Origin of the sequence: Bifidobacterium favimelis (genome assembly GCF_037963085.1) — a bacterium.
Lineage (GTDB): Bacteria > Actinomycetota > Actinomycetes > Actinomycetales > Bifidobacteriaceae > Bombiscardovia > Bombiscardovia favimelis.
The window spans coordinates 232,868-282,912 of the sequence record NZ_JBANDZ010000001.1; the positions used below are offsets into that span (position 1 = coordinate 232,868).

Annotated in this window: 35 protein-coding genes, 1 tRNA gene, 1 other RNA gene and 1 pseudogene (1 of these 38 cut by a window edge); 34 read left to right on the top strand and 4 right to left on the bottom strand. The window is 63.7% G+C overall.

Annotation, left to right across the window (positions count from 1 at the left end; translation table 11 throughout):
* On the top strand, window positions 1–1,040 hold the 3' portion of the coding sequence (locus V6584_RS00855) for a S8 family serine peptidase (RefSeq protein WP_340468567.1). The gene continues 2,980 nt to the left of window position 1, outside the view; only the last 1,040 of its 4,020 coding nucleotides appear in the window; the start codon falls outside the window, past its left edge; its stop codon occupies window positions 1,038–1,040.
* Between the two features lie 180 nt (window positions 1,041–1,220).
* Here V6584_RS00855 and glf read toward each other — a convergent pair whose 3' ends face one another.
* Window positions 1,221–2,378: a UDP-galactopyranose mutase gene (gene glf / locus V6584_RS00860; RefSeq protein ID WP_340468568.1), complete on the bottom strand. Its 1,158-nt coding sequence runs from the start codon at window positions 2,376–2,378 to the stop codon at window positions 1,221–1,223.
* Between the two features lie 184 nt (window positions 2,379–2,562).
* On the opposite strand from glf, the gene V6584_RS00865 reads away from it, so the two are divergent.
* From V6584_RS00865 to V6584_RS00950, 18 genes and pseudogenes are all read left to right on the top strand, one after another.
* Window positions 2,563–3,549: a GMP reductase gene (locus V6584_RS00865; RefSeq protein WP_340468569.1), complete on the top strand. Its 987-nt coding sequence runs from the start codon at window positions 2,563–2,565 to the stop codon at window positions 3,547–3,549.
* Between the two features lie 54 nt (window positions 3,550–3,603).
* An RNA gene (ffs, locus tag V6584_RS00870) (signal recognition particle sRNA small type) lies at window positions 3,604–3,690 on the top strand.
* 123 nt (window positions 3,691–3,813) lie between these two features.
* Window positions 3,814–4,863 (top strand): phosphatase PAP2 family protein, encoded by a 1,050-nt coding sequence (locus V6584_RS00875; RefSeq protein WP_340486109.1) that lies wholly within the window; start codon window positions 3,814–3,816, stop codon window positions 4,861–4,863.
* 134 nt (window positions 4,864–4,997) lie between these two features.
* Complete coding sequence (topA, locus tag V6584_RS00880; RefSeq protein WP_340468571.1) at window positions 4,998–8,012, top strand: type I DNA topoisomerase; 3,015 nt, start codon at window positions 4,998–5,000, stop codon at window positions 8,010–8,012.
* A pseudogene (tmk, locus tag V6584_RS00885) lies at window positions 8,009–8,671 on the top strand (dTMP kinase); the annotation flags it as partial. The gene topA and the pseudogene tmk, both read left to right, overlap by 4 nt.
* A 785-nt stretch (window positions 8,672–9,456) precedes the next feature.
* Window positions 9,457–10,626, top strand: coding sequence for a DNA polymerase III subunit delta' (locus V6584_RS00890; RefSeq protein ID WP_340468572.1), 1,170 nt, complete (start codon window positions 9,457–9,459; stop codon window positions 10,624–10,626).
* A 62-nt stretch (window positions 10,627–10,688) separates the two neighbouring features.
* Window positions 10,689–11,300, top strand: coding sequence for a YbhB/YbcL family Raf kinase inhibitor-like protein (locus tag V6584_RS00895; protein ID WP_340468573.1), 612 nt, complete (start codon window positions 10,689–10,691; stop codon window positions 11,298–11,300).
* Window positions 11,301–11,455: 155 nt separating this feature from the next.
* A complete protein-coding gene (locus V6584_RS00900) occupies window positions 11,456–12,982 on the top strand; it encodes a C69 family dipeptidase (protein ID WP_340468574.1) in 1,527 nt (508 codons plus the stop codon).
* A gap of 153 nt (window positions 12,983–13,135) precedes the next feature.
* The gene (locus tag V6584_RS00905; protein WP_340468575.1) at window positions 13,136–14,689 is read left to right on the top strand and encodes a formate--tetrahydrofolate ligase; all 1,554 of its coding nucleotides are present in this window, start codon (window positions 13,136–13,138) and stop codon (window positions 14,687–14,689) included.
* A gap of 255 nt (window positions 14,690–14,944) precedes the next feature.
* Window positions 14,945–15,018, top strand: a tRNA-Lys gene (locus V6584_RS00910).
* Between the two features lie 241 nt (window positions 15,019–15,259).
* A complete protein-coding gene (locus V6584_RS00915) occupies window positions 15,260–15,451 on the top strand; it encodes a hypothetical protein (protein WP_340468576.1) in 192 nt (63 codons plus the stop codon).
* A gap of 520 nt (window positions 15,452–15,971) precedes the next feature.
* Window positions 15,972–16,955: an ABC transporter permease gene (locus tag V6584_RS00920; protein ID WP_340468577.1), complete on the top strand. Its 984-nt coding sequence runs from the start codon at window positions 15,972–15,974 to the stop codon at window positions 16,953–16,955.
* A gap of 34 nt (window positions 16,956–16,989) precedes the next feature.
* Window positions 16,990–17,925: an ABC transporter permease gene (locus V6584_RS00925; protein ID WP_340468578.1), complete on the top strand. Its 936-nt coding sequence runs from the start codon at window positions 16,990–16,992 to the stop codon at window positions 17,923–17,925.
* Window positions 17,926–17,990: 65 nt separating this feature from the next.
* Window positions 17,991–20,123: a dipeptide ABC transporter ATP-binding protein gene (locus V6584_RS00930; RefSeq protein WP_340468579.1), complete on the top strand. Its 2,133-nt coding sequence runs from the start codon at window positions 17,991–17,993 to the stop codon at window positions 20,121–20,123.
* Window positions 20,124–20,351: 228 nt separating this feature from the next.
* Window positions 20,352–22,106 carry an ABC transporter family substrate-binding protein gene (locus V6584_RS00935; protein ID WP_340468580.1) on the top strand — a complete coding sequence of 585 codons (1,755 nt, stop codon included), beginning with the start codon at window positions 20,352–20,354 and terminating at the stop codon, window positions 22,104–22,106.
* 337 nt (window positions 22,107–22,443) lie between these two features.
* Window positions 22,444–23,787, top strand: a complete 1,344-nt coding sequence (locus V6584_RS00940) for an amidohydrolase family protein (protein WP_340468581.1) — start codon at window positions 22,444–22,446, stop codon at window positions 23,785–23,787.
* 52 nt (window positions 23,788–23,839) lie between these two features.
* Complete coding sequence (locus V6584_RS00945; protein ID WP_340468582.1) at window positions 23,840–24,850, top strand: glutamate--tRNA ligase family protein; 1,011 nt, start codon at window positions 23,840–23,842, stop codon at window positions 24,848–24,850.
* Window positions 24,851–24,977: 127 nt separating this feature from the next.
* The gene (locus V6584_RS00950) at window positions 24,978–25,754 is read left to right on the top strand and encodes a YggS family pyridoxal phosphate-dependent enzyme (RefSeq protein WP_340468583.1); all 777 of its coding nucleotides are present in this window, start codon (window positions 24,978–24,980) and stop codon (window positions 25,752–25,754) included.
* Window positions 25,755–25,798: 44 nt separating this feature from the next.
* Here the strand turns inward: V6584_RS00950 and V6584_RS00955 are convergent, their stop codons facing one another.
* On the bottom strand, window positions 25,799–27,136 hold the full coding sequence (locus tag V6584_RS00955) for a Fic family protein (RefSeq protein ID WP_340468584.1): 1,338 nt from the start codon (window positions 27,134–27,136) through the stop codon (window positions 25,799–25,801).
* A gap of 227 nt (window positions 27,137–27,363) precedes the next feature.
* On the opposite strand from V6584_RS00955, the gene V6584_RS00960 reads away from it, so the two are divergent.
* On the top strand, window positions 27,364–28,179 hold the full coding sequence (locus V6584_RS00960) for a fumarylacetoacetate hydrolase family protein (RefSeq protein WP_340468585.1): 816 nt from the start codon (window positions 27,364–27,366) through the stop codon (window positions 28,177–28,179).
* 176 nt (window positions 28,180–28,355) lie between these two features.
* Complete coding sequence (clpB, locus tag V6584_RS00965; protein WP_340468586.1) at window positions 28,356–31,154, top strand: ATP-dependent chaperone ClpB; 2,799 nt, start codon at window positions 28,356–28,358, stop codon at window positions 31,152–31,154.
* 121 nt (window positions 31,155–31,275) lie between these two features.
* Here the strand turns inward: clpB and V6584_RS00970 are convergent, their stop codons facing one another.
* Window positions 31,276–33,753, bottom strand: coding sequence for a P-type ATPase actuator domain-containing protein (locus V6584_RS00970; protein ID WP_340468587.1), 2,478 nt, complete (start codon window positions 33,751–33,753; stop codon window positions 31,276–31,278).
* 170 nt (window positions 33,754–33,923) lie between these two features.
* Here V6584_RS00970 and V6584_RS00975 point away from each other — a divergent pair, with 170 nt between their 5' ends.
* The 13 genes from V6584_RS00975 (at window position 33,924) to V6584_RS01035 (ending at window position 48,847) form a co-directional block, all read left to right on the top strand.
* Window positions 33,924–35,291, top strand: coding sequence for a DNA recombination protein RmuC (locus V6584_RS00975; RefSeq protein WP_340468588.1), 1,368 nt, complete (start codon window positions 33,924–33,926; stop codon window positions 35,289–35,291).
* Window positions 35,292–35,347: 56 nt separating this feature from the next.
* Window positions 35,348–36,094: a type I phosphoribosyltransferase gene (locus V6584_RS00980; RefSeq protein WP_340468589.1), complete on the top strand. Its 747-nt coding sequence runs from the start codon at window positions 35,348–35,350 to the stop codon at window positions 36,092–36,094.
* On the top strand, window positions 36,091–36,807 hold the full coding sequence (locus tag V6584_RS00985) for a TrmH family RNA methyltransferase (protein ID WP_340468590.1): 717 nt from the start codon (window positions 36,091–36,093) through the stop codon (window positions 36,805–36,807). The genes V6584_RS00980 and V6584_RS00985 overlap by 4 nt, the downstream gene beginning before the upstream one ends.
* Window positions 36,808–37,018: 211 nt before the next feature.
* Window positions 37,019–38,056, top strand: coding sequence for an ATP-binding cassette domain-containing protein (locus V6584_RS00990; RefSeq protein ID WP_340468591.1), 1,038 nt, complete (start codon window positions 37,019–37,021; stop codon window positions 38,054–38,056).
* Entirely contained in the window at window positions 38,053–38,985 is a 933-nt protein-coding gene (locus tag V6584_RS00995; RefSeq protein ID WP_340468592.1) for a hypothetical protein, read from the top strand. Before V6584_RS00990 ends, V6584_RS00995 begins: the two co-directional genes overlap by 4 nt.
* A 210-nt stretch (window positions 38,986–39,195) precedes the next feature.
* Window positions 39,196–39,492, top strand: coding sequence for an Asp-tRNA(Asn)/Glu-tRNA(Gln) amidotransferase subunit GatC (gene gatC / locus V6584_RS01000; RefSeq protein ID WP_340468593.1), 297 nt, complete (start codon window positions 39,196–39,198; stop codon window positions 39,490–39,492).
* A gap of 7 nt (window positions 39,493–39,499) precedes the next feature.
* Window positions 39,500–41,053, top strand: a complete 1,554-nt coding sequence (gene gatA, locus V6584_RS01005) for an Asp-tRNA(Asn)/Glu-tRNA(Gln) amidotransferase subunit GatA (RefSeq protein WP_340468594.1) — start codon at window positions 39,500–39,502, stop codon at window positions 41,051–41,053.
* 24 nt (window positions 41,054–41,077) lie between these two features.
* Window positions 41,078–42,580 (top strand): Asp-tRNA(Asn)/Glu-tRNA(Gln) amidotransferase subunit GatB, encoded by a 1,503-nt coding sequence (gene gatB, locus V6584_RS01010; protein ID WP_340468595.1) that lies wholly within the window; start codon window positions 41,078–41,080, stop codon window positions 42,578–42,580.
* A gap of 90 nt (window positions 42,581–42,670) precedes the next feature.
* Window positions 42,671–43,954, top strand: coding sequence for a GNAT family N-acetyltransferase (locus V6584_RS01015; RefSeq protein ID WP_404802579.1), 1,284 nt, complete (start codon window positions 42,671–42,673; stop codon window positions 43,952–43,954).
* The gene (locus V6584_RS01020; protein WP_340468596.1) at window positions 43,951–44,265 is read left to right on the top strand and encodes a DUF2469 domain-containing protein; all 315 of its coding nucleotides are present in this window, start codon (window positions 43,951–43,953) and stop codon (window positions 44,263–44,265) included. Before V6584_RS01015 ends, V6584_RS01020 begins: the two co-directional genes overlap by 4 nt.
* Window positions 44,266–44,417: 152 nt before the next feature.
* Window positions 44,418–46,007: an NAD(P)/FAD-dependent oxidoreductase gene (locus tag V6584_RS01025; protein WP_340468597.1), complete on the top strand. Its 1,590-nt coding sequence runs from the start codon at window positions 44,418–44,420 to the stop codon at window positions 46,005–46,007.
* A 478-nt stretch (window positions 46,008–46,485) separates the two neighbouring features.
* Complete coding sequence (gene rho, locus V6584_RS01030; protein ID WP_340468598.1) at window positions 46,486–48,351, top strand: transcription termination factor Rho; 1,866 nt, start codon at window positions 46,486–46,488, stop codon at window positions 48,349–48,351.
* A 112-nt stretch (window positions 48,352–48,463) separates the two neighbouring features.
* Window positions 48,464–48,847 (top strand): chorismate mutase, encoded by a 384-nt coding sequence (locus V6584_RS01035; protein WP_340468599.1) that lies wholly within the window; start codon window positions 48,464–48,466, stop codon window positions 48,845–48,847.
* Window positions 48,848–49,036: 189 nt separating this feature from the next.
* Here V6584_RS01035 and V6584_RS01040 read toward each other — a convergent pair.
* Window positions 49,037–50,045: RCC1 domain-containing protein (locus V6584_RS01040; protein WP_340486113.1), on the bottom strand; the 1,009-nt coding region annotated here is incomplete at its 5' end.

Consider the following 50,045-nt stretch of genomic DNA (forward strand, 5'->3'; position numbering starts at 1 on the left):
CCTATAAAATCGACGGTAATGTGTGGTCCATAGCCGATTTGGAACCGATAGACGATGCTTTCATCTCTGATTCGAACCAGGTGATTCTGTCGGCTTCCCTTTCAGCCATGGGTTACAAGAAGGGCAGCACAAATACCAGAATTACCTATCAGGTGGAAACCATGTCGTCGAATGCGGCCGGCGCGGCTGAACAGTATGTGGCTGATAGTGCTGGCGACATAAGGCAGGACGGCTTCGATGCCTACAACCCGCCCGTCTGGTTCGGCGAGAAGAAAGATGGCAAGCCGGCCGGTGCCTACTTCGATGACAGGGAAGGGTCGGTCATCCCGGTGAACCAGGCCGTCACCAGGTCATCCGGCGCGGACAAGATCATCACCTTGCACACTCGGGGGCAGGTTCCCGAGCAGGCCTCAGACCAGTTGAAGACGGATGTGAGCACTCTGGTGGCCATCGACAAGGCCCGCCTGCAGGCCGCAGTCGACCAGTACTCCAAGCTGAATGCGAAGAGCTACACGAAGGCCTCCTGGGATGCCCTCCAATCCGCCCTGACGGCGGCCAGGGCCGTGCTGAGCAACCCGGATGCGGTTCAGAGGGACATCGACATGGCCTATCAGAACCTTCAGACGGCCTATCAGGGATTGGTGCCGGCCTCGGCCAAGGTGTCAAAGGACAAGCTGAAGGCTGCGGTCGATGTGGCCAAGAGCCTGAAGCAGAGCGACTACACCAAGGCCAGCTGGGATCCCTTCGCTGCGGCGCTGAGCAAGGCGGAGCAGGTCCTTGCAAATCCCAACGCCACCCAGGAAGAGGTCAACAAGGCCGAGCAGGCGCTCCAGACCGCCCGGGCTGGTCTGGTCCGTGTGACCACCGCTTCCACCTCCAAGCCGAAGAAGGGCAAGAAGGGGAAGAAGAAGGCGGCCGCCGACCCAGGAGATAAGTTGAGCAGGACCGGTGCCGATGTGGGTGTCTCCCTCATGGCGGCACTCGCTCTGGCACTGGCAGGCGGCATCCTGGTCGTGCGCAGGCGCGAGAGGTCTGAGTGAGTCCTGACCCGCTTCGGCCGGTGGACGGGTGATGACCCCGTCAGCCGGCCGGAGCCCCTCCTCTGAAAGGTGGGTGGCCAAGGGGCCGGCCTAAGACGAAAACCGGGGCCCGGCACCGATAGGTGCCGGGCCCCGGTTCGTTTTGGGGCCGCCTTGCGCCATCCGCAGGCGGATCGACCCTCACCTGATCAGAGGTGCCACCTTCTTGTCCCAGGCATCCAGGGCCGAGTTGATGACCTGATGCATGTCGTAGTAGGCATAGGTCCCCAAGCGGCCGCCGAAGACCACCTGAGGCTCCTGGGAAGCCAGGTCCTTGTACCGGGTGTACAGGGAGCGGTCGCCGGCCGTGTTGATCGGGTAATAAGGTTCGTCGCCCTTGCCGGCGAATCGGCTGTACTCCTCCCAGACCACGGTCCTCTGGTGGTTCTGCCGGTCGTAGCGTTCGGGATTGAAGTTCTTGAATTCAATGGCCCTGGTGTAGGGGACATCCGGGTCGGAGAAGTTCATGACCGGGCAGCCGAAGTGGTCGTCCTCGTCGTAGCGACGCTCCTTGAAGTCCACGGTGCGCCATTGGAGCTCCCCCAGACGGTAATCGAAGTAGCGGTCCACCGGCCCCGTGTAGACGACCGGGACGGAACCGACCAGGGCATCACGGTTCCAAGGTTGCGAATCATCGAAGAAGTCGGTGTCAAGGCTCACTTCGATTCTGGGGTCATCGATCATCCGCTCGAACCAGGCCGTGTACCCCTCCTTGGGCAGGCCCTCCCAGGTGTCTTTGAAGTAGTGGTTGTCATAGTTGAAACGAACGGGCAGCCTCTTGATGATGGAGGCCGGCAGCTGGGAGGGGTCGGTCTGCCACTGCTTGGCCGTGTAGTTCTTGATGAAGGCCTCGTACAGGGGACGGCCGATCAGGCTGATGCCCTGGTCGTTCAGGTTGCCCGGATCGGTTCCGGCCAGTTCGCCCGCCTGTTGACGGATCAGGTCCCTGGCCTCCTGGGGGGTGTAGTGGGCATGGAAGAACTGGTTGATGGTGCCCAGGTTGATGGGGAGGGGGTAGACCTCCCCATTGTGGGTGGTGTAGACCCGGTGGGTGTAATCGGTGAACCCGGTGAAGCGGTTGACGTACTCCCAGACCCTCCGGTTTGATGTATGGAAGAGGTGGGCGCCGTACTTGTGGATTTCGGCTCCGGTCTCTTCGTCCATGTAGGAGTACGCATTGCCACCGATGTGGTCACGTATGTCGATGATCCGCACGCGCGCACCCGTGTGCTCGACCGCCTGCTGGGCGATTGTCAGGCCGAAGAGGCCGGCGCCTACGATTACCAGATCTGCGTCCATTGTTCACAACCTCGCTTACCGGGAATGTTGCAGGCGGGCGGTGTCGCGCGATTCTTCCGCCGGGCCTTGAGCATGATGCGCTCGGCCTGCCGGAAGCGAGCGGCCGCCCGCCGCCTTCTGTGGACCCATGTTCTCACCGGCACTTGATAAACTGTCATGCTGGCCCGAGAGGAGGAGACCAAGAATGATTCCTTCAACTGTTTTCGACTATGAGGATGTGCAGCTCATCCCCAACAAGTGCATATTGGAGAGCCGGTCCGAGGCCGACACCTCGGTTTCCTTCGGTCCCCGCACTTTCAAGATCCCCGTCGTCCCCGCCAACATGGAGACCGTGATCAACGAGCAGCTGGCAGTCTGGCTGGCGCGGAACGGATACTTCTACATAATGCACCGCTTCCATCCCGAGCGCCGGCATGATTTCGTAAGGTCCATGCACGGACAGGGCCTGTACGCATCCATAAGCGTGGGCGTCAAGCAGGGTGAGCACGACCTGGTCGACGAACTGGCCCAGGCCGGTGATGTGCCGGAATACGTGACCATCGATATCGCCCACGGGCATGCGGACTCAGTCATCAGGATGATCGCCCACCTGAAGGAGGCCCTGCCCGGCTCCTTCGTGATCGCCGGCAACGTGGGCACGCCCGAGGCCGTCAGGGAGTTGGAGAACGCCGGGGCGGACGCCACGAAGGTGGGCATCGGGCCCGGGAAGGCCTGCATCACCAAGCTCAAGACCGGCTTCGGCACCGGCGGCTGGCAGCTGGCCGCCGTCCGACTCTGTGCCAAGGCGGCCCGCAAGCCCATCATCGCCGACGGAGGCATCCGCCACAACGGCGACATCGCCAAGTCCATCCGTTTCGGAGCCTCGATGGTCATGGTAGGGTCCATCCTGGCCGGGCATGAAGAGTCCCCGGGCGACAAGATCGTCATCGACGGCAAGGTCTACAAGCAGTACTGGGGTTCGGCCTCGGAGAAGCAGAAGGGGGCCAATCAGAACGTGGAGGGCAAGCAGATGCTGGTGCCCTACCGTGGTTCCATAGCCGACACCCTGCAGGAGATGGGACAGGACCTTCAATCCTCCATCTCGTATGCCGGTGGGCGCAGGCTCATGGATATACGCCACGTGGACTATGTGATCGTCAAGAACTCTGTCCTCAACGGGGACCGGTACTGAGGGCAGTCCGGGCCGCCTCCGGGGGAGGGCGGCCCCCGTGCTATAGTGGTACCTGCTCTCACGTGGCGTCATGTCACCCAATCCCCCCAGGGCAGGAATGCAGCAAGGGTAAGTGGCCTCTGGCGGGTGCGTGGGAGTTTTCCTTATCCCCGTATAGGCGGGCCGGGTCTCCCACCTGCGGCTTTTGCCGGGAGGCGGTCTGCGGAGGGTGTCCGCATATGGCGATGTGTGCTTTGGTAGCCGGCCCTCTCTAAAGTCATGGGTATGACCGATTCGTTTGACCAGCAGATGCCGGGGTCGGCAGTCTCCGGACCAGCCATGCCCGACGGCCCTTCACCCTCGGTTCGGGTCCCTGCCCTGCCGACCGGTCCTTCCATGAAGGACCTCGACCCGCTCACGGTCAGGCCACGCACTTCCAGCAGGGTGCTCTGCCTGGTTTCGGGCCTGGCCCTCCTGGCACTGTCGGCCCTGGTCTGGTGGCTGGCAGTCTTCACCATCCGGGGGCAGGAATATGACGACGAGGTCTGGAACAACTTCAAGGGCTTCACCATCAATGTCCCTTGGATCCACGCCTTCCTGGGCTTCTTCACCAGCCATGTGAACACCACCGTCATCTGCGTCCTCATCGCACTGGTGGCCCTGGTCGTGGTCCTCCTGCGCAGGCGGTGGTGGCTGCTGGGCCAGATGGTGGTTTATGCGGCCATGAGCTATGCGGCGGGAAGGGCCCTCAAAATCCTTCTCCCCCGGCCCTTCCTCGTCAATGTCATGTCCTCCGGGAAAAATTCGGCCCCCTCGGGTCACACCATCATGGCGGTCACCGTTTTCCTGGTCCTCCTATGCGTGGTCCCGCGTGTCTGGCGGGGCCTGACGGCCCTCCTGGGTGTCCCCTTCACCCTGGCCGTTGGATGTTCGGTCATCCAAGGCAAGTGGCACAGGCCTTCGGATGTGGTCATGGGCATTCTGATTGCGGGGGGGCTCGCGCTGATCACCTTGGCCTTCACCAGGGGGTCGGGCATGGATGCAACCGGAACGCGCATGTCTTCGGCCAGCGTGCAGATTGTTTCGACCGTCCTGTTGACAGCGGGCCTCCTGGGGGTGGTTTATGGGGCCTTCGTCATCTGGCAGATGGATTCCGGCCTGCAGATGGGGGCACGGTGGACCTTCTACGGGGCCCACTGCTCGGCCGTCATCCTGATAGCCTCCACGGCCGGTCTGGTGGCGGGCTTGGTCCTGGCGCTCCGCCAGGTGACCGCCTCTCCGCTTACCCGTCTGGGACTTGTCGGTGAGCCCCCGGCCCCTCCGCGGGCGGGTTGAGCCGGCCGGCCGGGACCGACCCGCAGGCAGGGTGCGGCCCGGTGACGTTGACGCACACGAACACGCTTACGGCTCATGACTGAGCCCCGTGAGTAAGATGGCGTGCGAAGAACCTATATATAAGGAGAAGGCCAATGGCATCCGGCAATAAGCTCGTCATTGTTGAGTCGCCGACCAAGGCAAAGAAGATTGGCGGCTACTTGGGCGACGGCTATACCGTCAAGGCCTCGGTGGGTCACATCCGCGACCTGGCCCAACCCTCGCAGGTCCCGGCCTCCCGCAAAAGGGAATACGGCAGGTTCGGCGTCGATGTGAACGACGGTTTCAAGCCCTACTACATAGTCGATGGAGACAAGAAGAAGACCGTGGCCGAGCTGAAGAAGGCCCTGAAAGACGCGGATGAACTCTACCTGGCCACTGATGAGGATCGTGAGGGGGAGGCCATTGCCTGGCACCTGGTCCAGACCCTCAAGCCCAAGGTCCCCGTCAAGAGAATGGTCTTTCACGAAATCACCCCCGAGGCCATCAAGGAGTCCCTCAACCACACCAGGGACGTGGATGCCGACATGGTCGACGCCCAGGAGACCAGGAGGGTGCTCGACCGTCTCTACGGCTATGAGCTCTCCCCCGTCCTGTGGAGGAAGGTCGGCCCCAAGCTGAGTGCCGGTCGCGTCCAGTCCGTTGCAACCCGGCTGATTGTGGAGCGGGAACGCGAGCGGATGGCCTTCGTCCGGGCCTCCTACTGGGATGTCGTCGCCTCCCTGGCCGCCGGCCCGACCGGCGTGGAAGGTGACGGAGGCGGTTTCAAGGCCAGGATGGTCCAGCTGGCGGGTCGCCGCCTGGCGGTTTCAAAAGACTTCGGCAATGACGGCAGGCTGACGGATACAGCCTCCAAGGAGGATGCCCTCCAGCTGGATGAGGAGGGGGCCGGCCGTCTGGCCAAGGCCCTGGGGGATGCGGACTTCACCGTCGTTGGTCTTGAGACCAAGCCCTACCGTCGTCGGCCCCAGCCCCCCTTCACCACCTCCACCATGCAACAGGCGGCGGGCAACAGGCTGGGCATGAGCTCCAGGGCGGCCATGAGGGCCGCCCAGGGGCTCTATGAAAACGGATATATCACTTACATGCGAACCGATTCCGTCACCCTTTCCCAGGAGGCCATCGCCGCCGCCCGTGAAAGCGTGACCGCCGAATATGGCAGGGAGTACCTCTCGGAGAAATCCAAACAGTACGTGACCAAGACGGCCGGGGCCCAGGAGGCCCACGAGTGCATCAGGCCGGCAGGTTCGCACTTCCGCAGGCCCGACCAGTTGGCGCAGACCCTTCCACCCGACCAGCTCAGACTGTACACGCTCATATGGCGCCGGACACTGGCCTCCCAGATGGCCGATGCCACCGGCTCCACCGCTACGGTCAGGCTCTCCGCCCAGGCGGGTGAGGAGGGGGAGGCCATCTTCCAGGCTTCCGGCACGGTGATCGAGTTCCCCGGTTTCATGAAGGCCTTGGGATACGGCGAGAAGGATCGTCCCAGGTCCTCATCCTCCAGGGAGGAGAGGGGGGATGCCTCTGAGGACAACGGGTCCCTCCCTCCTCTGGGCAAGGGCGACGTGCTGCGTGCCGACGGGGTGGCCCCTGAGGGCCATGAGACCCAGCCTCCCGCCCGATACACGGAGGCCTCCCTGGTCAAGACCCTGGAGGCAAAGGAGATCGGCAGGCCCTCGACCTATGCCAGCATCATCTCGACCATCATCGACCGGGGTTATGTCTACGAGCGCGGCCGGGCCCTGATTCCCTCCTGGCTGGCCTTCTCCGTGGTCAAGCTTCTGGAAACCAACTTCCCCCGGTACGTGGACTACCAGTTCACGGCTCAGATGGAAAACGGCCTGGACATGATCGCCCACGGCAAGGAGAAGGGGAGGGACTGGCTGACCCGGTTCTACTTCGGTTCAGGCGAGGGGGCCGCCAAGAATGCGGACGAGGCCCATGAGGGGCTCCAGCAGCAGGTGGCCCAGTTGGGCGACATCGACGCCAAGGAGATCAACACCATCCGGATCGGTGACGGGCTCCAGGTCCGAGTGGGCCGCTATGGCCCCTATCTGGAGGACACCCGGAACCTGGACGAGGAAGGCAACCCCAAGCGGGCCTCCCTGCCTTCCACCATGGCCCCGGATGAGCTGACCCCGGCCGTCGGTCATGAGCTGATCGAGGCCAACGCAGGTGGCCCCAGAGAACTCGGCGTGGACCCGGTCACCGGTGGCCGGGTGGAGGTGCGCAAGGGGAGATTCGGCCCCTACGTCGCCCTGGTCAGGCCCGAGGACGCTCAGACGGATAAAGACAAGGACAAGGACAAGGAAGGCCGGGCCTCCGATACGGACAAGGGCGGCCAGACCGGGGCCCGGACCGGGAACCGTCCCGGCCGTTCCGCGAAGTCCGATGCGGCCAAGCCTAAGATGGCCTCCCTCTTCAAGGGGATGGACCCCGACACCATCGGCCTGGATGATGCCCTCAGACTGCTCAGCCTTCCGCGCACGGTGGGCGTGATCGAGCAGACCGACCCCAAGACGGGCGTGGCCAGCCAGGCGACGGTCACGGCCAGCAACGGCCGGTACGGTCCCTACCTGACCAAGACCTCGGCCGATGGGAGCACGGAGACCAGGTCCCTGGGCAGCGAGGATGAGATCTTCACCGTGGACCAGGCCTCAGCCAAGGCCCTTTTCGACCAGCCCAAGTACGGCAGAAGGACCAGGGGGTCGGCGAAACCCCCACTCAGGGAGCTGGGGGCGGACCCCGATACGGGAAGGCCTGTCACCATCAAGGACGGGTTCTACGGTACCTACATCACCGACGGGGAGACCAACCGTACCCTGCCCAAGCAGTACACGCCGGAATCCATACGGCCCGAGGAGGCCTTCAGGCTCCTGGCCGAAAAGAGGGCGGCCGGCCCCTCCACCCGGGGGCGGAAGGGAGCCAGGTCCAAGGCGGCCGGCCGGGCGGGCGGTGCCGCAAAGACAGGCGGTGCCAAGGCGTCAGGCCGTAAGTCGGCCGCCGGCAGGACGGCGGCCGGGAAGGCGTCACCCAGGAGGACCACAGCCAGGAAGACGACGACCAGGAGGGCCGCCGCCGGGAAGACTACGGAGAAAAAGGCATGACCGAGGGGTTGTTCATATCGTTCGAAGGTGTCGACGGGGCCGGGAAGTCCACCCAGGTCCAGCGGGCCCATGACTACCTGCAGGTGAAGGGGCTGCGCTCGCTGGTGACCAGGGAGCCGGGCGGGACCCCTGCCGGACTGGCCATACGGGAACTGGTCCTGCACGGCATGGCCTCCTTCCCCTCCCTGGCGGTGACGGGGGCTACCGACGTGGTCGATGCCACGGATGATCTTGCACCGCGCACTGAGGCCCTTCTCTATGCGGCCGACCGTGCCGAACATGTGGCCCAGGTGATCCGCCCTGCCATGGCCAGGGGTGATGTGGTCCTCTGCGACCGCTACATCGATTCCTCCCTGGCCTACCAGGCCGGCGGCCGTGATCTGCCGGTCGATGTGATTCGCCGGCTGAGCATGTGGGCCTCCGAAGGCCTCCTGCCGACCAGGACCTATCTTCTTGATGCGGACCCCTCCCAGACCAATCTCCGGCTCAACCACGAGCCGGACCGCTTGGAGGCGGCCGGCCTGGAATTCCAGGAGCAGGTACGGCAGGAGTTCCTGGAACTGGCCCGTCAGGACCCGGACAGATTCGTGGTCATCGATGCCACCAGGCCAATCGATGAGGTCTGGCAGTCGATTCAGGCCGACCTGGACAGGTTGACCGAGGGAATGCCTGTCAACCTCACGCCCGTCTCCGACCAGGAGACCGACGAAGATGGTGGGGATGATTCCGATGACGGTGGCATGGCCGATGCAGATGGTGATGATTCCCGGGATGAGGCGGAAAGTCCCGAAGATTCGGACGGTGTCGATGATTCGGATGATTCGGATGATTCGGATGATGTGGATGATTCCGGCGATTCCGACGGGTCCGGCGACGGAGATGACTCCGAGGGGTCGGATGACTGGGAGGGGACCGATGGTTTCGAAGACTCCGATGATGAAGATGGAACCGATGATGACCAGGATGATGGCGGTGTCGTGACCGGTGACTCCGGCGATGACCCGGATGACGGCCCGGATGGGGTCTCCGGGGGCGGGATGGGGCCGGTCGGCCCTGCACTCCCGGACCCTGCCGACGGCGGCCTGCGGCCTGTCAGGGGCGGCGGCCTGTCCGGGGCGTCTTCCCAAGGGGAAGGACCCGCAAGTACATATTCCGACAGGAGGACCGGTCCGGGAGAGGATGAAGGGTCCGGCCAAGGGCTTGGAAGGGCGGCGGTCCTCCCTGCGGATTTCATTGAGGACCCGGCCCTGCACCCCTCGGACTTCCGTTCCCTCCCTGAGGGCGGCGTGGCGGTCGGCGGGACACTGGGCGGCGGTCTCCTGGGCGAGGAGGCCCCCTCGGAGGGCCCCCGGCCTGAACCGGGCCTGGCGGTCTCCGGCCGGCAGGGCAGGGCCAGACAGCGGGTCAGGTGGCTTAGGCCCCCGCGTTTCAGGCGCAATCCACGATGAGTGTCTGGGACGGTATCGTCGGGCAGGAGCCGACGGTGAACCTGCTCAAGTCGGTCGTCGCATCTCCCGGCTCCGGCCGTGACGACATAGCCCAGTCCTGGTTGATCTGCGGCCCTCCCGGATCGGGACGGTCCAACCTGGCCAGGGCCTTCGCCGCCGCCCTGATCAGCCCGGACCAGGGCCTGTCCGACCAGCCGACCCGGGTTACCTCGCAGGTCCTCGCCGGCTCCCACCCGGATGTGACCATCCTGTCCACCAACAAGGTCACCATCGGAATCGACCAGGTGCGCGACCTGATCGTCACCTCCGAGCAGATGCCGACCACCGCTCCCTGGCGGGTCATCATCATCGAGGATGTGGATCGCATGCTGGAGCGGACCACCAATGTCCTCCTCAAGGAGATCGAAGAACCGGCCCCCCACACCATCTGGCTCCTGTGCGCCCCCAGCGCTCAAGACGTCCTGCCCACCATCCGCTCGCGCACCAGGGTGGTCAACCTGGCCGTCCCCTCCAACACGGCCGTCGCCGACTTTCTGATCAGGCAGGAGGGCGTCGACAGGGCGACGGCCCTCAAGGCTGCCCGGCTGGCCCAGGGGCATATCGGCGTGGCCCGTCTTTATGCCACCGACAGGCAGGTCCTGGCCGACAGGGATGAGCTGGTCATCGGTCTGCTCGGCCTGCGCCGGTCATCCGATGCCATCATCCTGGCCGGACGCATGGTGGACGATGCCAAGAGCCAGGCCGCCAGGGCCGTGGAGGGGCAGGTGGCCAGGGCCGAAAGCGAGTTCCGCCAGGTCAACGGCCTGGGGACGGACGAACGCATACCTCCGGCGCTGAGGGGGGCCTACCATGCCTTGGGCGGCAAGGATGAGGTCCGTCGGCGGACCACCAGGCTGACCAGGGATGTGCTGGACCGGTACTTGAACATTCTGGCCAGTGTGTACAGGGACGTCTGCGTCCTGCAGAACCAGGCCGATGAGACGGCAGGCTTGGTCAACCTGGAAAACCGCCCGGCCATCACCGACCTCTCGGTTCGTCTGACCCGCCGGGCCGCCATAGACCGTCTGGAGACCATAGCCACCGCACGCCGCCGGCTGGCCGGCAACGGTTCCCCCCTTCTGGTATTCGAAGCCCTCTTCTGCCGACTCCTGGTCTCCGACCGGTAGGGGCCCTGAGCCGATGGCCGATAAGCTTGACTGGACCGCCGGCGGGGAAGAGAATCGGAGATATGAAGATCATCGTCGATTTTGATGTCATCCCCGACCGGTACGCCAAACGGGCACCCATCTCACTGACCCGGCAGGGTCAGCCTGTCGTCTCCTTCCCCTTCCGGGTAAGCGCAGTCCCGGTCTCTTGCAGGTACCTTCACTGGGAGCTGGTCGACCCCGACTCCATCCCCGTGTGCGGCTTTCAGTGGATCCACTGGTCTCTCGCCAACCTGCCCATCGCGGGTCTGGCGGGACATGGCCTGGTCACGCCCACGTCGGCCGGCCCCGACCACGGCCCTGCGGGCAATCAGGAGACACGTGAGGTGAGCATTCCCGAGGACTTCTCCCGCCGGCTGGAAGACCTGATCCCCGGGGTTCCCCAGGGGCGGACCTCGGCCGCTTCCAAGTTCGTGATGAAGGGCGGGGCGGCCGATGACAGGAGTCTTCTCATGCGCTACAACGGACCGACCCCTCCAGACCGCACCCATGATTACGTCCTGCGAGTCTGGGCCACCCCGGACCCTATCGCCGGATTGAAAGAGGGTTTCTGGCTCAACGCTTTGGAGCACGGGATCCACCAGGCCTCCCCGGCCCCGGTCCAGGCGGAAGCCTGGCTGCCCGCACAGGCCTGATTCCGCGATTCGGCCAAAGCGGCGGGCCGGTGCTGTGCCATGGGGCAGGCGGGCGTTAGAGTGTGGAACGACAGGTGGACCCCGGTCCGGCCCTTCCGGGCCGAGGGTCGGCGCGGGATCCGGCCGGTCCCGTCACAGCAGAAAGGCATCCCCACATGGCATGTACCACAATCCTGATCGGCAAGGAAGCGAGCTACGACGGGTCGACCATCATCGCCCGCAACGAGGATTCTCCCAATGGTGAGTTCTGCCCCAAACGTTTCGTCGTGGTCGCCCCCGAGGACCAGCCCAGGCACTATCGCAGCGTGATGAGCCATGTCCAGATGGACCTGCCCGATGACCCCCTGCGGTACACGGCTGTCCCCAACGCCATCTCCAATGAGGGCATCTGGGGTGAGGCCGGAGTCAACGAGGCCAATGTGGCGATGACCGAGACCGAGACCATCACCTCCAACGAGCGGGTGCTGGGCGCTGACCCCCTGGTCGAGCTGACGCCCGCCCAGGGCCGCCCCGGCGAGGAGGGCTACATTCCCGAGTCCGCAGGCGGGATCGGGGAGGAGGACCTCCTGACCATCGTCCTGCCATACATCCACAGCGCCCGGGAGGGAGTGGAGCGTCTGGGCGACCTCCTGGAACGCTACGGCACCTATGAGATGAACGGAATCGCCTTCAGCGACGTGGACGAGATCTGGTGGCTGGAAACCATAGGCGGCCACCACTGGATTGCCAAAAGGGTTCCCGACGACTCTTACGTGACCATGCCCAACCAGCTGGGCATCGACGAATTCGACCTGGACGACGCCCTGGGCGGGCAGACCGACCACATGTGCTCGTCCGACCTGCGTGAGTTCATCGAGGAGAACCACCTGGACCTGGCCGTGGAATCGGCCTCCCCCTTCAACCCGCGTGATGCCTTTGGATCCCACAGCGATTCCGACCACGTCTACAACACCCCCCGTGCCTGGTGGATGCAGCGCTTCCTCAACCCCTACGACGAGATCTGGGACGGCCCCGATGCCGACCACGCCCCCACCGCTGACAACATCCCCTGGTGCCGCCAGCCCGAGCGCAAGATCACCGTCGAGGATGTCAAGTACGTGCTGAGCTCCCACTACCAGGGGACCCCCTACGATCCTTATGGTGTTCTGGGAGACGCCCACACCCGTGGCCTCTACCGCCCGATCGGGATCAACCGCAACAACCAGCTGGCCGTCATCCAGCTGCGCCCCTACCGTCCTGAATCCTGCCGGGCCATTCAGTGGATGGCTTACGGGTCCAACCCCTTCAACGCCCTGGTCCCCTTCTATGCCAACGTGGACACCACGCCCGATTACCTGGCAGGGACCACGGACAGGGTGACCACCGACAATCTCTACTGGACCGACCGTCTGATCGCCGCACTGAGCGACGGTGCCTTCGCGGACACCAGCGCCGCCAACGAGCGCTACCAGGAGGCCATCGGCGCCCAGGGCCACAGGATGATCGCCGCGACCGACGACCAGGTGGGCCGTCTGGAGGGGGCCGACCGGGGAACAGACAATCCCGAGGTCAGGGAGATCCTCAAGACGGCCAACCAGGACATGGCCGACGAACTGCGCAAGAGGACCGATGCCCTCCTGGGCGAGGTGCTCTATACGGTCAGCATGAAGATGCGCAACGGATACCACCTTTCCGACAACTGAAAACCACCGGGACGCCACCCCCAACCGGCTGACCGTCGGTCCCGTCCACGCTGGGACCGGGCGCAGGCCGCATGCGTCCGTCCGGGGGACGGCGTGCGGTTCGGATATCAGGAAAACACCCACGGAGAAAAGCCAACGAGCCAAGAGGAGAACATGACCGATTTCAAAGACTTCGTCAGGCCTTACGGGCTGGTCAGCAAGGTGGATGCCTTCGGCTACCTGGACGAACTCAGGCGCAACCCACAGGAGCCGCGCAAGCACGGACGGGTGGTCCTTGTGACCGCCGACACACCCCTCAAGGCCTCCAGGGGTGAGGGGAAGACCACGACCACGATCGCCCTGATAGACGCCCTCCGAGCCCGGGGGGTGGATGCGGCGGCCGTGCTGAGACAACCAAGCATGGGCATCACGGCGGCCGGTTCCAAGGGCGGTGCCTCGGGCGGCGGCAGGTCCTCGCTGACCCATCCGGAACTGGTGGACTGGGGCCTGTGCGGGGAGATGGCCGCCATCGAATCAGCCCAGAATCTCCTGGTCTCATTCGCGGAGAAGGCCGTGGACGAGGGCAGGCTGGACACGGTCCTGGTCCCCAGGGTCTCCGAGGTTCCCTCCCGCTCGCTGAGGCAGATCAGCGTGGACCGGGGCAGGGGGGACCTGGCGGAGCGGACCGTCCTGACCCCGACCTGCGAGCTCATGCAGATCGTGGTCCTCTCACGCAGCATGGATGAGATAGGCCGGAGGGTGTCGGCCATGATCGCCGGCACCCTGGGCGGTCGGCCCGTCACCTTTGGTGAGTTCATCGACCTCTGGCGGATCACCGGAATCCTGGGCGACGCCGTCAAGCCGGCCATGACCGAGACCCTGCAGGGGTCCCCGGTCTACGTCCACTGCGGCCCCTTCGCCAACGTCTCCCTGGGGATCCCAAGCCTGGTCTCCGTGGAGATGGCCTGCGCCCGCCATGACGTGGTGGTCGTCGAGGCCGGTTACGGGGCCGATGCCGGAGCCCAGAAGTGGCTGGACATAGCGGCCCGTGAATATGGGGCCCAATGGCCTGCAGCCGCCATCGTCGTCACCCGTGCCACCACCTGGCGGGACGACCCCAGGCTGCAATGGCGCTACCCCTTCCACGTGAACCGCCTGGAAGGTCTGGGCATCCCGACCTTCCCCCTGATCAACCTCTGGGAGGGAGAGGACGGTCAGGTGGACGACCTGCGGGCCATCGCCTCGGACCTGGGCTTCCGCAGGCCCATCATCGGCAACCTCTTCCGTGACGGCGGCACCTCCCTGGAGCCGCAGCTGGACGGTTTCATCCAGGCCCTGGAGGACGAAGGCCACGAAGACGCCCAGGTGGGGTGGGGTTCCGAAGAGGCCGTCGCCGGCCAGGCCAGCCATCTGGGCATGGGGGTCATGGACCAGATCCGTTGGATCGTCGCAAGCGCCTACGGGGTGCCCGCAGACCGGGTGGTGGAGAAGGCTGGTTTTGCCCAGTCCCTTGAATCGGCCCGTGGGCTCTGCAGGGGGGTGGGGGCGGACCTGGACCGGCTGGTCGTGGTTGCCGTCAAGTCCCCCGCAACCATGACCGATGACGATACGGCCCCCGAGGCCGAGCGCACGGTCACGCTGAAGAAGGTCGAGGCCCATACGGGTGCCGGCCTCCTCCAGGTGAACCTGACCACCTCCCTTACCACCCCCATGCCGAAAATCGTCTGATGTGCGGTCTCCACGTCGCGGCCATGGCCAGGTCCGCGCCGGGTGACGGGACCCGTCCTTCCCGCATGGGGCGGAGGGGCCCTGCGGCTCCATTGACCTGTCCAGAAGGACGGCGTTTCTTCCCGCATGAGGCAGGCCAAGCGGTTCTGAGGCCTTTCCTCCCGGAGGGCAGGTCAGGCTGGCTGACCAAGACGCGCCGTCTTGCAGGATTCAATGAATCGTGTATAGTTGCTTCTTGGCTCAGCAATGTGCCTTGCCCCTATAGCTCAGTTGGCTAGAGCAGCTGACTCTTAATCAGCGTGTCCGGGGTTCGAGCCCCCGTGGGGGCACAGAGCCAAGCCCAGCAACCGCAACGGTTGCCGGGCTTTTTTCATGCTCGATGACCGGTCCGGCATCTGCATTCCTCGTGCCCGTTCACGGCAAAGGGTGAGACGGTCAGTCCGGTTTCCGGCACCGAGGGAAGGAATCGAAGGTCGAGTGGTGGACTTTTCCGGGGTGGCCGGTCCGAGTCTGCTATCTTTCAGGTACTCCGATTTCAAGGTGAGATCGGACTGCACAAAGGGGGATGACATGCAGGGATTACGGTCCATCAAGAAGAGGATGTCGCTCAAGCTTGTCTCCGGGTTGCTGGCAGTGGTCGCCGCCCTTGGCATGGGTGGTTATGCCATGAACCGCTATTACGGTGCCGCCCCGACCTATGAGGCAGTGCAGTATAGTCCGGGTTGCTGGCGTATCGGCAAGCTGATTGCCTGCGTGAAGTGAACCGGGTCCGTTCAGTAAAGCCGTGTCAGGAAGGGTGCCTGCCGACTGCCTGTGGTTCGGCGATCGTATCTTACGCATGATGTCCATTGGCAGACGCATTCCCGTTTTGAGGCCGGGAGGGGAAGAAGGCTCCTCCCGGCCTTGTTCATGCCCGGCCCGGGCCGGCTGCTCCGAAGGGACCAGAGTGCCGAACTCCGTGACTTCCTCCTGGAGGCCACCTGATTCCCGTCTCATCCCCAGTCCGAGTATCATGGGTCTGGTCGTCGTTTTCCAAAAGAGGACGGTGTGCGGGCTCCGGGCCATGTTAAGCGGACGTTACATGTCTATTACAAATGGCGAGTACTAAATATACAACAAAGCACATAGTGTTTGAATAAGCAGCGGCCTTGGACCGGGATTGCGGTTTTGCGCAGGTGGTCGGGCCACTGTTTTCATTGACTGTGTGAGACACCGATCGGGTGAATATCCGGGTCGGCAATTACAGTTGCAGCAATAAGCGACCAGGAGAGAGAAAGAGCCGATGATTAAGTACATCATTAAACGCATTCTCAACTATATTGTGATGCTGTTTGTTGCCGTATCCATCGTCTACTTCCTGGCCAGCGCTTTCATGGATCCCCGGTCCAACTACTCCGAACGCCGCCCGGTGCCCCCTCCCGAATCGATCAACAACTCCCTGAACAACGCCAACATCAACGACCAGACTCCGGTCGTCATCCGTTACGGTCGCTGGCTGAAGAACATCGTCACCAAATGGGATTGGGGTCTGGCACCCGACCAGAGTTCCGTCAATCACGCCATATCAAGCAGGATTTGGGCCTCCGTGCAACTGGTCACCATAGCCACTGTCCTCTCCATCATCATCGGTGTGGCCATTGGTGTCTACACGGCCATCCGCCAGTACAAGTGGCAGGACCGGACCCTGAACGCCATAGCCACCTTCCTCCTGGTGGTCCCCCTCCCCGTCATGGCCCTCTTCGTCGTGCTGGGCGCCATCTGGCTCAACAACTCGGTCGGATCCAGAGTCTTCTATGTGACAGGCCTCCATTCATATGAAGGATCCAATCCGGTAAATTGGACACTGGACTTCCTGCAGCACCTGATTCTGCCGACCTTGGTTCTTTTCTTGAGCGGTGCCGTGGGATACCATCTCAAGCAGCGCACATATCTTTTGGACACGATGAATGCAGACTACGTCAGAACGGCCAGGGCCAAGGGACTGACCTTGAACCAGGCCATCCGCCGTCATGCCCTGCGCACCTCGCTGATACCGACCGCCGTCAGCGTAGCCTTTTCCATTGCAGGTGTCTTCACAGGTGCGACCATGACCGAGACGGTCTTCGGCATCAATGGTCTGGGAAGATACTTCGTGACCACCATCAACAACAACGACATCAATGGTTCGGTGGCCATCGCGGCCTTCGGCGGCGTCTGCACCCTGGTCGGCGCCATACTGGCCGATCTCTTCTCGGCCTGGCTCGATCCTCGTATCCGTCTGTACTAGTCGAACGGGAACTACTATGACAGAGAAGAACAACATGGCGAAACAAGATGCGGCGGAGTTGACGGTCGACCGTGGCGTGGCCAGACCGGAGAAGAAGGACTATCAACATCAACGGAGGATGGTCCTCTATGTCCGCCGCTTCCTGAGGAGGCCTTCGGCGGTCGCCGGCGTGATCATCCTGCTCATCCTCACCTTCTTCGCCCTCTTCGGTTCCAAGCTGAGCAAATGGAACTACGTCGACCTCGACTTCACGGCTCTGGCCTCCCCGCCCAGTGCGGAGCATTGGATGGGGACCACGTCGGGTGGTTCGGACCTCTATGCCATGGTCATCCGAGGCTTGGGCCGCTCCATGGCGATCGGCTTCCTCAGCTCGGTCCTGACCATGATCCTCGCCGCCCTGATAGGCACCGCCATTTCCTTCTTCGAGGGCTGGTTCGAGAAGGTCGGCATGTGGATCCTCGACATGCTCCTGGTCATCCCCAGCTTCCTGATCGTGGCCATGCTGGTCCGTTCGGCATCGGGCACCAGCGGTTGGCTCATGCTGGTGGGTGGTCTGACCGTCTTGGGCTGGGTGGGTGACGCCCGTGTCATCAGGACACTCACCATGAGCCTGCGCGAGCTGGACTATGTCAGAGCGGCCAAGTTCATGGGGGTCGGCTCCTTCACCATCATATGGAGGCACCTGGTTCCCAATCTGGGATCAGTCCTTGTCATAAACACGGTGCTGGGGGTCGTCAGCTCGATCAACAGCGAGACCTCCCTCAGCTTCCTGGGCCTGGGCATCAAACCGCCCGACACCTCGCTTGGCACCCTCTTGACCGAGGGTGGCGGGGTCTCGGTAACGGCCCCCTGGGTGCTGATTTTCCCCTCCCTGGTTCTAATCCTTCTGACTTTCTCCGTACAGTTGATTGGTGATGGCATCCGGGATGCCATCGATCCTTATTCTCGTTCAGTAGGGAAGGCTGAGTAAGACAGATGGGCATCTTCAGAAGAACCGCAAAAGAGACGGCTCGACCGACCCAGAAGCCAGCGGATATGACAGGACCCTCCCTGCAGAGGGCCCGGGGCGGGGATGTGGTCCTTGAAGTCCGGGACCTGCAGGTCAGCTTCGCCTCCGAGGCCGGCACCGTCCACGCCGTCAGGGGCATCAACTTCGACCTGAAGAAGGGCCAGACCCTGGGCATCGTGGGCGAATCGGGATCGGGCAAGTCTGTCACTTCCATGACCATCATGGGCCTGCTCGACCCCAATGCCAGCGTCAAGGGATCGGTCAAGTACATGGGCGAGGAGCTCTTGGGCAAGACCGACAAGGAAATGAGCGCGATTCGCGGGAAGAACATAGCCATGGTCTTCCAAGACCCTCTTTCTGCGCTGACACCCGTCTTCACGATCGGAGACCAAATCAAAGAGGCCCTGGTCACCCATAACCCGGATATGACGGAGGAGGAGATCCACGACCGTTCGGTGGAGCTCCTGAACCTGGTGGGTATCCCCAAGGCCGAAGACAGGTTGAAGTCCTTCCCACATGAGTTTTCCGGCGGCATGCGCCAGCGCGTCGTCATCGCCATGGCCATAGCCAACAACCCCGACGTGATCATCGCCGATGAGCCCACGACGGCTTTGGACGTGACCATCCAGGCCCAGGTCCTGGAGGTCCTGCAGAAGGCCCAGAAGGAGACGGGGGCCGCCCTGATCTTCATCACCCACGACCTGGGGGTCATCGCCGGGATGGCCGACGACATCATCGTCATGTACGCAGGCCGGGTGGTCGAGCATGCCCCTGTCGAAGACATCTTCTACAGGCCGATCATGCCTTACACGATGGGACTGCTGGGTGCGATACCGAGGCCGGACAAGGCTAAGGCGGACCGCCTGGTCCCCATTCCAGGCTCACCGGTGAACCTGGCCGACCTCCCGCAGGGTTGCCCCTTCGCCCCCCGCTGCCCCCTGGTCACCGACATATGCCGGACGGCCGAGCCCCCCCTGATGGAGGTCTCGGGCAGGGATGGCCAGCTGGTTGCCTGCCATCGCAGCCAGGAGATCATGGACCGCAAACTCACCTACAAGGACGTCTATACGGTCGGCAAGTCGATTGTATCCAAATTCGCAGGCATCCCCCGTGAGGACCGGGCTGTGGTCCTGGATGTGCAGCACCTGACCAAGACCTTCCCCCTGACCAAGGGAGGCTTCCTGCGGCGGCGTGTCGGCTCCGTACACGCGGTGAACGACGTGACCTTCGACATCCATGAGGGGGAGACCGTGGCCCTGGTCGGCGAGTCCGGCTCCGGCAAGTCCACCACCCTCCTGGAGATCATGAACCTGAAGAAACCCGAGCAGGGGTCCATCACCCTCTTCGGGAAGAACATGGCCGACAAGATGAGCCGCCAGGAGAAGCACGAGCTCCATGAGAGCGTGCAATACGTCTTCCAGGATCCCATGAGCTCCCTGGACCCCCGTCTGACAATCTATGACATCCTGTCAGAGCCCCTGAAGGTCCTCAACTGGGACAAGGACAAGATCAAGGACCGGGTCACCGAGCTGATGGGATTGGTCGAGCTCAACCCGGACCAGGTGGATCGCTTCCCCACCCAGTTTTCGGGTGGACAGCGGCAGCGCATCGCCATAGCCCGCGCCCTGGCTGTCAACCCCAAGCTGATACTGCTTGACGAGCCCGTCTCCGCCCTGGATGTGTCGATTCAGGCGGGGATCATCAACCTTCTGGAGGACCTGCAGAACAAACTGGGCGTGGCCTACCTCTTCGTGGCCCACAACCTGTCGGTGATCAGACACATCTCCACACGTGTGGCCGTGATGTATCAGGGCCGCATCGTCGAGAGCGGTGAGACCGAAGAGGTCTTTGAACACCCCCAGCACCCTTATACCAAGGCCCTGCTGAGCGCGGTGCCCATTCCCGACCCCCGCAAGGAGCGGGCCAGCCACCGATTGGTCCTGGAGGGTGAGCTTCCCAGCAACACCGAGGAGATCGAAGGCTGCGCCTTCGCCCAGCGTTGCCAGGTGAAGGGCTCCCTGCCGGAGGAGGAGCAAAAGCTGTGCGAGGGCGAAGCCCCGGCGCTTGAACATCATGACTTGGAAGGATCCCAAAAGGATCATCAGGTGGCCTGCCTGTTTCCTGAGGCAGACCAGGAGGGTCAGAATCCGGCTGAATGACAGCCGGGGCTGTGACCCAAGACAGCAAGAAAGCCTGGCCGGTGTCCACATAGTGAGACACTTGACCTGGCAGATACACGGTGACCCTAGTATCGCTGATTACCTCACCGAGCTGGATACCTTAACGGGATTGAAGGCGGAAAATCGCGGCAATGCAGTAACTGGGGGTTGCCGAACCAAAGGGAAAGCCAGTGCGACTTCATCGCCTGGGAAAAGAGAGGGACACATATGAGAGGCAGTTCTACCTTCATAAAACGCCTGTCCGCAGCGACGGCGGTCACGGCCGCCATGGCCATGGCCTTGGCCGGCTGCGGCGGGGGCAACAACAACGCCGGTGGCGACAAGGGCAAGGCACAGCCCGGAGAGGCACAGCCTGCCTCCGGCTATTCGGGCGATTTCAAGGGCACCTATGCCATGCCCGCCAAGGACGAGGTCCACAACAACGCCAAGTCCCGTGACCAGATCAAAGATGGCGGCACGCTGACCCTGCCCACTACCCAGACGGAGAATTTCAACAAGGTGAGTTCAGATGGGAACTCCCTCTACATGTCGAGGCTGTGGGACCTGTACATGCCCAACAACCTCTTCCTGTTCGACGCCAAGGGCAACATGAAGCCGAACCCGGACTATCTGACCAAGGCCGAGGTCACCAAGCAGGACCCCTTCACAGTCACCTACGACATCAACCCCAAGGCCAAGTGGAACGACGGCAGCGAGATTGACTGGACCGCCTTCAAAGCTACCTGGGAAGTGACCAACGGCAAGAACAAGGGCTATTCGCCGGCCAGCACCGCGGGTTCTGAAGACATCGCCAGTGTGGAGCAGGGGACCAACCCCAAGCAGGCGGTCGTGACCTATGCCAAGGTATCGACCCCCTGGCAGGGCGTGTTCCAAACCCTGTACAACCCCAAGGCCATGGATCCCAAGGTCTTCACCTCTGGCTGGGTCAACAACCCGCACAGCGAGTGGGGGGCTGGCCCCTTCAAGGTGCAGAGCTCCGACAACACGGGAATCGTCTTCGTCCCCAACGAGAACTGGTGGGGAGACAAGCCCAAGCTGGAGAAGGTCACCTACAAGTACCTGGAGGATCAGGCCTCCCTCAACTCCTTCAAGAACGGGGAGCTCGATGCCACTGCCGTTGGGAACGGCAACCGCCTCAAGACCGTCCAGGGGATGAAGGACATCCAGATCCGCGTCGGCTACAGTGGCAGCACGTCCGTCATGGTGTACAACGCCAAGAGCGAAGTCCTCAAGGACCTCCAGGTGCGGCGGGCCATGACCATGGGCTTTGACACCACGACCATGAACAAGATCGCCTACCAGGGGATGAATTGGACCCCGAAGACGCCCGGTTCCGAACTCTTCCCTGCCTTCCAGGAGGGTGCCGATGACAACCGTCCCAAGGAGGCCCAGCAGGTGGACCGCGACGGGGCCAAGAAGGTGCTCGAGCAGGACGGGTACAAGATGGGATCCGACGGCTACTACGCCAAGGACGGGAAGACCCTGACCGCCCGGTACACCTACTTCGGCGATGACCCCACGATCACCGCACGGGCAAGGGCCTACCAGCAGATGATGAAGCAGATCGGGGTCAAGATCAACCTCGACGGCAGGGACACCTCCAAGTGGTCCAAGACCATGAACGATCATGATTATGAAGTCATCGGCATGGGATGGTCCACCAGCAGCCCCTTCGATGCCCAGACCAGCGCCTACCAGATTTACGGGTCCGACTCTGAGAGCAACTACACCCTGGTAGGCACTGCGGAGATCGACAAGGAGCTCAAGGCCCCGACTTCGATCGCCGACACAGCGGAGTCGATCAAGGCGGTCAACAAGGCCGAGAAGGCCGCTCTGGCCCTCTACGGCACCTTCCCCTACACCACGCAGCCTAACTTCACGGCCGTGAAGAAGGGCCTGGCCAACTATGGTCCTGCAGGCTTCGAGAACGTGCCTGTCCAGAACTGGGGCTGGGAGAAGTGAGATTACCAGCTGAACAACCGGTCCGCAAAGGCCGTTGACAGAGGTTGACTCAGGCGGCTGTCGGGTATGTCCCGGCAGCCGCCTTCCTTATGCCCGCACTCGTTCCTGTCTTGTGGCACCTCACGCGCAGGGCGGACGGTTCCTCGATCATTTGGGGGCGTGGAGCCAGTGACGCCCCTCTTCCGCATATAGGGGGACGGACCTGTTCATTCCCCGGACAATCCGCCGATCCACCCGCGCTGTAGGGGGAGGAGAAGGTACCATGGTATTGACAGGGCCCGGGCGGACTGGATGGAGCCGGGGCGGTGGGGACTCGAATGAAAGCAGGTGGGAGATCATGGGGCATCTTCTGGGAAGAAAAGAGCGCGAACCGTTTGCTATCGTGCATGCGGACATCGCCACCGGTGATGAGCAGGGGACCGTCGAGCGCGACATGACGATCCTGGTCGGCGCGGACGGGAGGATCGAGCAGGTCACACCCAGCCAGCAGGCTTACATCCCTGCGGACTACCACCAAATCGACGCCACGGGCAAGTATGTGGCCCCGGGACTGATCAACGCCCATACCCACCTCTTCTCGGACGGCCGTCCGCTGACCAGCGGAGCCACCTCGCAAAAGACCCAGAAGACGGCCATCAAGCTCCTGCACAGTCCTCTGGGCAAGGTTTACATGCGGTCACAGGCCAAGGCCAATATCATGACCCTCCTCAACTCCGGTGTCACCACCATGCGGACCATGGGAGACGTGGGTTATGAGGCTGTGGCACTGCGCAACAGGATCGATGCCGACGACATGATCGGGCCCCGCATCCTGGCATCCGGTCCCCTCCTGGCCATCCCCGGTGGCCATGGGGACCCCCTGATCGCCCTGGCCTCATCCAATCCCGAGGAAGCCAGGCGCAACACCCGGATCAACCTGGACCACGGGGTCAACGCCATCAAGATCGCCGCCACCGGCGGCGTGACGGACGCCACCAAGCTGGGAGTCGCAGGCACCCCGCAGATGACCGAGGAGGAGATGGCCGCCATCTGCGACGAGGCCCACGAGTACGGGGTCATAGTGGCCGCCCACGCCCAGGGCCAGGAGGGGGTCATGAGGGCCCTCAAGGCAGGGGTCGACACCATCGAGCATGGCAGCGCCCTCAACGACGAGATGTTGGAGCTCTTCCGCCACAATCCCCGTTCCCTGCGGGGCTATTCCATCCTCGACCCCACCCTCTCGGCCGGCCTCCCCCTGACCCAGCTCAGTCAGGAACAGCTGGGGATCAGCGACATCGTCCGGGGCAATTCCGAACTGGTGGTGGACGGTATGGTCCAGGGGGCCAGGGATGCCCATGCCAACGGCATCCCCGTGGGGGTGGCGACCGACACCGGCATGACCTTCGTCCCCCAGTACACCACCTGGCGTGAGATGGACCTCCTGGTCCGTTATGCGGGGTTCACCCCGGCCCAGGCCTTCAACGCAGGCACCCAGGTGAACGCCCGTGACCTGGGCTTCGAGGATGTGACCGGTTCCATTTCCATCGGCAAGGACGCGGACATGATCGTCCTCGACGAAGACCCGGTCAAGAACCTGCGTACCTTGGCCTCCCCCCGCCTGGTCATCGCCAAGGGGCGGCCTGTCTGGCGGCCCGAGGTCAAGCACTTCCCGGAGATCGACCAGCTCCTCGACACCTTCTGACGGTAAGTTGGGCCAGTCTCGCAATCCCCTTCCGCCGCCTGTCGTAGGGCGGATGGCTCCTTCCCCCACGGGCAGGATGCACTTGGGGAACGTCTATGCCTGCCTGGCGGCCTGGCTGGCCGTCAGGTCCCAGGGCCGCCGTGGCCGTGTCATCCTGCGTATCGAGGACATCGACGGGCCCCGTGTCGTCAAAGATGCGGACCGGTGGATCATGGACGATCTGGCCTGGCTGGGCCTGGACTGGGATGGCCCAGTGGCCTATCAGTCACGGCGGGGGGCCGTCTACCGCCATGCCCTTGAAGTCCTGAAGGGCCAGACCCTGGGTGGTCGCATGCTGGACGACCATGCCTGGCCGGATACGCCCGAGGGGGATCAACCCCTGGTCTATCCCTGTTTCTGTTCCAGGGCCGATATCCGTGCCGCTTCTGCCCCCAATGAGGGGGATGGGTTCACGATCTATCCGGGGACCTGCCGTGGGCTGCCTTACGACCTGGTCCGATTCCGTTTGGAATCCGGTAACAGGCACAGCCTGCGAATCGCCGTACCCGCCGATCCGGGGGATCCCGGAGCCGTCTGCCGTTTTCATGATCTGGTCTTTGGGGACAGGGTGTACACACTGCCACGGGACCTGGGCGATGTGGTCATCCAGCGCTCTGACGGTCTGATGTCCTACCAGCTGGCGGTCACGGTCGACGATCTGGACATGGGGGTCAACCAGGTGGTCCGGGGGAGGGACCTCCTCCGGTCGACCGCCATACAGTCCTGGATCCGGGAGAGGCTGGACCGGGATGCCGGTCCGGTCCAGTATGCCCATCTCCCGCTGATCGACGGTGCGGATGGCAGGAGGATGTCCAAGAGATACGGGTCCTTGGACTTGGGCACCCTACGTGCCCGGGGGTGGTCGCCGGAGCGCGTGATCGGGATCTGCGCCTGCCTGCTAGGTCTTCTGCCCCATCCCGAACCGGTCGCCGCTGCCGACCTGGTGGATGGTTTCACCTGGAAGGCGCTCAGGCGGGACCTCGCGGACCGCCGCCTGGACGAGGCCGGCTTGGAGATGGACTGACCGGTAGAAGGCGGCGGCTACCATGACGGTCAGTCGGCTACAGGCCGGCGGGCCCTCCAGTTGGGCCCCCTGCCTCGGCATCTGAATCGGATCCGGTGGCCGGCAGGAGATTTCAGGAGGCGGATGCGTGGTCGCTTATATGGAGCACAAGGACCTGGCCAATCAGGTGATCGGACCTGAGCGGGCCGTCAAGATAGGAGACGGGGTCCATCGGGTGGAGGATCTGATCCGTCAGGCCGAGGGGGCCGCCGGTCGTCCCGAGGGTTCGGTCGCCCTTCTGGCGGCCACGAAGACGCGCGATGTGGGGGAGATCATGGCGGCCGTCGATGCCGGCATCCGTCTGATCGGCGAGAACCGGCCCCAGGAGGTCGCGGCCAAGGCTCAGGGTATTGCCGTCCAGAGCGCACGACGGGGTGTGGATCTGGGCTTCCACCTGATCGGGCAGCTCCAGGCCAACAAGATCAACAAGGTCCTCCACCAGGTCGATACGGTCGAGTCCGTCGACAACCTGGACCTGGCCAGGAAGATCGCGGTCCGCGCCCAGGCCGGCGGACTGACCATGGGCGTCTATCTGGAAGTCAACGAATCCGGGGAGGAGTCCAAATCCGGCTGTGACCCAGATTCGGCCTTCGACCTGGCCTGCACCCTTGCCGGCCTGGAGGGGCTGGAACTTGACGGTCTGATGACCGTGGGGGCCCATGTGGATGACGAATCCACGGTCCGGCGGGGGTTCAGCCACCTGCGCGGCCTGTGCGAAGCCATCCGAAACAGCGGCCAGGCCGGTACCGGCACATGCCGGACCCTGTCAATGGGGATGACCGATGACCTTGCCTGGGCGGTGGCCGAGGGGTCCACCCAGGTGCGGGTGGGAAGGGCCATTTTCGGCGAACGCGCCTTCATCTGAAGAACGGTTATGCCTGCGGCCCTGCCCACCTCGGTCCGGACGGGTCACTCCATGGGGTAGGACCCCTCGGTGCACAGGCCCATCTGCTCGCGCAGGGTGTCCGACCCACGGAACTTCAGGGGCCTCCTGCAGGTGAAGGAGACAAAGCCGTTCCTGTCCAGCTCGTCGATGTACTTCCTGGTCGTCTGCTTCTTCATACGCACCAGGTCGGATGCCTCATCCAAGTCGATGGGGGTGGCGGAGCCGAAGAGCTCCCCCTGCATGACGCTGCAGAGGATGGTGCTGGCCTTGTCCGTCAGCTCGTGTTCGGATGAGAGGGTCCGGCTCAGGTCACAGGCCTTGACCAGTTGGTCCGTCTTCAGACCCAGCTCATTCGCCAGCTCCTCCTGGGCCATGCCGATCAAGTCGAGCATGGTCATGACGAAGAAGGTGAGCTCCCCGGCGTTGATCCTGTCCTCCGCCTCTGCCAGGGCCCTGCGGTAAGTGCTCCTGTGCTCGTTGATCACCTGCGACAGAGTCAGGGTCGTCGGTCGGGTCAGTACCCGGTTCAGGCCCAGGGCGAGCAGGTAGCGTCCGACCTGTCCGTTGCCCTCGTGGTTGGGCTGCATGTACTCGAAGAGGAAGTGGCTTGCGATGCCCGATTGCAGGTTGGGCACGGCATCGGACTGGACCAGGCCGATCATCTCCGTGAGCAGGACATTGAGGTCGACCTGGCCCCGGCCGACTGCGTTCCGGCTTGTTCCCTCCTCCTCACTCCCGGCCTGCTTCCGGTCGCCCTCGTCGGGCCCGGCCCCCGGTTGGGCCTCATCGGCCTGTCCGTCTGCGGACGGTCCCTCCTTCTGGCCGTCCCCGACCAGCCCCTTTCCGGACACATCCTCATAGATTCTGCTCAGGTCCTCCAGGCTCCTTGGCATGTCGACGCTCTCTTCGCACAGGCCCATGTAGAGTCTGGCCAGGCCGACGAACCTGGTTCCGTCGCCCTGCTTGGGGCCTCGGCGGCGGGGGGACTGCGAAGTCTGGTCCCCGCAGGCCATGGCGACCGCCTGGACGGCCTCCTCGGGGTTGCAGTTGATTCCCTCCATCTCGCTGGTGGCCTGGATTTCGCGGGCCGCGAAGGTGCGCACATACTGGGTCTTGACCCTGGCGGGCAGCTGGCTCCAGAGATCTCCGATCCTCCTCTCGGTCAGGAGGATGTCCTCAACAGATCGGCTCATTGCGGCCGGTGTGGCGATGAAGAGCTCGCCGAGAGGGGTGATGATCCCGGTACGGAAGGTCGAATCGGCTTCCAGCCTGGCCTTGACGAGATCATCGTGGTGTTTGACCGCATCCGAAGACCTGTCTGCATGGAAGAGCCGGGCCAGAGTCGTGTATTCGTTTTTCATTGCCGTCCTTTTATATTGATCATCATCATGTAAATCAGCGTTGTTACAGGATACTGTAAATTATTCGTCAAGTATAGCGGTGTTTTCCGGTCAGAAGACCGCCTGAAGCTGAATGCGGTCAGAGATTTTCCTCTGCCTGCATCAACGAAGACGGTCACCGTCCCTGAGCGGACGGATTCCCCTGCCGCGTCGTTTTTTTGACCCGCCGACCGGCTAGACTCGGACACATGAGAATAGCGCGTTTTTCCACCGATGACAGCCCCCGTTACGCCTTCGTGCAGACGGACAAGAAGGACGGGAAGGAGTACCTGATCGAGCTCGACGGATACCCGCTCAGCGGCCGACAGGTCCAGCCGACCGGTCAGCGGTACGCACTCGACGACGATGGCATCCGTCTGCTGGCCCCAGTCATCCCCTCCAAGATCTTCGGCCTGGCCAGGAATTACCGGACCCGCACGGCCTCCGCGGCCGACCAGGGGCGGCCCTCGGCCCCGGAGCCGCCTGAGGATATGGTGATCTTCATGAAGCCGTCGACCAGCGTGATCGGCCCGGATGACCCCATCGTCAGGCCTTCCTTCAGCCGGGACATGAACTTCGAGCCGGAGGTGGCCGTGGTCATCGGACGGATGGCCCGCAGGGTGAGCAGGGACGAGGCCATGGACCACGTCCTGGGATACACCTGTGTGAACGACGTGACCCTGAGGGACATACAGGGGGACGACCCCATGTGGACCCGCTGCAAGGGTTTCGACACCGCCTGCCCGCTGGGGCCTTGGATCGAGACCGACCTGGACCCCGCACATGCGAAGATCTCCTTCAGGCTCAACGGTCAGGATGTTCCCCAGGCAAGCGGGACCACCGCGAACCTGATCCACTCCATCCCCGAACAGATCGCCTTCATCTCCAGTTTCGCCACCCTCTTGCCGGGTGACGTCATCATGACCGGGACGCCGGATGCCTCCGGCACCCTCAAGGACAGGGACGAGGCAGTGGTCCACGTGGAGGGGATCGGCGACCTGCGCAACGTGGTCATCGGAGAGTAGGCGGCCCCAATCGCTTCGGCCGTCAGGCCTGGTTCCATGCCAGACTGAAACTTGAGCCTGGAACGCTCAAGTTTGGGAATAAGTCCTCCCGGCCTCCTGTTGTAGGAGGCAGATACAAGAAAGGGCGTCTGCGGCCTGCGGCAGCGGGCTGTGGCGCTCGGACAGTTGGAGGACATATGGAACAGAACTTCACGACCATGGCCCAGGAGGCCATAGGAGACGCCATCCAGACGGCGTCGGCGGCGGGGAACCCCCAGGTGGACACCCTCCACCTGCTTGACTCCCTCCTGCGTCAGCAGTCCGGTGTGGTCAACGGCCTGATCCAGGCCGCAGGCGGAGACAGCCAGGCCATAGGTGCAGCCGTGCGCCAGGCCCTCGTGGCCCTGCCTTCGGCTTCGGGTTCGACCGCATCGCAGCCCCAGGCCAGCAGGCAGCTCAGCATGGCGATCGGCCAGGCCGAAAAGGAGATGCAGCAGATGGGGGACGAGTATGTCTCCACCGAGCACCTCCTCATCGCCATCGCCGTGGGTCCCTCTCAGGCGGCGGATATCCTGCGGCAGGCAGGCGTGACCCCGGACACCCTCCGTCAGGCGGTTCCCAAGGTCCGTGGCGGGGCCAAGGTGACCAGTCCCGATGCAGAGGGAACCTATAAGGCACTTGAGAAATACTCCACCGACCTGACCGCTCAGGCCAAGGAGGGCAAGCTGGACCCGGTGATCGGACGCGACCAGGAGATCCGCCGCGTCATGCAGATACTCTCCCGCCGCACCAAGAACAACCCGGTCCTGATCGGCGAGCCCGGCGTGGGCAAGACCGCCGTCGTGGAGGGGCTGGCAGAACGGATCGTGGCCGGCGATGTCCCCACCACCCTCCAGGGCAAGAAGCTCATATCCCTTGACCTGGCCTCCATGGTGGCGGGCAGCAAGTACCGGGGGGAGTTCGAAGAGCGCTTGAAGTCCGTGCTGAATGAGATCAAGAGCGCCAACGGGCAGATCATCACCTTCATCGACGAGATCCACACCATCGTCGGGGCCGGTGCCAGCGAGGGATCCATGGATGCAGGCAACATGCTCAAGCCCATGTTGGCCAGGGGTGAACTCCGCCTGATAGGGGCGACCACCCTGGACGAGTACCGGGAGAACATCGAGAAGGACCCGGCCCTGGAGCGCCGTTTCCAGCAGGTCTTCGTGGGCGAGCCCTCCGTCGAGGACACCATCGCCATCCTGCGCGGTCTCAAGCAGCGTTATGAGGCCCATCACAAGGTGACCATCGGTGACGACGCCCTGGTGGCGGCCGCCACCCTGTCCAACAGGTACATCTCCGGCCGGCAGCTGCCCGACAAGGCCATAGACCTGGTCGACGAGGCCGCGGCCCATCTGAGGATGGAGCTGGATTCCCAGCCCGAGGAGATCGACGAGCTCCAGCGCAGGGTGACCCGCCTGGAGATGGAGGAGATGCAGCTCAAGAAGGCGGATGACCCGGCCTCCAAGGACCGCCTGGAGAAGCTCCAGGGCGAGCTGGCCGACTCCCGCGAAAAGCTCGGCGGCCTCAAGGCCCGTTGGGATCGGGAGAAGGCCGGCCACAACAAGGTCGGCGACCTTCGTGCCCAGCTGGATGCCAAGAGGGTGGAGGCCGACAAGGCCACCCGTGAGGGGGACCTTGAGAAGGCCTCCCGGATTCTGTACGGTGAGATCCCCGGCATCCAGAAGGAGCTGGCCCAGGCCGAGAACGCCGCCGACCAGGCCAAGGCGGCCGCAGCCCGGGGTTCGCAGCCCGACGGGGCCGATGCGGTGGGCGGCCCCTCCCAGGAGCCCATGGTCCCTGACCATGTGGATGCGGATTCGGTGGCCGAAATCGTCTCCGACTGGACCGGCATCCCCGTGGGCAGGCTCATGGAGGGGGAGAACGAAAAGCTCCTGCACATGGAGGACTACCTGGGCAAGAGAGTGATCGGGCAGAAGGACGCGATCCGTGCGGTCTCCGATGCCGTGCGGCGCTCGCGTGCAGGCATCTCCGACCCCGACCGTCCGACCGGGTCCTTCATGTTCCTCGGCCCCACCGGCGTGGGCAAGACCGAGTTGGCCAAGGCGCTTGCCGACTTCCTCTTCGACGACGAGAAGGCCATGGTCCGCATCGACATGTCCGAGTACATGGAGAAGGCATCCGTCTCCCGCCTGATCGGCGCGGCCCCCGGGTACGTGGGTTACGAGGAGGGAGGCCAGCTGACCGAGGCCGTCCGTCGTCGGCCTTACTCCGTGGTCCTCTTCGATGAGGTGGAAAAGGCCAACCCCGAGGTCTTCGACATCCTCCTGCAGGTGTTGGATGACGGCCGTCTGACCGACGGGCAGGGCAGGACGGTGGACTTCAAGAACACCATCCTGATCATGACATCCAACCTGGGTTCACAGTTCCTTGTGAACGAGGATCTGGACGAAGATGCCAAGCGCAAGGCCGTCATGGATGCCGTCCATGCCACCTTCAAGCCGGAATTCATCAACCGCCTGGACGAGCTGGTCATCTTCCATCCCCTCACCCGGGACGAACTTGGGTCCATCGTCGACATCCAGGTCAGGCAGGTGGCCCAGAGGCTCACGGACCGGAGGATCACCCTGGACGTGTCGGACTCCGCCCGCGACTGGCTGGCCAATATGGGGTACGATCCCGCCTTCGGGGCCCGCCCCCTGCGTCGTCTGGTCCAGACCGAAGTGGGCGACCAGTTGGCCCGGATGCTCCTGGCCGGCCAGGTCCACGACGGGGACACCGTCCTGGTGGACCAGACCGGTGGCGAGCATTTGGAGCTGACCGCCTGGCCTACCGACAAGCTGGTGGACGACGTGGACATAGAGGATGTCACGGCCGACGGGGATGCCTCCGGTGAAGAATCACATGGCGGGGATGCCCGCAGTGGCGAAGGTTCGCAAGGCCGGGACGGCAGCGGCACCGACCATCAGGGCGGGGACGGATCAGGGGTGTGATCCCCTGATCGCCCTGCGGCCGCCGTCTACGTGCTGACCTGAAAGTAAGGGGCGGGTCCCGATGTCGTCTTCCAGGACATCGGGGCCCGCCCCTTACGCATCTTTCGCCTGGGATGCCTGGTCAGCCACCCTGAGGACCTGACGGATCCCTTCTCATCTTCTTCAGCATGTCTTCGGCCTGCCGCCGCCGGCTGTCCACGATGATCCGCGGTCTGTTGGCCGCCACCGTGGGCAGGCCGTCCGGGTCGGCGGACTCCAGCCTTCTCCACCGCCGGCTCAGTCGGCTCAGCCGGTGGAGGCGGTAGACGTTCAGCATGGGAAGGATGACCGCGACGGCGGTGGCTATGGGGGCCAGGATGGGGTTGACCATCCACCCCACCAGGGGGTAGAAGGCCCCGGTGGCCAGAACCACCGCGACGATGTTGTAGACATATGACCAGCCCAGGTTCTGGTTGGTTATCCGCCTGGTGGACCTTGCCAGGTCGACCGCCCTGCCGACCCCGTCCAGATCCCCGCTGCCTATGATCAGGTCTGACCCGCTCCGGGAGGGTTCATGCCCGACCCGTTCCGACTGGGGGATGAGGTCTTCCGGCTCCAGATCGAAGACGCTGCCTGTGCCCGTTGCCTCCTCCTGGCCGGCTCCATCCTGCATGGAAGAGGATGCGGGCCAGATGCCCATAGATACGCGCACCTGTGCGGCCGCCTGCGCGCCGGTCTGCTCCCGGCCGGCGGCGACCATGGCCACCAGGCCGTTCTTCGGGCCTGACTTCGGCCGGACGGTCGCGCCTTCTCCGCTTCGACCTCCTTCGGGTCTGCCCTGCCCGGCCCCGGCGCGGTCCCTGATGAGACGCTTGATCCAGCCGATCTTGCCCTCCTCGGTCAGTCCGGTTATCAGGGTGTCCACGCCCGCCCGTCTGGCTGCGTGCTCAATCGCCTGGGAGGGGGCCACCGGGGCCTTCCGGGGGCCTTCCCCATCCGTCCGGGCCTTATCGGACAGGTGGTTGCCCGTCGCCTTGCCGGCTTCCGGGCCGGCCAGGATGTCAGTCGGACCGGCAGCACCGTCGAATATCACGGTAGAGACATTCAGGTCCCGCAGGTGGGTGGTCGCCCGGGTCAGTCCGGCCTCGTCCACCAGGGCGGTCTTCCTCTTCGTCCCGGACTCGCCCCTGTCCCCGCCGGTCTGGCCTTGCAGGAGGCTGGAGTCGTCGAAGACGACCGTGGATGTGTGGCTGACCGCCCCCATGGCGGCCGGTGAGGTGAAGAGAAGCCCCCTGTTTATCCCCGTGCTCAGTGAGGTCCTGAAGGCCAGGGGTATGGCCAGTGCCGAGGCCATGGGGCAGGAGATGGCCAGGACGCAGACCGCGTTGGCCACGGCATGGGCCAGGTGGGGTTGCGGGCCGACCAGGAGCCAGATCATGAACGTCCAAACGGAGATGATCATGACCAGACAGATGACCATGTGGACTATCCGGTCCACCCTGTCGGAGGCCGAAGACCGTCCGGTGAAGGCCTTGCGAATGACCCCGGTCAGTCTGTCGATATAGGTGTTCTCGCCCGTCTGCTCGACCAGGAGGGTCACCCCTCCCTCGGTCAGGCGGGTGGACTCCAGCGCCCGGTCCCCCTGCCCGCAGAGGGCTGGCTCGCCCCGGCTTCCCAGGTCGGAGGCATCAACCCGGCCCCTTCCGGAGAGTATCTTCCCGTCGGCGGGGAAGCGCTCGCCGGCCCCCACGAGGACGACGTCTCCTGTCTTCAGCTCGCTTCGGCCGATCAGACGGGTCTTAGGATGCGCTTCCACGCCCGTGTATCCGCCTGCCATGGCGTTGTTGCCTTCCTCGCCGTCCCTTGCCCCGGTCCCATCCTCGACAAGGTGGGCCTGTTCCGGACGGATCCTGCCCAGGGAATCCAGGAGGTGGACCATGGATATGCGTGTCTCCCTCTCCAGGGCCTGGGCGAACAAGGAGAGGGTGATGATGACGCCGACCACGTCGAAGTAGGGCAGGCGGGATCCTTCGGGCAGGAGGGAGTTTGCCAGGCATGTGGCCAGGCTGTACACATAGGCCACGGTTGCGGCCAGTGAGGCCAGGAGGCCCGGATCGGTCCGGTGGCTGCGGATGGCCGACCAGCCGTCCGTGATGACCGAACTGCCGCAGTAGAAGAAGACGGGGGTGATGAGGATGGCCTGTATCCATGGGCTGGCCAACCATTCGGGCATCGCCTCCGGGGAGAACCGGGCCAGAAGGTCGATGACCAGGACGGGCAGGGTCAGGATCGCGCTCAGCACGGTCATCTGAATGAAATGCCTCCGCTGGTGTGACAGGCCATCCACATCCGTTCCGGCCTCGTCCGATCGGGCGGTCTGCCCTCCGGCTTCGCTCCTGCCTGCCGCTCCACCCACGGTTCCTTCTGCCTGCGCCGGTTCCGCTCCTGTTCCGTTCCCGTCCCCCCGGTCGGTCTCGGTTGAAGGGAGGGCCCCGGTGACCTCCTCTGGGGAGGACTGGACCTGATGCCTGTCTGAGGCGAGGAAGTACTGGATGATGAACCATGTAACGGCGCAGGCCACGACGATGTCGCCGATGGCCAGGAAAATGTCGATTCCCACGGGGCCTCCTCACTTCGTCCGAATCGGCGGGTCGCGCAGTGCCCGCAGGACCCGTTGACACCATTGTCTCGCATGAAGGGGGTCTTTCCGGTTCAATGGTCATTTCCTTGCCGAAAAAAACGTATTGTTCCTCCCCGTCACCGTCCATGCCGGGTAGTTAGCTAGAACATATGTTCGATTCCTTGTCTTCCGCCCTGACCGCAGCCCTGCTCATCGTAATCGGCCTGCTCATAGGCGGCGCGGCCGGATACCTCTGGGGGAGGTCCAGGTCCCGTCAGTCGGCGGGTCTGGCCGCCAACGGTGAGTTGGACCAGATGCGCACCCGTCTTGAGGATGCCCAGGCACGCCTGCAGGAGTCCGATTCCCATGTGGTCGAGTACAGGACTAGGGTGGAGGGGATGAGCCAGGAGATCGCCTTCGTCAAGTCCCAGTTGGCCCAGGCCCAGCAGGCCGAGCAGATACGCCTGGCCAGGGAGAGGGAGCTGGCCCAGGCCCGTGAGGAGGAGAAGCGCAAGAAACAGGCCCAGGACCTGGAGGAGGAGGGGAAGGTCCTGAGCGCCCTGGCCCCTGTCCAGAAGAACCTCGATGCTCTCCAGCACAAGGTGGCCCAGATCGAGGAGGGCCGCAAGCAGGAGATGGGCGCACTGGGCCAGCAGCTCAAGAGCCTTGGGGAGCAGCAGGGCCGGCTGGACAAGGAGACCAGCTCCCTGGCTTCCGCCCTGCGCAACAACAAGGTGCGCGGGGCCTGGGGGGAGGCCCAGCTCAGGAACATCGTGGAGTCCGCCGGTCTGCTGGAACATGTGGACTTCGACACCCAGGTGGTGGTCACAGCCCCCGACGGCAGGGTCTACCGGCCGGATATGATCGTCCACCTCCCGGGCGGCAAGACCATTCTCATCGATGCCAAGGCCCCTTACTCCGACTACCAGCGGGCCTGCGAGATCGCCGAAACGGCCTCGGAGGACGAGCTCCGGCGCCGTGACGAACTCCTCAAGTCCCATGCCAAGGCCCTGCGCGACCATGTGAAGGCCCTGGGTGACAAGGAGTATTGGAACGCATTCGACACGGCCCCCGACTTTGTCATCGCCTTCATCCCCAACGATTCCCTCCTTCAGGCAGCCCTGGAAGTGGACCCAAGCCTCATGGATGACGCCTTTGCCCAGAAGGTGGCGCTGACCTCCCCGGTGACCCTCTGGGCCGTGCTCAAATCGGTGGCCTATGCCTGGCAGCAGCAGAGCCTGACCGACGATGCCAAGACCCTCTTCACCCTTACCCGCGAGCTCTATGAGCGCTTCGCCGTCCTAGGGGAGAGGGCGGGCAAACTGGGAAAGTCGATCACGCGGACGGTGACCGCTTACAACCAGTTCGCCACCTCTCTGGAATCGCGCGTCCTGGTCACGGCCAGAAAGCTGCAGAACCTGGATCCCTCCAAGGTCATAGAGCCGGTCGACATGATCGATCCGGACAAGGCGGACATACGTGAGCTGACCGCCCCCGAGGTCCAACCGGAGGGGGATGCGGACGGTGACCGGTCCTGAGGGCGGGTCGTGGAAACGGTCCGGAGGGGTAACCGGCCGGCGTTACCCTAATAGACATGACATCTTCAGCGAACTTCAGCGGTGACCGGTCCGGGGCCTTCCGCCCTACCGGGACCCCGGACCTCATCGGGGCCGAAAGCGATGACGAGAGCCTGCAGGACACCAACGAACAGTTGAGGGGGCTCCTGGCCGCCGAGATAGGCGGCAGGCCTTTCACCGAGCTGAGCGGGGTCACCTTCGACCACAGGGGGGCGGAACTGGCCGGTCACGTCCTCCTGGACACCCTGGAAGACGCCGGGTACGCCGTCGGCGACTTCGATGCGGTCGGAGCCCTGACGGCCGCAGCCGTCCCCCTGGCCGATGCCATGCTCCATGCCGCCGCCTCACGGGGGCAGGATCTGGATGCCTTCGTCATGGACTTCGTCTACCCCTCCATCAAGGGGCCCTCCATCCGGGGCAAGAAGGTGATTCTTCTCGATGCCTGGCTCAGCGAGAAGTCATACGTGCAAACCTCCTCCCTGGTCACCCTCCGGAAGGGGAATGAACTCAACCTGGATTTCGGCGTTGTCAAGAGGGAGGGGGCGACGGTCGTGGCCGTGGCCTCCCTGGTCGGCGGGGTCGGCCGGGGGGCTGATCAGACCGGGCGGCCCACCGTGGACCTCGTGGATCCGGTCGATGGCACCCGCACGACCAGGCCCTTCATCTGCGCCTTCAGGGAGGACGAATTCCGCCCGGAAGGGTCCGGTTCATCTGGCCCCGTCGGCGATCGGCCGGGCGGCCCTGCCGGGGAGGGGGAGCGGTGAGGGACCCCAACCCGGTTACGGCCGCCGCCAGGCTGTCGGGGGAGCCCTCCTTCCGGCCGGTGGGGGTGGGGCCATGGTCGCAGGAGCATCCCGACCTGCCCCGCCCGGACGACCCCTCCGGCCCTGCCTATGACCCACGGTACGACAGCGACCTGCTGGACCAGGGGGACAGGCGCAACGTGCTGGACCGTTACCGCTACTGGAGCGTGGAGGCCATCAGGCAGGACCTGGACGACCGGGGCCGGCAGGGGTTCGAGGTGGCGGTGGAGAACTGGACCCATGACTTCAACATCGGCTCCGTGGTCCGCAGCGCCAACGCCTTCGGGGCGGCTCGCGTCCATCTGATCGGCCCCCACAAGTGGAACCGGAAGGGTTCCCTGATGACCGAGGTCTACCAGCATGTGATCCACCACCCCAGCGTGACCTCCCTGGTGGAATACCTGAAAGAGGAGTCCGGCCGGACGGGACATCCCGTACCACGCCTGATCGCCGTGGACAACGTGCCCGGGTCGGTCCCCATCGAGACCTATGACTTTCCCAGGCGCTGCCTGATGATCTTCGGCGCCGAGGGGCCAGGCCTGTCAGACAGGGCCCTGGAACTGGCGGACGATGTGGTCTACATCTCCCAGTTCGGATCCGTGCGCTCGATCAACGCCGGGGCCGCGGCAGCCGTGGCCATGCACTCCTGGATAAGCCAGTGGGCCGTGGGGTGACCAAAGGCCTTTCCAAGGCCGGCCGGTTTCACCCTCTGTGGTGCCTGTGCGGTCCCTGTGCCAGTGCCTGTGCGGCGCCCGATGGAGGCCTTCATGCCCCCGTCCATGCCAGCGGTGCCGGTGGTCACAAGGGTGCGGCCCCATGGGCGGGGCCTGTCCGGTCGTCGGGAAAATGATGGGGAAACGTCCCGATCGGTGTTATTCTCGGCGCATGATAGAGATACGGCATCTCAGTAAGACATTCGGCAGGAAGCCTGCCATCGACGATGTCTCCTTCGTCGCAGAGGACGGCAGGGTCACAGGATTCTTGGGTCCTAACGGGGCAGGGAAATCCACCACCATGCGCACGGCCCTGGCCCTGGTCCGGCCCGACAGAGGCCAGGCCCTGATCGACGGGGAAAACTTTGCCCGGATGCGTTCCCCCATGACGGCCGTCGGCTCCGTGCTCAATCCACGGTCGGCCCATAAGTCACGATCCGCATACGACCACCTGTGTTCCCTGGCCCAGATGAACGGGATTCCCGAAAGCCGGGTCAAGGAGGTCATGGACATCACCGGCATCGCCCAGGTGGCAAAGAAGAAGGCGGGGACCTTCTCCCTGGGTATGAGTCAGCGCCTCTCCTTCGCCGCTGCCCTTCTGGGCGACCCGCGGAACCTGATCCTGGACGAACCGGTCAACGGGCTCGACCCGGAGGGGGTCAAGTGGGTGCGTGAGATCTGCCGCTACTATGCCTCACAGGGGCGGGCCGTCCTCTTGAGCTCCCACCTGATGAGCGAGGTGGCGCTGACGGCCGATGACCTGGTCATCATCGGCAAGGGGAAGATCATGGAAACCACAACGGTCAGCCACTTCATCGAGGAACACTCGATCGACTCCATCAGGGTCGTCACCCCCCAGCCCGACAGGTTGACGGCGGTCGTGACCACCATGGCGGGTGCCTCCTTGCAGCCCGACCCCAGGCGGACCGACCTGCCTGAGCAGGCCCGGGCCTTCAGAATCACCGGAATTCCCCTGACCACCCTGGCCGATCTTCTGGCCCGCGAGGGTGTGGTCATGTATGAGTTCCGCCAGGAACAGGTCTCCTTGGAGGATGCCTACCTGGCCCTGACCCATGGCGAGGCGGAGTACAGATCCCGTACCCCGGGGGAGGTGCCCAGGCCCCTGGCCTCACCTGGCCGGGGAACTCCGGCGGATGGCCGGACGGCGATCGGCCGGACGGCAGGCAACCCCATGGGAGGCGGACGATGAGCGAGAACATGCCACGGCACGCAGTGGTGCGGACTGATGCCGGCGGGGCCTTCCCCCCGTCGGGTCGAGGAGTCAGGGGAGGGCTGTCCGGGAGGGTGCATGTCTCCCTGATGCGGTCGGTCCGCGGCGAGATGCGCAAGCTCCTCAGCCTGAGGTCCACCTGGATCATGCTCCTGCTCGACTTCCTGGCCCTGCCTGCGGGCGGTCTGATTCTGGCCTTCATGATGAAGCTCACGAACGGGACGGATATGCCGGCCGGTCAGGCTCCCGGTTTGTCCGCGTCCGCATACTGGTCGGCGATCGGCAGCCTCTACCAGGTTTCCGCCATCATCGTGGCCATTCTGGGCGTCATGAGCGTGACCGCCGACTACACCTCATCCTCCATCGATTCGACCCTGACCGCCAATCCTCACAGGGGCATGGTCCTGGCCGGCAAGGGCGTCTGCGTGGCCTTGGTCACCTGGGTCGCCTCCCAGCTGTCGGTCCTGGTCTCTTGGGCCTGTGTGCAGGCGGTCCTGTCTTCGGAGCAAAACGGTCCCCTGGAGGCTTCCATGTCCAGACTGCCCTGGGTCATCATCCTGGGCACCCCTGCCATGCTGACCCTCTTCGCCGTCATGGCGGTCGGAATCGGGGCCCTGTGCCGGTCCACATTGGGTGGGGTCCTGGTGGTCTTCGCCGTCGTCATGTTCATCCCCACCTTCCTGGACATCATCTCCGGTTTCCAGCGCTACTTCAGTTGGGTCGCCCCCCTGTCCAGGGTCTTTCCGATGTCCCTCATCGCCAGCTTCCTGGATGCGAATCCCCCCCTGCCCGAGCAGGACATGGCCTTCGACCCGCAGTGGTGGCAGTGCGGCCTGCTCATGGTCGCCTGGACGGCCGCCTTCTACATCATCGGCCACATCGTCATGAAGGTCACTGACATCAAATGAGGCAGGCGGGTGGAAGACCCGCAGGCTCACTTGAACTGCCGGGCCGTCCCCAGAACGGTCCGGCAGAGCCTTGTCCGGCCCTTGCGCGGGCTCTCCGGCCTCTGGCCGGTCGGCCCCCTTCGCCCCCCTGCTCAGGCCCTTCACCGGGTGCCCCCTGACGGGCCGGGGGACGGGGGCGCTGTGTCACAGAGCCCGAATAAGATGGGTTCCATGCCAACATTCACGCGTGAAGAGATCGAGCACCTGTCAGACCTGGCTCGCATAGCATTGACGGACGAGGAAGCGGATCGTCTCAAGGGCGAGCTCAACGTCATCGCCGAGTCGATAGTCAAGGTCCAAGAGGTGGCCGGGGACGATGTCCCGCCCACCGCCAACCCCATTCCACTGGAGGCCTATCTGAGGCCTGATGAGGCCGAGAAGCCCCTGACCCAGGAGGAGGCTCTTTCCGGGGCCCCCGCGACCGAGGCGGGCATGTTCGTGGCACCACGCATCCTGGGTGAGGAGTGATAAGACGATGAGCACAACAGAAGAACTGGTCACCCTCTCCGCGACCCAGATGGCCGACAGGCTGCGCGCCAAGGAGGTCTCCAGCCGTGAACTGGTCCAGGCCGAGCTGGATGTCATCGACGCGGCCGAGCCCAGCATCGACGCCTTCCTGCACGTATCCGGCAAGGAGGCCCTTGAACAGGCCGATGCCTTCGACCGGCGCCTGGCGGCCGGCGAGACCGAAGGCCTGCCCGAGTTGGCCGGCGTCCCCATCGCCGTCAAGGACATGATCGTCACCAAGGGCATACCCACCACGGCCGCATCGAAGATCCTCGAAGGCTGGGTGCCCCCTTACGACGCAACTGTCATCGAGAAGCTCAAGGCCGCAGGCATGCCCATCCTGGGAAAGACCAACCTGGACGAGTTCGCCCAGGGGTCTTCCACCGAGCACTCGGCCTTCAAAAAGACGCACAACCCCTGGGACACCGACAGGGTCCCCGGTGGGTCGGGCGGCGGTTCGGCTTCAGCCGTCGGAGCCTTCGAGACCCCCCTGGCCCTTGGGACCGACACGGGCGGCTCCATCCGCCAGCCCGGCGCCCTGACCGGTACGGTGGGCGTCAAGCCCACGTATGGCGGGGTTTCCCGTTACGGGGCCATCGCCATGGCCTCCTCACTGGACCAGATCGGTCCGGTCTCGCGGACCGTCCTCGATGCCGCCCTCCTCCAGGAGGTCATCGGCGGCTATGACAGGCGCGACTCCACCTCCATCCCCAGGCCCGTGCCGCCCCTGGCGGCCGCCGCCCGCGAGGGCATGAAGCGTGACCTGAAGGGGCTCAAGGTGGGCCTGGTCAAGGAGCTGGGAGGCGATGGCTACCAGCCAGGTGTAGAGGCCAGGTTCAACGATGGCGTCAGACTCCTGGAAGACATGGGGGCCGAGGTCGTCGAAGTGTCGTGCCCCCACTTCCCATACGCCCTGGCCGCTTATTACATCATCATGCCCTCCGAGGTCTCCTCCAACCTTGCCCGCTACGACGGCATGCGCTACGGTCTGAGGGTCATGCCCCCCGAAGGCGTTCCCCAGACGGCCGCCAACATGATGGCCGCCACCCGCGAGGCCGGTTTCGGTGACGAGGTCAAGCGCCGCATCATCCTGGGCATCTACGCCCTGTCCGCCGGCTACTACGATGCCTGGTACGGGTCGGCTCAGAAGGTGCGCACACTGATCATCCGCGACTTTGAGCAGGCGTTCAGCAAGGTAGATGTCCTGGTCTCGCCCACATCACCCACCACGGCATTCAAATTCGGAGACAAGATGGACGACCCCCTGGCCATGTACCTGAACGACGTGGCCACCATCCCGGCCAACATGGCCGGCACCCCCGCCATGTCGATCCCGGCGGGGCTGAGCGAGGACGGCCTGCCTGTCGGCTTCCAGTTCTTCGCCCCTCAGATGCGTGACGAGGTCATGTACAAGCCGGCGGCGGCCTTGGAGGCTGCTCTGGAGGAGCAGTGGGGCGGCCCGGTCTTCAAGGATCTGAAGACCCCCTGGCTGGACGGCCTGGCGGACGGATCCAACAAGTAGGCATCGGAAGGGACAGGAATCACAATGGCTGAAAAACTCATGAAGTACTCCGATGCCGTGGCCAAGTATGACCCGGTCTTCGGCCTGGAGGTCCATGTTGAGCTCTGCACCGACACCAAGCTCTTCTGCCCGGCCCACATCGAATTCGGCGGTGAGCCCAACACCCAGTTGACACCGGTGTCCCTTGGCCTGCCCGGCAGCCTGCCGGTGGTAAACAAGAGGGCCATCGACTACGCCGTCAAGCTGGGCCTGGCCCTGCACTGCCGGATCAACGAGTGGAGCCAGTTCTCCAGGAAGAACTACTTCTATCCGGACATGCCGCGGGATTATCAGATCTCCCAGTACGACAAGCCCCTGAACGGGGAGGGCTACCTGGACGTGGAACTGGACGACGGGACCATCTTCCGCGTGCCGATCGAGCGTGCCCATGTTGAGGACGACGCAGGCAAGAACACCCACGTCGGCGGGGCCGACGGCCGCATCGAAGGGGCGGATCATTCACTGGTCGACTACAACCGGGCCGGGGTGCCCCTGGTGGAGATCGTGACCAAACCCATCGAAGGGGCGGGCGCCCGCACCCCAGAGGTGGCCGGCGCCTATGTCAGTGCCATCCGGGACATCGTCCGCGCCCTGGGAATCTCCCACGCCCGCATGGAGCAGGGGAACATGCGCGCCGATGTCAACGTCTCCCTCCATTCCGGTCCGGACGCCCCGCTGGGCACCCGGTCGGAGACCAAGAACGTCAACACCTTCAAGGGCATCGAAAAAACCCTGACCTATGAGATCCGCCGCCAGGCGGCCATCCTGGAAGCAGGCGGAGAGGTCCTCCAGGAGACCCGTCACTGGGACGAATCCACCCAGACCACGGCCGGGGGGCGCGTCAAGTCGGATGCCAACGACTACCGTTACTTCCCCGATCCCGACCTGGTCATGGTCCATGTGACCCCCGAGCACATCGAGGAGCTCAGGGCCCAGATGCCGGAGATGCCCCGCGAGCGCAGGGCCCGTCTGAAGAAGGAATGGGATTTCACCGACCGGCAGATGCAGGACGCGGTGAACGCCGATGCCGTGGACCTGATCGAGGAGACCGTCAAGGCAGGAGCCAGCCCGGCCGGAGCCAGCAAGTGGTGGCTGGGCGAGATCTCCCGCGAGGCCAACTCGCGCGGTGTCAGCCTGCAGGAGCTGTCGATCACGGCCCAGGACGTGGCCGATGTGGAGCGACTGATCGCGGATGGCAAGCTCAACGACAAACTGGCCAAGCAGACAGTATCCGGGGTTCTGGCCGGTGAGGGCAAACCCGCCGAAGTCGTCGAGAAGCATGGCTATCAGGTGGTCTCGGACGATGGTGCCCTGGAGGCGGCCGTCGACCAGGCCCTCAAGGACAACCCCGATATCGTGGCCAAGCTCAAGAGCGGCAACATGAAGCCCATGGGTGCCATCATCGGCGCCGTCATGCGCGCCACCCACGGCCAGGCCGACGCCAAGGCCGTCAGCGGCCTGGTCATGCAGCGCATAGCCAGGGGCTGACCGGCCTGACCCGGACTCCCATGAATCACACAGGGGGGAAGGGTAGATTGTGGACCGCCACCGTCGGGTGGCGGTCATGGAGGTGACGAGATGTCATCAAACGTCAGGGAGAGCACCCGTAAGGATGCCGACCGTAGTCCCCGGGCCGAGGAGAGATCCCTGCCCGACCGCATCGACATACCCCACATACAGGGGGAGATGGTCCACCTGCGCCCCGCTTCCATATCGGACCTGACGCGGATGGACGAACTCGAGGCCTTCTACAATTCCACCGGTATCACCGGCAAGGGTCCCCAGGCGGAACGTGCCGTGGTCAACACCTGGGTCAAGCGTTCCGTCGCCTGGTCCAAGGGGCTGGCCTCCCGCGACTCGGGGGTCGGAGACCCTGAATCCAGGCGGACGATCGCCTGGGCCATGGTCACCGACGCCGACCAGGACCCGGAGGGGAAGGGCGATTCGGACTTCACCGACGGGATGATCGGCATGATCTTCCTGATCGACGTGGACGGGTGGTCACGGTCGGCCAGGATTCAGGTGGTGCTGGGCAAGGATTACAGGAGCAGGGGTTACTCACGCGACGCCATGCCCAGGGTCATGACCTACGGTTACGCGGCCCGGCCCGAGGGGCTGTCCCTCCACCGAATCTGGGTGGCCGTGCCTGAGAAGAACACCCGCTCCATCTCCGTGTACCAGTCCTTGGGCTTCGTCCCTTCCGGGACCTCGCGGGACGCCCTTTGGGACGAAGAGGGGGGGAAGTACCAGGATCAGATTGTCATGGACGCCCTGGTCGATGAGTATGACCCCATCCGCTCACTCAACGCCTTCGGCATGCACATCATCGAGGGGAACCCCGGAGTCTCGGCCGCCCTGGCCTCACATGGGTATGCGCAGGACGGCACCCCCCTGGCAGGGGAGAAGGAGCCGGACGCACCAGGGACCACGGCCGGGCAAGCAGGTCCTGGTCCGGTCTCTGCCCCCGGCAGGGAGACGGTGGCACCCGCCGCCCGGTCTGGCGGATCCCAACCATCGACCCCCTCACAGGAGGATGCGTCCGGCGGCGCCGGCGGAACTGCTGACGGAGACCCGACAGGATCCGCCCCATCCGATCTTCCACTCCGGCCTGTCCGGCCCGACGGTGGTGACGACGGTCGGAAGGGGGAGGAGGCCCCCGCCCACGGGAAGCTGGGTGACCAGGATGGCCCCGGAAGGCCGGAGGACGGCACGGCCCGGGGAGAACACGATGATGGCGGGACCGGTCACAAGGGACCGACCGGCTGGCCTTACGCCTCCTCGTCTGAGCACCCCGTCTCCAAGCGGGCCTGGTGGAGGAATGTGGGCCATGGGAGGAAACGTTCAATCGGAGGGGACAGATGAGCGCGGAGGATCTTGACAACTACGAAACCGAATCGGAGCTCTCCCTTTACCGGGAGTATCGTGATGTCATCAAGTTGTTCACCTATGTGGTGGAGACCGAGCGTCGCTTCTACCTGGCCAACAAGGTGGACTTCAATGTGCGCTCGGCGGGACAGGACGTCTACTTCGACGTCCAGTTGACCGATGCCTGGGTCTGGGACGTATACCGTCCCAACCGCTTCGTCAAGAACGTCAGGATCGTCACCTTCAAGGACGTCAATGTGGAAGAGGTCCAGAAGAGCGACATCGACATTCCGGAGTCCCTGCCCTGACGGATTGGTGTGGTCCTGCGGCTGAAAGGGCCTGTCCGGGTGCCAGGGGAGGGGATGGATTAGGGCGGAATCGTGTGGGAATCGTTGGCTGACGGCATGCCGTCCCGTTGACCGCTACGCTTGGTACGACCGTTTGTTTTCAGGAGGTTCACATGGGGCAGAAGCAGTCCGTAGTCGTCATCGGCGGAGGGCCCGCCGGCTTGACGGCGGCGTGGGAATTGGTCAAGGACGGCGGTGACGACCGCTACGACGTCACCGTCCTAGAAGCCACGGACACCTTCGGGGGCATATCGCGGACCGTGAAGCACAACGGCAACCGCATGGACATAGGAGGCCATCGCTTCTTCTCCAAGGACAACCGGATCATGGAATGGTGGAAGGAGGTCCTCCCCCTTCAGGGAGCCCCCTCCTACGATGACAAGAAGCTGGGCCGTCACCACGACCTGGAACCGGGAGGCCCCGACCCCGAACAGACGGACAGGGTCATGCTCAAGCGGCACCGGGTTTCCAGGATCTACTGGAACCGCCACTTCTTCGACTACCCCATATCCCTGTCGTCCAACACCTTGAAGGCCATGGGCTTCAAGGTGACGATGCAGGCCGGTTTCAGCTACTTGAAATCCGTCGTGCACAAGCTGCCCGAGGACAACCTCGAGAATTTCTACATCAACCGCTTCGGGCGCAAACTCTACTCCATGTTCTTCGAGGGATACACAGAAAAACTCTGGGGACGCCACCCGCGTGAAATCAGCGCCGATTGGGGTGCCCAGAGGGTCAAGGGGCTGAGCATCATGGGGGTCCTCAAGAACGCCTTCCTCAAGATCCTGCCCAAGAAGCGCGATTCCAGCAAGGTGGAGACCAGTCTGATCGAGGAGTTCTGGTATCCCAAGCTGGGCCCCGGCCAGCTTTGGGAGACCGTGGAAAAGAGGGATGTGGACCACGGGGTCCATGTCATCACCGGCGCCAGTGTGGTGGGTCTCAAGCAGGAGGCCGGGCGGATCGGCCAGGTCGTCTACAGGAATGCGGATGGCGGGGAGGTCACCATCCAGGCCGACCAGGTCATCTCCTCCATGCCCGTCAAGGACCTGGTCAATGCCATCAGGGAGGAGGACCCCTCCGTCCCCGAGGACATGGTCCGTGTGGCCAACGGCCTTCCCTACCGGGACTTCGTGACGGTGGGCCTGCTCATCAGGCATCTCAAGATCCGCAACACCACCGACATGAAGACCCTGGGCAACCCGCCCATCGTGCCCGACTGCTGGATTTACGTGCAGGATCCCGGTTACAAGATGGGCCGCATCCAGATTTTCAACAACTGGAGTCCTTACATGGTCAAGGACGTGGATGACACCGTCTGGATCGGTCTGGAGTACTTCTGCGAGGAGGGTGACGACTTCTGGAACCTTTCCGACAAGGAGGCCACGGATTTCGCCATAAAGGAGCTGACGCGGATGGGGCTCATCAGTGGTGCCGGCGACGTGATGGATTCACACCGCGAGCGTGTGGTCAAGGCCTACCCGGCTTATTTCGACACCTATGATCGGATGCCCGATCTGGTCAAATGGCTGGATTCCTTCGGCAATCTCTACTGCGTGGGCCGCAATGGCCAGCACCACTACAACAACCAGGACCATTCGATGGCAACATCCATGGAGGCCGTGAAGAACATCAAGGCCGGCAGGACCGACAAGTCCAACGTGTGGAACGTGAACACCGAGAAGTCCTACCACGAGGAGAAATAGTCCTTCATCTACCGACAGGCCCGGGTCCTCCGGGTCCTGTTGGGCGTATGCCCCGCCCCTGGGTGGGTTTGGAATCAGTCCTGCGGTCCTGGTGGTGCCCGGGACAGGTCGGTCCCGGGATGTGTGGTGGCACCCTGTCTGGCGAAGACCTCCATGGCGGTGTCGACGAACTCCGTCCCCTCACTCCGCGTGAGGCCCTCTTCCTGCCCATGTGCCCAGTGAATGGCGCTATATATCCCAGGCAGAGATCTTGCAGGGGAAGCCGTCGTCGGTCCGCCCTCCCCGCGACTTCTGCGCAAACATAGGTACGGGTGCCTTGGCCGGGCGTTTCATTTGCGCAAGACCATGGTCCGTTGTATCCTTGGAACAGTCCGGGCCGCTGGGAAAGCGCCGGGCATTCATGAGCGGCTACGCCGCAACTTCTCAAGCCATTCGCCTTGTTTGTATTTGGCGTGGCGGTAGGAAAGGCATTACAACAGTGGCAACCAGCCAAGATATTCATTCCATGAAGCTGCCTGAACTCAAGGAGCTGGCAAAGCAACTCGGGTTACGTGGCACTTCCACCATGCGCAAACCGGCCCTGATCGAAACCATCGAAGCCGCGCGTTCCGGTGGCGAGGCACCAGCCGGTGTCACCGTCCGAGCCCCCAAGGCCAAGCCGGCCGACCAGTCCAAGCCGGCGGCCGTCGATTCCGAAGACAAGGGGACGGAATCCGCCGGGCCCGCCAAGACCTCAACCGTTGGCAAGGACGGTGATGCAGGGAAGTCCGAGGGCGAAGGGGCCGTCGGAGATCTGTTCGAAGTCCTGGGCATCGATGAGCATTCAGCCCATAAGGACCGTCGCGCGCATAAGCTGGCGGACGACGAGTCCCCGATCATCTCGCGGAGGCGTCACCGCGGGTCGGACACCTTCTCCGGATCCCGTGGCAGCAACGACAATCATGGCGGCAGCGACAACCGCGGCAGCCAGAATCACGAACATGGCGGGGTGCGCAACCTGGATGACATCCTGGCTGCCCTGCCGACCCGAAACGACAAGCCGCGCAAGCGCTCCTACGACGACAACCGGGGCGAGGGGCGTGACTTCCGTCACAATTCCTATGAGCGCCGGGACCGCAATGATCATCGGAGCCTGCGCAACAACCGGCACGCTCCCCATGACTATGATGCACATGAGGACAGGCATGAGGATTATCCCACCGACGAGCTGGTCCCGGTCGCCGGAATCGTGGACGTCCTGGACTCCTATGCCTTCGTCCGCACTTCGGGCTACCTTCCCGGTCCCAATGATGTCTACGTTTCCATGGGCCAGGTCAAGAAGTACGGTCTGCGCAAGGGTGATGCCGTGCATGGATCCATCAGACCCCCAAGGGAAGGCGAGCGCCGCAATCAGAGGCAGAAGTTCGTCCCACTCCAGTCGATTGACACCATCAATGGGATGGCGGTGGACGAAGCCTCAGACCGCCCTCATTTCAGTAAGCTGACCCCCCTCTACCCCCAGGAACGCATGAGGATGGAGACCTCAAGCAACAACATCACCGGTCGCCTGATCGACATAGTCGCCCCGATCGGGAAGGGCCAGCGTGGCCTCATCGTCTCCCCGCCAAAGGCAGGCAAGACCCTGACCCTCCAATCCATCGCGAACTCGATCACCGCCAACAATCCGGAGGTCCACCTGATGGTCGTCCTGGTCGATGAACGCCCCGAGGAGGTCACCGACATGGAGCGCACGGTCCAGGGGGAGGTCATTTCCTCAACCTTCGACCGTCCTGCCACCGATCACACCACGGTCGCCGAGTTGGCCATCGAGCGAGCCAAGCGACTGGTGGAACTGGGCCAGGATGTCGTGGTCCTTCTGGACTCCATGACCCGTCTGGCCCGAGCGTACAACATCGCGGCTCCAGCCTCCGGACGCATTTTGTCCGGCGGTGTGGATGCACAGGCCCTTTACCCACCCAAGCGCTTCTTCGGGGCTGCCCGCAACATCGAAAACGGCGGCTCCTTGACCATCATCTCTTCGGCCCTTGTCGAGACCGGATCGAAGATGGATGAAGTCATTTTCGAAGAGTTCAAGGGTACAGGCAACATGGAGCTCAGGCTCACACGAGACCTGGCAGACAAGCGCATGTTCCCGGCCATCGATATAAATGCCTCCGGCACCCGTCGCGAGGAGCTCATCACGGCTCCGGACGAACTGGCCGTGGTCTATCGGCTGCGTCGCCTTCTGGGCGGCATGGAAACCGAGCAGGCCTATCAGACCCTGGTCCCACGGTTGAAGAAGACGGCCACCAACCGCGACTTCCTGGCCGCCATTAATCAGTCCATGCTGGGACAGAAATCATGATGCCCTGAAATCCTCCTTCAGGCAGCGACCGTCTCCCTTTCCCCTGTTCGTATCGGGGGGGGGGAGACGTTTTGTACTTTCGCCGGTTCCGGCAGAGGTTAGACTGAACCGTATGAGCGAAAACGGGATGGAAACGACGATTGACGGGGAGGTCAAGTCACCTGACCAGGTAGCTGCTTCATGCGCCCAAGAGGTCGTGGAGCTCAGATCTGCCGTTGACAACATCGATGCGGCGGTCATTCACATGCTTGCGGAGCGGTTCCGGGTGACGGACATGATTGGCGGGCTCAAAGCCAGGGCGGGGTTCGCAGCCACCGATTCACGGCGAGAATCCGATCAGGTCGCCCGCCTCCGTACATTGGCCGATGAATGCGGCCTGGATGCGGATATGGCGGAGGCTTACCTCCACCTCGTGGCTGATGCTGCCAAGCGCAATCACATCCGGTTGGCATGTGAAACCAATCAGCCGATGTGGGGCGCAGAAGGCGGATGCTGAAATCGCAAGAAAAAGGCGACCGTACCTTTATCAGGGATTGAAGGGAGTACGGTCGCCGGCTGTCGGATTTGGGGATTGAACTGTAATCCGACCTTACTCGGATAAAAAATCAAAGAAACGATGGGTCATGCCTTGCTCAGGTCCTGATCAGGGCTTTCGCAACCTGAACAGGACCCTCACTTGGCCAAATCAGATCTGCTTTCCTGTCTGCAAGGCCCTGGTTTCATTACTTCGCCTTCTGATGGCCGTGACGCCGGTCATGATGAGCAGGCCAGTCAACAGGATGACCATGCTGCCGCTTCCTCCGGTGTCGGGCAAGACACTCGAATCTGTGAATTCATAGGAGTTGTTGGTGTCATCAGGTCGATTGCACCCATTGCGGGTCCAGTGGATCGTCACGGTCACAGTGCCTGCCGGTGAGGCAGGCGTGGTGACCTGCCAGGTGCCGTCCGGCTGTTTGGTGATGTCGCTGCCGGCCATATCACCGAAGTCAACACCCGTAGGTGTTCCACGTTCAGGGAAGATGGTTCGCACGGGCCTGAGACTGTCGGTCGCGGTGCCGTCGCCCAGCTGTCCGAAGCTGTTCTGTCCCCATGCGTAGAGGTTGCCGTCAGAGCCGAGGGCCGCGGAATGGTAATCTCCTGCTGCGGCTTGTTTCCAGGTGAATCCTGCGGGTGCTCCGGTCGGCAGTTTCACCTTGACCAGGGTGTTGCTGTCGGTCTTGGTGCCGTCGCCCAGCTGCCCACAGTTGTTGAGCCCCCATGCGTAGAGGTTGCCGTCAGAGCCGAAGGCCAGGGAATGGAAAATTCCTGCTGCGGTTTGTTTCCAGGTGAATCCTGCGGGTGCATCGGCCGGCGGTTGCACCTTGACCGGCGTTGTGTTGATGTGTGTTGTTTCGGCAACGTCGTAGCTTCCCCATCTGTAGAGGTTGCCGTCCGATCCGAATGCCAGGGAGAATGCTCCTCCTGCTTCGACTCGTTTCCAGGTGAATCCTGCGGGTGCTCCGGTCGGCAGTTTCACCTTGACCAGGGTGTTCCTGTTGGTGTTGGTGCCGTCGCCCAGCTGTCCTCTTTCGTTGGCTCCCCATGCGTAGAGGTTGCCGTCCGATCCGAGGGCCAGGGAGTGACGACTTCCTGTGTCGGCTTGTTTCCAGGTGAATCCTGCGGGTGCGTCGGCCGGCGGTTGCACCTTGACCGGG

Excerpts from the sequence above, each read along its gene's own strand:
- gatB (WP_340468595.1), top strand. The coding sequence starts at position 41,078 with ATGGCTGAAAAACTCATGAAGTACTCCGATGCCGTGGCCAAGTATGAC.
- gatA (WP_340468594.1), top strand. The coding sequence starts at position 39,500 with ATGAGCACAACAGAAGAACTGGTCACCCTCTCCGCGACCCAGATGGCC.
- gatC (WP_340468593.1), top strand. The coding sequence starts at position 39,196 with ATGCCAACATTCACGCGTGAAGAGATCGAGCACCTGTCAGACCTGGCT.
- V6584_RS00930 (WP_340468579.1), top strand. The coding sequence starts at position 17,991 with ATGACAGGACCCTCCCTGCAGAGGGCCCGGGGCGGGGATGTGGTCCTT.
- V6584_RS00925 (WP_340468578.1), top strand. The coding sequence starts at position 16,990 with ATGGCGAAACAAGATGCGGCGGAGTTGACGGTCGACCGTGGCGTGGCC.
- V6584_RS00940 (WP_340468581.1), top strand. The coding sequence starts at position 22,444 with ATGGGGCATCTTCTGGGAAGAAAAGAGCGCGAACCGTTTGCTATCGTG.
- V6584_RS00935 (WP_340468580.1), top strand. The coding sequence starts at position 20,352 with ATGAGAGGCAGTTCTACCTTCATAAAACGCCTGTCCGCAGCGACGGCG.
- topA (WP_340468571.1), top strand. The coding sequence starts at position 4,998 with ATGGCATCCGGCAATAAGCTCGTCATTGTTGAGTCGCCGACCAAGGCA.
- V6584_RS00995 (WP_340468592.1), top strand. The coding sequence starts at position 38,053 with ATGAGCGAGAACATGCCACGGCACGCAGTGGTGCGGACTGATGCCGGC.
- V6584_RS00990 (WP_340468591.1), top strand. The coding sequence starts at position 37,019 with ATGATAGAGATACGGCATCTCAGTAAGACATTCGGCAGGAAGCCTGCC.
- V6584_RS01020 (WP_340468596.1), top strand. The coding sequence starts at position 43,951 with ATGAGCGCGGAGGATCTTGACAACTACGAAACCGAATCGGAGCTCTCC.
- V6584_RS00915 (WP_340468576.1), top strand. The coding sequence starts at position 15,260 with ATGCAGGGATTACGGTCCATCAAGAAGAGGATGTCGCTCAAGCTTGTC.
- glf (WP_340468568.1), bottom strand. The coding sequence starts at position 2,378 with ATGGACGCAGATCTGGTAATCGTAGGCGCCGGCCTCTTCGGCCTGACA.
- V6584_RS01015 (WP_404802579.1), top strand. The coding sequence starts at position 42,671 with ATGTCATCAAACGTCAGGGAGAGCACCCGTAAGGATGCCGACCGTAGT.
- V6584_RS00905 (WP_340468575.1), top strand. The coding sequence starts at position 13,136 with ATGACCGATTTCAAAGACTTCGTCAGGCCTTACGGGCTGGTCAGCAAG.
- V6584_RS00890 (WP_340468572.1), top strand. The coding sequence starts at position 9,457 with ATGAGTGTCTGGGACGGTATCGTCGGGCAGGAGCCGACGGTGAACCTG.
- V6584_RS00975 (WP_340468588.1), top strand. The coding sequence starts at position 33,924 with ATGTTCGATTCCTTGTCTTCCGCCCTGACCGCAGCCCTGCTCATCGTA.
- V6584_RS00900 (WP_340468574.1), top strand. The coding sequence starts at position 11,456 with ATGGCATGTACCACAATCCTGATCGGCAAGGAAGCGAGCTACGACGGG.
- V6584_RS00865 (WP_340468569.1), top strand. The coding sequence starts at position 2,563 with ATGATTCCTTCAACTGTTTTCGACTATGAGGATGTGCAGCTCATCCCC.
- V6584_RS00875 (WP_340486109.1), top strand. The coding sequence starts at position 3,814 with ATGACCGATTCGTTTGACCAGCAGATGCCGGGGTCGGCAGTCTCCGGA.
- V6584_RS01035 (WP_340468599.1), top strand. The coding sequence starts at position 48,464 with ATGAGCGAAAACGGGATGGAAACGACGATTGACGGGGAGGTCAAGTCA.
- V6584_RS00895 (WP_340468573.1), top strand. The coding sequence starts at position 10,689 with ATGAAGATCATCGTCGATTTTGATGTCATCCCCGACCGGTACGCCAAA.
- V6584_RS00955 (WP_340468584.1), bottom strand. The coding sequence starts at position 27,136 with ATGAAAAACGAATACACGACTCTGGCCCGGCTCTTCCATGCAGACAGG.
- V6584_RS00960 (WP_340468585.1), top strand. The coding sequence starts at position 27,364 with ATGAGAATAGCGCGTTTTTCCACCGATGACAGCCCCCGTTACGCCTTC.
- V6584_RS00980 (WP_340468589.1), top strand. The coding sequence starts at position 35,348 with ATGACATCTTCAGCGAACTTCAGCGGTGACCGGTCCGGGGCCTTCCGC.
- V6584_RS01025 (WP_340468597.1), top strand. The coding sequence starts at position 44,418 with ATGGGGCAGAAGCAGTCCGTAGTCGTCATCGGCGGAGGGCCCGCCGGC.
- V6584_RS00920 (WP_340468577.1), top strand. The coding sequence starts at position 15,972 with ATGATTAAGTACATCATTAAACGCATTCTCAACTATATTGTGATGCTG.
- V6584_RS00945 (WP_340468582.1), top strand. The coding sequence starts at position 23,840 with ATGGCTCCTTCCCCCACGGGCAGGATGCACTTGGGGAACGTCTATGCC.
- clpB (WP_340468586.1), top strand. The coding sequence starts at position 28,356 with ATGGAACAGAACTTCACGACCATGGCCCAGGAGGCCATAGGAGACGCC.